Annotated in this window: 53 protein-coding genes and 1 pseudogene; 17 read left to right on the top strand and 37 right to left on the bottom strand. The window is 65.7% G+C overall.

Features of this window, described 5'->3' with window-relative positions; genetic code table 11:
* A partial coding sequence (locus tag AC58EF_RS24280) for a tyrosine-type recombinase/integrase (protein WP_497279013.1) occupies positions 1 to 516 on the top strand: 516 nt, incomplete at its 5' end.
* Entirely contained in the window at positions 513 to 1,517 is a 1,005-nt protein-coding gene (locus AC58EF_RS24275) for a site-specific integrase (RefSeq protein WP_497279011.1), read from the top strand. The genes AC58EF_RS24280 and AC58EF_RS24275, both read left to right, overlap by 4 nt.
* A gap of 60 nt (positions 1,518 to 1,577) precedes the next feature.
* Here the strand turns inward: AC58EF_RS24275 and AC58EF_RS24270 are convergent, their stop codons facing one another.
* Complete coding sequence (locus AC58EF_RS24270) at positions 1,578 to 2,444, bottom strand: ArdC family protein (RefSeq protein WP_497279009.1); 867 nt, start codon at positions 2,442 to 2,444, stop codon at positions 1,578 to 1,580.
* Between the two features lie 243 nt (positions 2,445 to 2,687).
* Between AC58EF_RS24270 and AC58EF_RS24265 the strand changes: the two genes are divergently transcribed.
* A complete protein-coding gene (locus tag AC58EF_RS24265; protein ID WP_317152347.1) occupies positions 2,688 to 3,353 on the top strand; it encodes an SOS response-associated peptidase in 666 nt (221 codons plus the stop codon).
* 59 nt (positions 3,354 to 3,412) lie between these two features.
* Positions 3,413 to 4,153 (top strand): hypothetical protein, encoded by a 741-nt coding sequence (locus AC58EF_RS24260; RefSeq protein WP_317152348.1) that lies wholly within the window; start codon positions 3,413 to 3,415, stop codon positions 4,151 to 4,153.
* 13 nt (positions 4,154 to 4,166) lie between these two features.
* Here the strand turns inward: AC58EF_RS24260 and AC58EF_RS24255 are convergent, their stop codons facing one another.
* The gene (locus tag AC58EF_RS24255; RefSeq protein ID WP_317152349.1) at positions 4,167 to 4,940 is read right to left on the bottom strand and encodes a hypothetical protein; all 774 of its coding nucleotides are present in this window, start codon (positions 4,938 to 4,940) and stop codon (positions 4,167 to 4,169) included.
* 517 nt (positions 4,941 to 5,457) lie between these two features.
* Here AC58EF_RS24255 and AC58EF_RS24250 point away from each other — a divergent pair.
* The 4 genes from AC58EF_RS24250 to AC58EF_RS24235 all read left to right on the top strand — a co-directional run bounded on the left by AC58EF_RS24250 (position 5,458) and on the right by AC58EF_RS24235 (position 8,878).
* Positions 5,458 to 6,822 carry a tyrosine-type recombinase/integrase gene (locus AC58EF_RS24250; protein ID WP_017502059.1) on the top strand — a complete coding sequence of 455 codons (1,365 nt, stop codon included), beginning with the start codon at positions 5,458 to 5,460 and terminating at the stop codon, positions 6,820 to 6,822.
* 180 nt (positions 6,823 to 7,002) lie between these two features.
* Positions 7,003 to 8,028 (top strand): cation diffusion facilitator family transporter, encoded by a 1,026-nt coding sequence (locus tag AC58EF_RS24245; protein ID WP_017502060.1) that lies wholly within the window; start codon positions 7,003 to 7,005, stop codon positions 8,026 to 8,028.
* A gap of 62 nt (positions 8,029 to 8,090) precedes the next feature.
* Complete coding sequence (locus tag AC58EF_RS24240) at positions 8,091 to 8,453, top strand: hypothetical protein (protein WP_228220262.1); 363 nt, start codon at positions 8,091 to 8,093, stop codon at positions 8,451 to 8,453.
* 74 nt (positions 8,454 to 8,527) lie between these two features.
* Entirely contained in the window at positions 8,528 to 8,878 is a 351-nt protein-coding gene (locus AC58EF_RS24235) for an ArsR/SmtB family transcription factor (RefSeq protein WP_017502062.1), read from the top strand.
* A gap of 83 nt (positions 8,879 to 8,961) precedes the next feature.
* Here AC58EF_RS24235 and AC58EF_RS24230 read toward each other — a convergent pair whose 3' ends face one another.
* The 3 genes from AC58EF_RS24230 to AC58EF_RS24220 form a co-directional block, all read right to left on the bottom strand.
* Positions 8,962 to 9,864, bottom strand: coding sequence for a copper resistance protein B (locus AC58EF_RS24230; RefSeq protein ID WP_017502063.1), 903 nt, complete (start codon positions 9,862 to 9,864; stop codon positions 8,962 to 8,964).
* A 119-nt stretch (positions 9,865 to 9,983) separates the two neighbouring features.
* Entirely contained in the window at positions 9,984 to 11,813 is a 1,830-nt protein-coding gene (locus AC58EF_RS24225) for a copper resistance system multicopper oxidase (RefSeq protein ID WP_026109362.1), read from the bottom strand.
* A gap of 114 nt (positions 11,814 to 11,927) precedes the next feature.
* On the bottom strand, positions 11,928 to 12,131 hold the full coding sequence (locus AC58EF_RS24220) for a heavy-metal-associated domain-containing protein (RefSeq protein WP_017502065.1): 204 nt from the start codon (positions 12,129 to 12,131) through the stop codon (positions 11,928 to 11,930).
* A 238-nt stretch (positions 12,132 to 12,369) separates the two neighbouring features.
* On the opposite strand from AC58EF_RS24220, the gene AC58EF_RS24215 reads away from it, so the two are divergent.
* Positions 12,370 to 14,889, top strand: a complete 2,520-nt coding sequence (locus AC58EF_RS24215) for a heavy metal translocating P-type ATPase (protein ID WP_017502066.1) — start codon at positions 12,370 to 12,372, stop codon at positions 14,887 to 14,889.
* Positions 14,886 to 15,329, top strand: a complete 444-nt coding sequence (gene cueR / locus AC58EF_RS24210; RefSeq protein WP_017502067.1) for a Cu(I)-responsive transcriptional regulator — start codon at positions 14,886 to 14,888, stop codon at positions 15,327 to 15,329. The genes AC58EF_RS24215 and cueR overlap by 4 nt, the downstream gene beginning before the upstream one ends.
* Before the next feature lie 194 nt (positions 15,330 to 15,523).
* Here cueR and AC58EF_RS24205 read toward each other — a convergent pair whose 3' ends face one another.
* From AC58EF_RS24205 to AC58EF_RS24195, 3 genes are read right to left on the bottom strand one after another with little or no spacing between them, the layout of a single operon-like run.
* Positions 15,524 to 16,927 carry an efflux transporter outer membrane subunit gene (locus tag AC58EF_RS24205; protein WP_017502068.1) on the bottom strand — a complete coding sequence of 468 codons (1,404 nt, stop codon included), beginning with the start codon at positions 16,925 to 16,927 and terminating at the stop codon, positions 15,524 to 15,526.
* A complete protein-coding gene (locus AC58EF_RS24200) occupies positions 16,914 to 18,077 on the bottom strand; it encodes an efflux RND transporter periplasmic adaptor subunit (protein ID WP_151884999.1) in 1,164 nt (387 codons plus the stop codon). Before AC58EF_RS24200 ends, AC58EF_RS24205 begins: the two co-directional genes overlap by 14 nt.
* Positions 18,070 to 21,252, bottom strand: a complete 3,183-nt coding sequence (locus tag AC58EF_RS24195; protein WP_151884998.1) for an efflux RND transporter permease subunit — start codon at positions 21,250 to 21,252, stop codon at positions 18,070 to 18,072. The genes AC58EF_RS24200 and AC58EF_RS24195 overlap by 8 nt, the downstream gene beginning before the upstream one ends.
* A 402-nt stretch (positions 21,253 to 21,654) precedes the next feature.
* Here AC58EF_RS24195 and AC58EF_RS24190 point away from each other — a divergent pair.
* The 4 genes and pseudogenes from AC58EF_RS24190 to AC58EF_RS24175 all read left to right on the top strand — a co-directional run.
* A pseudogene (locus AC58EF_RS24190) lies at positions 21,655 to 21,849 on the top strand (P-type conjugative transfer ATPase TrbB); the annotation flags it as partial.
* 302 nt (positions 21,850 to 22,151) lie between these two features.
* Positions 22,152 to 23,201: an efflux RND transporter periplasmic adaptor subunit gene (locus AC58EF_RS24185; protein ID WP_497279008.1), complete on the top strand. Its 1,050-nt coding sequence runs from the start codon at positions 22,152 to 22,154 to the stop codon at positions 23,199 to 23,201.
* A complete protein-coding gene (locus tag AC58EF_RS24180) occupies positions 23,198 to 24,139 on the top strand; it encodes a LysR family transcriptional regulator (protein WP_017502073.1) in 942 nt (313 codons plus the stop codon). Before AC58EF_RS24185 ends, AC58EF_RS24180 begins: the two co-directional genes overlap by 4 nt.
* Before the next feature lie 2 nt (positions 24,140 to 24,141).
* Positions 24,142 to 24,450 (top strand): hypothetical protein, encoded by a 309-nt coding sequence (locus tag AC58EF_RS24175; RefSeq protein ID WP_017502074.1) that lies wholly within the window; start codon positions 24,142 to 24,144, stop codon positions 24,448 to 24,450.
* Positions 24,451 to 24,467: 17 nt separating this feature from the next.
* Here AC58EF_RS24175 and AC58EF_RS24170 read toward each other — a convergent pair whose 3' ends face one another.
* From AC58EF_RS24170 to AC58EF_RS24110, 13 genes are all read right to left on the bottom strand, one after another.
* The gene (locus tag AC58EF_RS24170; RefSeq protein ID WP_017502075.1) at positions 24,468 to 24,689 is read right to left on the bottom strand and encodes a DUF2274 domain-containing protein; all 222 of its coding nucleotides are present in this window, start codon (positions 24,687 to 24,689) and stop codon (positions 24,468 to 24,470) included.
* Positions 24,686 to 25,906: a TraB/TrbI/VirB10 family type IV secretion system protein gene (locus AC58EF_RS24165; protein WP_017502076.1), complete on the bottom strand. Its 1,221-nt coding sequence runs from the start codon at positions 25,904 to 25,906 to the stop codon at positions 24,686 to 24,688. Before AC58EF_RS24165 ends, AC58EF_RS24170 begins: the two co-directional genes overlap by 4 nt.
* Positions 25,903 to 26,910: a P-type conjugative transfer protein TrbG gene (trbG, locus tag AC58EF_RS24160; protein ID WP_017502077.1), complete on the bottom strand. Its 1,008-nt coding sequence runs from the start codon at positions 26,908 to 26,910 to the stop codon at positions 25,903 to 25,905. Before trbG ends, AC58EF_RS24165 begins: the two co-directional genes overlap by 4 nt.
* Positions 26,907 to 27,590: a conjugal transfer protein TrbF gene (gene trbF, locus AC58EF_RS24155; RefSeq protein ID WP_012049883.1), complete on the bottom strand. Its 684-nt coding sequence runs from the start codon at positions 27,588 to 27,590 to the stop codon at positions 26,907 to 26,909. Before trbF ends, trbG begins: the two co-directional genes overlap by 4 nt.
* 6 nt (positions 27,591 to 27,596) lie before the next feature.
* Positions 27,597 to 28,982 carry a P-type conjugative transfer protein TrbL gene (gene trbL / locus AC58EF_RS24150; protein ID WP_048938181.1) on the bottom strand — a complete coding sequence of 462 codons (1,386 nt, stop codon included), beginning with the start codon at positions 28,980 to 28,982 and terminating at the stop codon, positions 27,597 to 27,599.
* Positions 28,979 to 29,281: a putative entry exclusion protein TrbK-alt gene (gene trbK-alt, locus AC58EF_RS24145; RefSeq protein WP_017503599.1), complete on the bottom strand. Its 303-nt coding sequence runs from the start codon at positions 29,279 to 29,281 to the stop codon at positions 28,979 to 28,981. The genes trbL and trbK-alt overlap by 4 nt, the downstream gene beginning before the upstream one ends.
* An 8-nt stretch (positions 29,282 to 29,289) precedes the next feature.
* Positions 29,290 to 30,006: a P-type conjugative transfer protein TrbJ gene (gene trbJ / locus AC58EF_RS24140; RefSeq protein WP_017503598.1), complete on the bottom strand. Its 717-nt coding sequence runs from the start codon at positions 30,004 to 30,006 to the stop codon at positions 29,290 to 29,292.
* Entirely contained in the window at positions 30,003 to 32,492 is a 2,490-nt protein-coding gene (trbE, locus tag AC58EF_RS24135) for a conjugal transfer protein TrbE (RefSeq protein ID WP_026109713.1), read from the bottom strand. The genes trbJ and trbE overlap by 4 nt, the downstream gene beginning before the upstream one ends.
* Positions 32,489 to 32,770: a VirB3 family type IV secretion system protein gene (locus AC58EF_RS24130; protein WP_017503596.1), complete on the bottom strand. Its 282-nt coding sequence runs from the start codon at positions 32,768 to 32,770 to the stop codon at positions 32,489 to 32,491. Before AC58EF_RS24130 ends, trbE begins: the two co-directional genes overlap by 4 nt.
* Positions 32,767 to 33,102: a TrbC/VirB2 family type IV secretion system protein gene (locus AC58EF_RS24125; RefSeq protein WP_007406001.1), complete on the bottom strand. Its 336-nt coding sequence runs from the start codon at positions 33,100 to 33,102 to the stop codon at positions 32,767 to 32,769. The genes AC58EF_RS24130 and AC58EF_RS24125 overlap by 4 nt, the downstream gene beginning before the upstream one ends.
* The gene (trbB, locus tag AC58EF_RS24120) at positions 33,099 to 34,085 is read right to left on the bottom strand and encodes a P-type conjugative transfer ATPase TrbB (protein ID WP_048938180.1); all 987 of its coding nucleotides are present in this window, start codon (positions 34,083 to 34,085) and stop codon (positions 33,099 to 33,101) included. Before trbB ends, AC58EF_RS24125 begins: the two co-directional genes overlap by 4 nt.
* 140 nt (positions 34,086 to 34,225) lie before the next feature.
* Complete coding sequence (locus AC58EF_RS24115) at positions 34,226 to 34,645, bottom strand: CopG family ribbon-helix-helix protein (RefSeq protein ID WP_017502704.1); 420 nt, start codon at positions 34,643 to 34,645, stop codon at positions 34,226 to 34,228.
* A complete protein-coding gene (locus AC58EF_RS24110; protein ID WP_017502705.1) occupies positions 34,642 to 36,672 on the bottom strand; it encodes a conjugal transfer protein TraG in 2,031 nt (676 codons plus the stop codon). Before AC58EF_RS24110 ends, AC58EF_RS24115 begins: the two co-directional genes overlap by 4 nt.
* Positions 36,673 to 36,913: 241 nt before the next feature.
* On the opposite strand from AC58EF_RS24110, the gene AC58EF_RS24105 reads away from it, so the two are divergent.
* Genes AC58EF_RS24105 through AC58EF_RS24095 form a run of 3 tightly spaced genes read left to right on the top strand, consistent with a single transcriptional unit; the run spans position 36,914 to position 40,443 of the window.
* Positions 36,914 to 37,438 carry a MerR family transcriptional regulator gene (locus tag AC58EF_RS24105; protein WP_017502706.1) on the top strand — a complete coding sequence of 175 codons (525 nt, stop codon included), beginning with the start codon at positions 36,914 to 36,916 and terminating at the stop codon, positions 37,436 to 37,438.
* A complete protein-coding gene (locus tag AC58EF_RS24100; RefSeq protein ID WP_017502707.1) occupies positions 37,435 to 39,942 on the top strand; it encodes an HsdM family class I SAM-dependent methyltransferase in 2,508 nt (835 codons plus the stop codon). The genes AC58EF_RS24105 and AC58EF_RS24100 overlap by 4 nt, the downstream gene beginning before the upstream one ends.
* Positions 39,943 to 39,945: 3 nt before the next feature.
* A complete protein-coding gene (locus AC58EF_RS24095) occupies positions 39,946 to 40,443 on the top strand; it encodes a PIN domain-containing protein (RefSeq protein WP_017502708.1) in 498 nt (165 codons plus the stop codon).
* A 48-nt stretch (positions 40,444 to 40,491) separates the two neighbouring features.
* Here the strand turns inward: AC58EF_RS24095 and AC58EF_RS24090 are convergent, their stop codons facing one another.
* The 16 genes from AC58EF_RS24090 to AC58EF_RS24015 form a co-directional block, all read right to left on the bottom strand.
* On the bottom strand, positions 40,492 to 42,222 hold the full coding sequence (locus AC58EF_RS24090) for a relaxase/mobilization nuclease domain-containing protein (protein WP_026109512.1): 1,731 nt from the start codon (positions 42,220 to 42,222) through the stop codon (positions 40,492 to 40,494).
* Between the two features lie 259 nt (positions 42,223 to 42,481).
* The gene (locus tag AC58EF_RS24085; RefSeq protein WP_026109513.1) at positions 42,482 to 43,384 is read right to left on the bottom strand and encodes a lytic transglycosylase domain-containing protein; all 903 of its coding nucleotides are present in this window, start codon (positions 43,382 to 43,384) and stop codon (positions 42,482 to 42,484) included.
* 3 nt (positions 43,385 to 43,387) lie between these two features.
* Positions 43,388 to 43,720 (bottom strand): DUF736 domain-containing protein, encoded by a 333-nt coding sequence (locus AC58EF_RS24080; RefSeq protein WP_017502711.1) that lies wholly within the window; start codon positions 43,718 to 43,720, stop codon positions 43,388 to 43,390.
* Positions 43,701 to 44,279 (bottom strand): S26 family signal peptidase, encoded by a 579-nt coding sequence (locus tag AC58EF_RS24075; RefSeq protein ID WP_017502712.1) that lies wholly within the window; start codon positions 44,277 to 44,279, stop codon positions 43,701 to 43,703. The genes AC58EF_RS24080 and AC58EF_RS24075 overlap by 20 nt, the downstream gene beginning before the upstream one ends.
* A complete protein-coding gene (locus AC58EF_RS24070) occupies positions 44,276 to 44,797 on the bottom strand; it encodes a DUF2840 domain-containing protein (RefSeq protein ID WP_017502713.1) in 522 nt (173 codons plus the stop codon). Before AC58EF_RS24070 ends, AC58EF_RS24075 begins: the two co-directional genes overlap by 4 nt.
* A 390-nt stretch (positions 44,798 to 45,187) precedes the next feature.
* On the bottom strand, positions 45,188 to 46,081 hold the full coding sequence (locus AC58EF_RS24065) for a replication initiator protein A (RefSeq protein WP_017502714.1): 894 nt from the start codon (positions 46,079 to 46,081) through the stop codon (positions 45,188 to 45,190).
* A 6-nt stretch (positions 46,082 to 46,087) separates the two neighbouring features.
* Entirely contained in the window at positions 46,088 to 46,354 is a 267-nt protein-coding gene (locus AC58EF_RS24060) for a helix-turn-helix transcriptional regulator (RefSeq protein WP_017502715.1), read from the bottom strand.
* A gap of 120 nt (positions 46,355 to 46,474) precedes the next feature.
* Complete coding sequence (locus AC58EF_RS24055) at positions 46,475 to 47,251, bottom strand: DUF2285 domain-containing protein (RefSeq protein ID WP_017502716.1); 777 nt, start codon at positions 47,249 to 47,251, stop codon at positions 46,475 to 46,477.
* A 158-nt stretch (positions 47,252 to 47,409) separates the two neighbouring features.
* Positions 47,410 to 47,673: a hypothetical protein gene (locus AC58EF_RS24050; protein ID WP_017502717.1), complete on the bottom strand. Its 264-nt coding sequence runs from the start codon at positions 47,671 to 47,673 to the stop codon at positions 47,410 to 47,412.
* Positions 47,674 to 47,812: 139 nt separating this feature from the next.
* The gene (locus AC58EF_RS24045) at positions 47,813 to 48,064 is read right to left on the bottom strand and encodes a helix-turn-helix domain-containing protein (RefSeq protein WP_017502718.1); all 252 of its coding nucleotides are present in this window, start codon (positions 48,062 to 48,064) and stop codon (positions 47,813 to 47,815) included.
* Between the two features lie 245 nt (positions 48,065 to 48,309).
* Entirely contained in the window at positions 48,310 to 49,155 is an 846-nt protein-coding gene (locus AC58EF_RS24040; RefSeq protein ID WP_017502719.1) for a DUF932 domain-containing protein, read from the bottom strand.
* 461 nt (positions 49,156 to 49,616) lie between these two features.
* On the bottom strand, positions 49,617 to 50,723 hold the full coding sequence (locus tag AC58EF_RS24035) for an IS110 family RNA-guided transposase (RefSeq protein WP_151884995.1): 1,107 nt from the start codon (positions 50,721 to 50,723) through the stop codon (positions 49,617 to 49,619).
* Positions 50,724 to 51,038: 315 nt separating this feature from the next.
* Positions 51,039 to 51,338, bottom strand: coding sequence for a DUF736 domain-containing protein (locus AC58EF_RS24030; RefSeq protein WP_017502721.1), 300 nt, complete (start codon positions 51,336 to 51,338; stop codon positions 51,039 to 51,041).
* 321 nt (positions 51,339 to 51,659) lie between these two features.
* A complete protein-coding gene (locus AC58EF_RS24025; RefSeq protein WP_017502722.1) occupies positions 51,660 to 51,791 on the bottom strand; it encodes a magnesium transporter in 132 nt (43 codons plus the stop codon).
* Positions 51,792 to 51,829: 38 nt separating this feature from the next.
* Entirely contained in the window at positions 51,830 to 52,309 is a 480-nt protein-coding gene (locus AC58EF_RS24020) for an SRPBCC family protein (RefSeq protein ID WP_017502723.1), read from the bottom strand.
* A gap of 179 nt (positions 52,310 to 52,488) precedes the next feature.
* Positions 52,489 to 54,156, bottom strand: a complete 1,668-nt coding sequence (locus tag AC58EF_RS24015) for a hypothetical protein (RefSeq protein ID WP_017502724.1) — start codon at positions 54,154 to 54,156, stop codon at positions 52,489 to 52,491.
* Between the last annotated feature and the right edge of the window lie 157 nt (positions 54,157 to 54,313).

Here is a 54,313-nt window from a genome sequence, read left to right as displayed (position 1 = left end):
GTGGACGACTTTTACGCCGCCCGCAGCAGGACTATCCCGCCGCTACCGTGGTCGAATATTGCTCCGCCGTTCTCAATCCTGCCGTTGTCCGACACCGTCATGACCGAGCTTCGAGCTTATCTTGATGCGCGGCAACGAGCAGGCGGATCGCAGGATCCCGGATCAGGCCTGTTCTGGCATGAGCAGCGCGGGGATCGCTACACCAAGCAAGCCGTCTCCTGGCTGCTCGTCAACGTCATACGTCGCGCCGGGCTGAAGCCAGCACGGGGGCGAACGGGTCCACGCCTCCACGATCTGCGCCACTCGATGGTCGTGAACCGTATCCTCGAATGGTACAAGGCGGGCATCAATCCGCAGGATCGTCTGCCGTTCCTCGCAACCTATCTTGGCCACCGGGATATCCACTCCACCTTGGTCTATATCACCGTGACGCAAGACCTCCTGCATCATGCCAACGAACGGTTCCGGGCGGTAGGCGCACCCTGCCTCAGTCTGGAGCGGGAGATGCGGTCATGAGCCAAGCCGATCGGTTCCCAACCCTGTTGCGCGCCTTCTTCTACGAATGGCTCGTTGAGCAGCGCAACGCGTCGATCCACACGGTCCGATCCTACCGCGACGCCTGGCGGCTGTTCCTGCGGTTCGTCGCGCAGCGCTCGAGGAAGAAGGTGGCGTTGATCATGCTGGCCGATCTGACCGCCGATGAGGTCATCGCGTTCCTCGGTCACGCCGAGCACGAGCGAGGCGGCACTATCGGCACGCGCAACTGCCGGCTCGCCGCCATCCGCAGCTTCTTCAACTTCGTTGCCACCAAGGATCCGACGTCGATCGTGCAATGCGTCGAAATCCTCAACATCCCAGTCAAGCGGGCGCCGGTATCGGAACCCTGCTATCTGGACCCGTCAGAGGTGACGGCGATCCTTGCGCAGCCGAACCGCTCGACAATCGAGGGCATGCGGGACCACGCGCTGCTCTCGTTCCTCTACAACAGCGGCGCGCGAATACAGGAGGCGCTCGGTCTATGTCCCGAGGCCATCCGCTTCGACGCGCCGAGCTGCGTGCGCCTCCTCGGCAAAGGGCGCAAAGAGCGCATCTGCCCGCTCTGGCCGGAGACTGTCCTGTTGTTGAGGAAGCTCCTCGAACGCCAGCCACGTGCACCGGAAGAGAGGCTGTTCGTCAACCGCTATGGCGAGCCGCTCAGCGCGTCTGGCGTCCGGTTCAAGCTTGCGACCTATGTGAAGGCCGCCGCTGAAACCTTGCCTTCGCTGCGTACCAAGCATGTGACGCCGCACAGCTTCCGCCACGCGACCGCCGTTCACCTCGTCTCCGCAGGCGTCGACGTCACGGTCATCCGCAGTTGGCTGGGCCATGTGAGCCTCGACACCACCAACCACTATGCGAGGGCCAATCTGGAGACGAAGAGGAAGGCGTTGGAACAGGTCGATGCACCGATCACCGGGAAAGCGCCGCCATCGTGGAAACGGGATGCGAGCCTGATAGCCTGGCTCGACGCACTCTGAAATAATGCGAAGGAACGTGAGGTGCTAGCGGCGCAAACTCGCCCTTCCGGCCGCGTTCCTTCACATTATCGCCACCTGAAGATTAATCAAGTTATGCTCACCTCGCCATAACTCGAGCCACGCCCCGATATAATCGGAATGGCGGACAGTGGGCTCGATGCCGAGCGCAGCGCAGACGAAGGCGCCGGCCATCTCGGCGACCAGTTCCTCACGTCCATATGTCTCCGAACCGAAGCGGCCGCTCTGATCCCGGTCGAGGCGCTCTTTGCTGCCCGTCCAGTGACCGAGTTCATGAAAAGCCGTCCGATTCCAGTTTATCGGATCGAAATAGCGCGACGGCGGCGGGACGCAGACCCGGTCGTTCGCAACGTCATAATATGCCTGATCTCCGCCAACACGGAAATCCGCGCCCGTCGCTTTGATCAGGGCTTCCGCCTCGGGAAGGATCTGATCGGGATCGGGTCGCGGGATCTCGGCGGTATAGGCGTCAGGCAGGCCCTCGCACTGGTCCAGATTGAACACCGTGAAGCGCTTCAGGAACGGTATCGTGCCTGGAGTGCGGCCTTCCTCGGCGGCCTGGCGCCGTTCAGCGCTGGGGGTGAAGCGGTGGGCATAGACGACAGTGGTTCCGGTCGCGCCTTTGCAGACATTGCCGCCGAGTTCGAGCGCCTGGCGAAAGGTCAGGAAGGCGTTGCTCGAAAATCCCCGCGAGACCACCGCGTGCCAAAGGATGAGAATATTTATGCCCGAGTAGCAGCGGCTACTCGACGCGTTGTGCGGTATCTGGAGCGGGGCCTTGGCCGAGGCCCAGGGCTGCACCCAGGGAACGCGGCCAGCTTCCAACTCGGCGATGATCTGGTCGGTGATGTCCTGATAGAGGGTCGGCCGGTCAGGACCTGACTGCCGGGATTTGAACTTGCGCGCCATCGCGTATCTCCGCGACGGGTCGGTCCCGAGCCTCTCTCGCGACGCTCAACCCGTCACGAAAATCCGGCTTTCCTCTCACTCTCGCGGGGGCGTTGCGGGGGCGGCATGCCCCCGCTCGCAGGGGTAGCGAAAGACCGCGTCGCGGGCTTGCGGTCAGGGGAAGCCTTTCCCTTCAATCCCTTCCGGCCAGAGTAGGCTGAGGGTATCGATTGCCCTGCACAGAAACGGCGGCATGATGCGGAGATGTGCGACCTCTACTCTCTGGTCAATGGTCAGGCGGCGATTCGCGAACTCGCCGAGGTCATGGCCGACCACACGGGCAACCTGCCGGAGATGGCCGGGATCTGTCCTGATTACCCGGCGCCCATTGTCCGCAACCAGGAAGGTGCCCGGAAAATGGTGATGGCGCGATGGGGCATGCCCGCGCCGGCCTTCGCGCTCGAAGGCAAATCGGTCGACAAGGGCGTGACTAACGTCCGCAATACGAAAAGTCCGCACTGGCGCCGCTGGCTCGGACCTCAATCACGCTGTCTGGTGCCGTTCACTTCGTTCAGGGAGCCGGACCAGTCACTCGGCGGCGACCGCAAGCCGGTCTGGTTCGCACTGAACGAGGATCGGCCGCTCGCATTCTTTGCGGGGATATGGACCCATTGGACCTCGGTTCGGAAAAAGGCCGAAGGCGAGATAAGCTGCGATCTGTTCGGCTTCTTGACCACGGAGGCCAATGCCGAGGTGGGGCGCTATCACCCCAAGGCAATGCCGGTGATCCTGACCGAAAAGGAGGAATGGGATAGCTGGCTCAACGCGCCTTGGGATGAAGTCGCGGCGTTGCAGCGCCCATTGCCCGATCATGCGCTGACTATCGTCGCCAAGGGCGACACGTCGGACGGAAGCGCAGTATTTCTATGAGCAGGCGATCCAGGCGCGACACCCGAGGCGCAAGACCGAAATTCCCCCCGCGCGACAAGGTGGCGACGCTTCACATCGACACCGATAACGAGCGTTTCGTGTTCACCACCAAGGACATGATCCAGAATCAATTGAGGCGTGATGGCCCGAAGATCCGGCGATCGTTCGATCTGGTGGCCAAGGACGATATCGCGGCGTGCAGCGCGGTATTCGGATTGGCAGCCGGCCTGTGCGTTCGGCATCTGCCGCGCTTGGACGACAATGGATACAAGGCGACGGTGTCCCGGCTGCTGTCGAGTGCGATGAGCACCTATCTGGCGAGCATTGAGGTCGCTCGGCATGGCTACCGGCGTCAATATGGGATGCTTGCCCGGTCATTGATCGAGACGATCGCCACGGTGATCGCGATCGCGATCCGGCCCACGGCTCTGGAACAGTTTCACGCCGGCACGCTGCAATCCACAAAATGCGTCGGATGGGCAAAGGAGGTGCTGGAGCCGCTTGGCATGTATTATGGCATGTTGAGCAATCAGTTCGTTCATATCGGGCCGGTTCATGCCGCGTTCGAACCGATCCGGCGCTATACGCCGGATGATGAAGCCCTCAGCTTCATTGTGAGTTCGATGCGCGGCAATGTGTGGATGCTGTTCCTGACGGCCGAGCTGGTGTTCCATGATGAAATCGGGAACTGCCGCTACTGGAAGCCGATGGGCGAAGGCGTTGCATTTGATCCGTCACCGGAAGAACGGCAATGGATGGCCAGTTTTCTGATTACGTCGGATGAGCGAGCATCGGCGTGAACGATAGGTAAGGTCACGTCGCCAGAAGCACTCTTGCATTGGCGAGAGCCGTCTCAACAAAGCGCGACGTATACCCGAAGGCAGAAATCGGCTCCGGCTGGTGCGCCTTTCCCGGCGCGATGAGCTTCGTTCCCGAGACGATCTGAAACTGACTCACCTCGATGGGGTCACCTTCATGAAAGACGAAAACATCTTCGGTCTCGAAGTGATCCGCCGGGATGTCCGCGAAGCTCTGGGCGGCGTTTCCCTGTAGATGCCAACCGATTGCGACCGCGTTCGCCTTCGTTGGCACCAGTTCCCAATGCTTGCCGCTGAGGGAGACTTCCTTGACCACATCAATGTGGACAAGGCCTGCCGCGTGCTCGGCGAAGGTTGCAGCGACCAGATACAGCCAGGCTTCGGGCATCCCGCGTTTGCGCATGTCCTGCAGGCGGGTGTCGATCGCGGGTTTCACGGCGCCTGCCAAATTGGAGTCGGTATCGGGCTGAAGTGCCCATGGCCAGGCGATCTGAGGGGAACGTGGCACCCCAGCCTGCCGGGCGGCCGTGGCGATGATGTTGTCGAGCGACTGGAACATGGCGTTCGCAGCCTCGCAAGCAATCGGCTTCAGCTGGGGAAACAGTCCGCGATTGAAGTGCAGCGAGTAGATGTGACGATCATCATCGCCCCTATGGTGGCGAAGCTGCCATGTCCGGTCATTCTCTCCATAGGCGAGCGAACGATACTCAGCGGTGTGGTGCTGCGCGCGATCGTACCAGGCTTGGGCATCAGCGAGTTCGTCGGACATTCTTCTCCCTCTCGTTTCCAGCGATAGAGAGAAGACGTTTCTTTCCCGTTGCGCCGAAACGGAACGATCATGATCTGCTCGCGGGTCCGGTCTGCGATCCTGATACGCTCGATTCGACAACGACGCGGACGGGCGCCGTCCAATGAGAGAGGCGCTTCCGCAAGAAGCTACAGAAACCACGCAAAACCAAGGAGAATCGGGGGGAGTTGAGCGCAAGGTGCTTCCGTGGCCAGCCAACGCTTCGCATGACCACGATTGCCGATGGCCGATAAGGCGCTGATATTTGAGGGAAAATTGGCGCACTCGACAGGATTCGAACCTGTGGCCTCCGCCTTCGGAGCTAGAACCACAACGCTACGACAGGCTTACCAATCCAACGCTAGAGTACGATAACACGCTGTTTATACAGCATTTTATTGATCGTAAGGGTTCTCTGTGCTACGCCAACGACACCCACAGTTTTCGATACGGTGGTGAGATTTTGGTGAGTTTTTGAGCCCGCACTAGCGAGGTACTTATGTCGAAACTTACGAAAACCGTCGTGGACAAGTCCGAACCACGCGACCGTCAATACACCGTTTGGTGCGGCGAGCTGAAGGGCTTTGGCGTCTTCGTCCTGCCCTCCGGCACCCGGACCTACTTCGTCGATTATCGAAACGCCAACAATGTGCGGCGGCGGATGAAGCTGGGCCGGCACGGACAGATCACCGCCGAGCAAGCGCGCACGCTGGCCATTCAAGCCCTGGCCGAAGTCTCCAAGGGGAACGATCCCCTCGAAAACCGGAACAGCGCGCGCAAGGCGATCTCGGTAAAGGAGCTTTGCGAGCTGTATATCGCGGAACTCGAAGCCGGCCGCATCCTCGGCAAGGGCGGGCGGCCGAAGAAGGCCAGCACCAAGATCACCGACCTCGGCCGGATCAACCGCCACATCATCCCACTCCTGGGCAAGAAGCGCGTCACCCACGTCACCAAGGCCGACGTGACGACCATGATGAAGGACATCATGGCGGGCAAGACGCGCGGGATCGAGAAGACGGAGAAACTGCGCGGTAAGTCGATCGTACGGGGCGGCATCGGCGTCGCTAGCCGCACCGTCGGTCTCCTGGGTGGCATCTTCACCTATGCACGGGATGACCTGGGCATCATCGAGGTCAATCCGGCGCATGGCATCCGCAAGCCCAAGGACGCCGTGCGCCAGCGCCGTCTGAACGAGGACGAGTATCGCGCCCTCGGGCGCATCCTTGCCAATGCCGCCGAGGATGAACGCTACACGCGCACCGTGGAGATGATCCGTCAGATCGCCATGTCGGGTTGCCGGCGCAGTGAGGTCATCAAGCTGCGCAAAACGGAACTCGACACCGTGGGGAGTTGCTTCCGGTTCGAGGATACGAAGGAAGGTCAGTCCGTGCGGCCGATGGGCTTGCCGGTGCTGGAGTATTTCGACGAGCGGGACATGAGCGGCGACAGCCCCTATGTGTTTCCCGGCGAGCGGAACCTGGCCAAGCCGTTCGGCAGCTTCCCTCGGCATTGGGAAAAGATCTTCGCCGGGACGGAGCTGGCGGACATCACCGCTCATGTACTGCGCCACAGCTTCGCCAGCCTGGCGAACGACCTTGGTTTCACCGAGATCACCATCGCGGCGCTTCTCGGCCATGCCACCGGCTCTATCACCAGCCGTTATGTGCATACGCTCGATGCAGCCCTCGTCATGGCGGCCGATACGGTGTCCGGCTACATCCATGCGCTGCTCAATGGTGCTGAGCTGACACATACACATTATGCGCTTGATCGGGGCTCGCGTAAGGCTGCGTTGGTTCGGTTTCTGACGCCCCATCAAGACTCAACAGCACAAGCTGAAACGTCACAACGGCTGGCCGCCTGACAATTGCACACGATGGTATGGGATGCAGGCCGCTCCTAGACCGATGCGGCTTTCATCCCCAAAACTGTCTAAAGAACAAGAGGTCGGCCGGGTCATTATCCATCGGCACATAGGCATATTGACATACATTATATGAACACATATTGATGTGTTTAATGTATATGTCATGAAAGCTCGATAATGGCCCACTCGCACGCCGACCATGGTCATGGCCACGATCACGACCACGATCATTCGCACACGCCGACCATCACCAGCGACAATGAGCGCAAGGTGCTGCTGTCGTTCGGCCTGATCTTCACCTTCATGGCGGTCGAGGTCGTGGGCGGTCTGCTTTCAGGGTCGCTGGCGCTGCTGGCGGACGCCGGCCATATGATGACCGACGCGGCGGCGCTGGCGCTCGCCTATGCCGCCTTCCGTTTCGGCCAGCGCGCGGCTGATTCCAAACGCACCTTCGGCTATCTGCGTTTCGAGGTGATCGCCGGCTTCGTCAACGCCGTCACCCTGTTCGCGATCGTCGGCTGGATCGTCTATGAAGCCTGGCAGCGCTTTCAGGAGCCGCAGCCGATCCTTGCCGGCCCGATGTTCGGGGTCGCGATCGCGGGGCTGCTGGTCAATATCCTCGTCTTCTGGATTCTGACGCGCGGCGACAGCGAGCATGTCAACATCAAGGGCGCGGCGCTCCACGTCATGGGCGACCTGCTCGGCTCGGTCGGCGCCGTGGGCGCGGCGATCGTGATCTACCTGACGGGCTGGACGCCGATCGACCCCATCCTGTCGGTGGTCGTCTCCCTGCTGGTACTGCGTAGCGCATGGAAACTGGCGGGCAAGTCGCTGCACATCCTGCTCGAAGGCGCGCCCGACGGCGCGGCGCCGGAGAAGATCGAGCGCCATATTCTGGAGCATGTGCCGGGCGTGGCTGCGGTCGGCCATATCCATGTCTGGTCGATCACGTCGGGCCGCACGCTGGCGACGATGCACGTCCGACCGGCGAACGACACCGAGGCCCGCGTAGTGGTGCGTGCAGTGGAACGCGAGTTGGAGAGCCATTTCGAGATCGAGCACGCCACTGTAGCGGTGGATTGGAACGAGGAAGGCGAGACGTGCAGCCTCGCTCCCGGCAGCAAGCGGGATGAGGGACGCGGACCTGGGCACGACCATCCCAGCCACAGCCACGGCGGCGTGAAACACGCTTGCTCCCACTGATAGGCGGACGTTGGTGCAGCCTATCTGAAATGCTCTGTCAGACTGCCTCCCGGTGCCTGAAGGTGGCTCTTGGCAATGAACGGGAACCAAACGCCCGCAGGAACATCGCTGTTCTCACTGCCGCGCAAGCCTTGGGCGGCGCCAGCCCGCCGATCGTGATGTCGCTCGGCGGGCTGGTCGGTCAGCAACTCTCGCCCGATCCCGCCTGGGTTACCTTCCCCGTCAGCCTGTTCGGACTCGGCCTTCGCGACCACAGCGGCTGTTTCCTTTCTTGCCGGCACGATCTTGCACAGCTCGGGTTGGATGGCGATCAATTGGCTGATTTTCCCGGTAATCGCGACGAGCCTCATTCCGCTGCTGCTCCGGCAAGCCGGTTCCACAAGTGCAAGGGGATGATCGAGGAAAACCGGCAATTGGTTGGCTAGCGGGTGGTCAAGGCTGGCCCTAGAAGGATCATAAATCTACACATCGTCATATATTCACGTATAAGAGGCTCCTGATGTCCGACACCACCAACTCTGACGATCATGGCAATCCTAAGCATTCTCAGGGACTGTCGAGCCACGACGTAACGATCCTGGCCGAAACTTTCCGCTTGCTGGGCGATCCCTCCCGCCTGCGTATTCTGCTCTATTGCCTGCAAACGCCGCGATCGGTGGGCGACATCGCCGAAAGCCTCGATCTGTCGCAAACGCTGGTCAGCCACCATCTGCGCCTCCTGCGCGGCGCGCGCCTCGTCCGTAGCGAGCGACACGGCAAGCAGATATTCTATGAAGTGGCGGATGCCCATGTGAGCACCATGCTCATCGACATGGCCAGCCATATGGATGAGGATCACGACGACGAATGATCGCGCCCAGTAATATTTGTTCACAGAAAGACAGGAGGACCGGCGCACCTCGATCAGGCCCGCCGGTCCGATAACCATATCCCTCAGAACCAGGACCGGATTCCGATCAGGAAATTCCACCCACCTCTGCTTTCAGCGCGGGCGCGGCGAAAATCCGCCGTGTCGCCAAAGGCGCGTTCATATTTCACGCCGATATAGGGCGCGAACTCCGGCACGAACTGGTAGCGCAGACGCAACCCCAACTCGGCGGTGGACAGCCCGGAACCGATGCCCAGCTCGGGAACGTCCTGCGCGGAGAAGTTCAGTTCGGCGGTTGGCTGGAGGATCAGCTTCTGGGTCAGGCGCTGGTCATATTCCGCTTCGATTCGCGCGGTGACGTCACCCTTGTCGGACAGGAACAGCGCACTGTCGATCTCGAACCAGTAAGGGGCAAGGCCCTGAACGCCGATGACAGCGTAGGTGCGGTCCGGTCCGGACCGAAAATCGTGGCGTATGCCGGCCTGGAGGTTCCACCACGGATCGAGCGCGTGGCTCCAGAGCGCCTGCGCCTCGACACTTTCCGGGCTGTCGTCGAAGTGGCTTTCGCCTTCGGTCTTGAGCCAGAGCTTGTCGATATCGCCGCCATACCAGCCCTGCACGTCCCAGGCATAGCCGTCCTTGCCCTTGCCGATCACGGCTTCGAGCTGATCGATCAGGATATTGTGGCTTTTGATATCGCCATGTTCGCGGCGCACGATTTCGCGCGCCGGAGCCATGGCCGCCGCGCCGAATATGGCATCGGCGGCGTGATCGGGGCCGCCCATGGCCGCCGCCGATGGCCCGCGCACCGGCGGGTCGGGAATGCCCGGTTCATGGCCTGCATGGGCCTGGTGCGCTTCCATCGGCGCGGCTGAAGGCATGGCGTGGCCGGCATGAGGATCGGGCGCTGCGGAGGGTTCCGGCGGCATGTCGTGCCCCGCATGGGGATTGCCTTCGGCACCGTCCATACGATGCCCCGCATGGGAATCGGCCGGGTCCTGCTGTGAGGCGCCAGCATGACTCCGGTGATCGTGTTGCGCTCAAGCGGGAGTCGCGACGGCGAGGAGAGCGATGCCCACGAGCCGCATCATGCCGCGTCTCCGTCGAGCGGACGGACGGTGACGACGCGAAACATCCCGGCGTGCATGTGGAGCAGCAGATGGCAGTGAAACGCCCAGTCGCCGGGCGCATCGGCGGTCAGGTCGAAGCTGACCTTGCCGCCCGGCAGCACATTGACGGTGTGCTTGCGCGGATAGCTGCCGGTATGACCGTTCACCAGTTCGAAGAAATGGCCGTGCAGGTGGATGGGATGGGTCATCATCGTGTCGTTGATGAGGGTAACGCGGGCGCGTTCATTGCGCTCGAAGCGGATCGGTTCCACGCCCTCGCTGAACTTCTCGCCATCGAACGACCACATGAACCGTTCCATGTTGCCGGTGAGGTGGACCTCGACCGTGCGCTGCGGCGGGCGCGTGTCGGGATTGGGCGTCAAGGACATCAGATCGCGATAGGTCAGCACCTTATGGCCGACATCTTCGAGGCCCAGCCCCGGATCGCCGGTGCGATCGACCGGCGCCATGGCGATGGCGTCCACGCCCACACCGACCTTGACGCTGTCGGGAACCAAAGACTTGTCACGCATGTTCATGCCGCCCATCGAATGGGAACCGCCATGATCCATGCCGCTGTGATCCATCCCGCCATGGTCTGCTGTCACCGCGTCTGCCCCGGCCGCCATCGCGCCATGGCCCATGGCACTATGGTCCATTCCCGCCATTGATCCGTGGTCCATGCCGCCCATGCCCATGTCCTTCATGGTGAGCGTGGGACGCGGGCGCAGCGGCGGAATCGGCGCCGTCATCCCCATACGGGATGCGAGCGTGGCGCTCGCCATGCCGGAACGATCGATCGATTCCGCCACCAGCGTGAACGCCTTGTCCTCGGCGGGTTCGATGATGGCGTCATAAGTTTCGGCATTGCCGATCTGGAACTCGTCGACCGTTACGGGTCGGACATTCTGGCCATCGGCGCTGACCACCGTCATCGGCAGGCCGGGGATACGGATATTGAAGATCGTCATGGTGGCGGCATTGATGAAGCGCAGCCGCACCCGCTCGCCGGGACGGAACAGGCCGGTCCAGTTCTCCTGCGGGCCATGACCGTTGATGAGATAGGTGTAGGTGACGGCCGTCACGTCGGAAATGTCGGTGGGGTCCATCCGCATCTGCGCCCACATGGCGCGGTCCGATGCCGACATTTCCTCCTCGGGGCCGCCCTTCATCATGCCGAACAATGTCTGTTTCTGGCGATTGAAGTAGCCGCCTTCCGCCTTGAGCTTGGTGATGAGAGCGTGCGGATGCAGGAACGTCCAGTCGCTCAGCACGATCACATGCTCGCGATCATAAGCGATCGGATCGGGCTCGGCGGGATCGATCACGATCGGACCATAATGGCCCTGTTGTTCCTGAAGGCCGCTATGGCTGTGATACCAATAGGTGCCGCTTTGCAGCAACGGAAAGTCATAGACGAAGGTCGAACGCGGCTTGATCCCCGGAAAGCTGAGGCCGGGCACGCCGTCCATCTGGAATGGCACGAGCAGCCCGTGCCAGTGGATCGAGCTGTCCTCGTCGAGCGTGTTCTCGACGTGCAACCGCACATTCTGCCCCTCGCGCAGCCGGATCAGCGGCGCGGGCAATACACCATTCATAGTCACGGCGTGACCGGTCCGCCCGCCTACGGTGAAAGGCGTATTGGCAATCCTGAGGTGAATATCCTCGCCCGAGAGTGTGGGCAGGGTCGGTACAAGCCCGGTCGAGCCGGTTCTGGCCCAGGCGGGAACAAGCCCCGTGATGCCGAGTCCGGCTATGCCGATGGCTCCCGCTCGTAAAAACGACCTGCGCTCAATGAATGGTGTCATGTCTCTATGTCCTGCAGGTGCCCGATTTTCGGAAACGGGAACAAGGGCCGGAAATGCCGGACGGACGACAGCCGTCATCCGCCCGGTCGGACCTGGTGGTATGGCTACGCCTCCCTATGCCACTTCAATAGCGCGCGCGGGATAGCCGTCCTCGGCGAGCGCGACTTCGATAGCTTGCGCGCTAGCCACGGTATCGACCGTGACCTTCTTGTCCGCGATACTCACCTCGACCTTCGCATTGGCGTCGATCGCGGTGATCGCTTGCGCGATGTGCTTGATGCATGAACCGCAGCTCATGTTTTCGACGTGGAATTGCATGGGAAATCTCCATTGTTCCTGACAACGGATCACAAGCTAATCTTTCCCATCGTTGGAGGGTCAAGGCCGTTTTTCGCGGTCGCTATCGGAAAGGAGATCACGGCCCTACCGTTGAGCCATGTGCTTGCGAGGGCGGCTTGCTCTCATCAGGTCAGGATATATTTTGCCCTTGACCTTCCCATCATTGGAACCTGCATCTTGCGACAAATTCCAATCGTGAAGTGTGGAGTATCGAGCCATGATAGCCGCAGAAACCCTGAGAGATTCGGACGAATCCATCGATTCGGCGATCAGCTTGCCGATTGAGGGCATGACCTGCGCGTCCTGTGTGGCCCGCATCGAACGGTCGCTGAGCAAGGTCGAGGGCGTACAGTCCGTCAGCGTCAATCTGGCGACCGAACGCGCCGACATTCGAGCAAACGCCGACATTCGAGCAAACGCCGCCGTCGACCGAAAGGCGCTGGTGCGGGCCGTCGAGGCCGCCGGCTACAGCGTGCCATCTGTCGCCGGCATCGAACTGGCGGTGGAGGGAATGACCTGCGCATCCTGCGTCGGTCGCGTGGAGCGGGCGCTCAAAGCTGTCCCCGGCGTCACCGAGGCGATAGTCAACCTAGCGACCGAACGCGCGAGCGTGCGCGGCGCGGCCGATGTTGAGGCGCTCATCGCAGCGATCGCGGGCGCGGGCTATACAGCGCGCCCAATTGAGGCCAGCGTTTCTGGCGACGAGGAAGCGGCCGAGCGGAAGGACGCCGAGCGCCGGGCGCTGAAGCGCGATCTCACCCTTGCGACCGTACTGGCGCTGCCGGTGTTCCTGCTCGAAATGGGCAGCCACGTCATTCCCGGCGTCCATGGCTTGATCGACCGCACGATCGGCATGCAGGCAAGCTGGTATCTCCAGTTCGTCCTGACGACGCTGGTGCTCGCCTTCCCCGGCATCCGTTTCTACAAGGCGGGCCTGCCCGCGCTGGCGCGGCTGGCGCCGGACATGAACTCGCTGGTTGCCGTCGGCACGCTGGCCGCCTACGGCTATTCGCTGGTCGCGACTTTCGCGCCCGGTCTGCTGCCCGCCGGGACGGTCAACGTCTATTATGAAGCGGCGGCGGTCATCGTTGCGCTGATCCTGTTGGGCCGTTACCTCGAAGCCCGTGCAAAGGGCCGCACCTCCGAAGCGATCAAGCGGCTGGTGGGATTGCAGGCCAAGACCGCCCGCGTGCGCCGCGACAGCGCGGTGTTCGAGGTTTCCATTAGCGAGGTCATCACCGGCGACATTATCGAAGTGCGTCCCGGCGAGCGCATCCCCGTCGATGGCGAAGTGACCGAGGGCGAGAGCTATGTCGACGAGTCGATGATCACCGGCGAACCCATCCCGGTCGCCAAGGCTGAGGGCGCCACGCTGGTCGGCGGCACCGTCAATCAGCAGGGCGCGCTGGCGTTCCGCGCCACCGCCGTTGGCGGCGCGACGATGCTGGCGCAGATCATCCGCATGGTCGAGCAGGCGCAGGGATCGAAGCTGCCGATTCAGGCGCTGGTCGACAAGGTGACGATGTGGTTCGTCCCCGCCGTGTTCGGTGTGGCGGCGCTGACTTTCGCAGCCTGGCTGTGGTTCGGCCCGTCGCCCGCACTGACCTTTGCACTGGTGAATGCGGTCGCCGTGCTCATCATCGCCTGCCCCTGCGCTATGGGGCTGGCGACGCCGACCGCCATCATGGTCGGCACCGGGCGCGGAGCGGAACTGGGTATCTTGTTCCGCAAGGGCGAGGCGCTGCAACTGCTGAAGGACGCCAGGGTTGTCGCGGTCGACAAGACCGGCACGCTGACCGAAGGTCGTCCCGCGCTCACCGACCTGCAAGTGACGGACGGCTTCGACCGGGCGGCGGTGCTGGGTCTGGTCGCCGCTGTCGAGGACAAGTCGGAGCATCCGATCGCCCGCGCAATCGTCGACGCGGCCAAGGCGGAAGGTATTGCGCTGCCCGCGATTACCGACTTCGACTCTATCACCGGCTTCGGTGTCAAGGCGGTGGCGGGTGGCGAGCTGGTCCAGATCGGTGCCGATCGCTACATGCGCGAGCTTGGGCTGGACGTGGCCGCCTTTGCGGAGACAGCACAGCGGTTGGGGCAGGAAGGCAAGTCGCCGCTCTATGCCGCCATTGGCGGGCGGCTTGCCGCGATCATCGCGGTGGCCGATCCGATCAAGGCGACCACGCCGGCAGCCATCGCGGCGCTGCACGCGCTCGGCCTCAAGGTTGCGATGCTGACCGGCGACAACCGCATGACGGCCGAGGCTATCGCCCGCCAGCTCGGTATCGACGAAGTGGTCGCCGAAGTCCTGCCCGAAGGGAAGGTGGAGGCGATAGCCCGGCTCAAGGCCGAGCATGGCCGCGTCGCCTTCGTCGGGGATGGCATCAACGATGCGCCCGCGCTGGCGGCTGCCGATATCGGCCTAGCGGTCGGCACCGGCACGGATATCGCGATCGAGGCGGCCGATGTCGTGCTGATGTCGGGCCATCTGAACGGTGTGGCGACGGCCATCGCCCTGTCGCGCGCGACGATTGGCAATATCCGCCAGAACCTGTTCTGGGCGTTCGCCTACAACACGGCGCTGATCCCGGTCGCGGCAGGCGTGCTCTATCCGAGCCTGGGCATCCTGTTCTCGCCGGTGTTCGCGGCGGGTGCTATGGCGATGTCGAGCATCTTCGTCTTGGGTAATTCGTTGCGCCTGCGCGGTTTTCAGCCACGCGAGACAGGAGGAACGGCATGAACATCGGACAAGCCTCCAAGGCGTCGGGCGTCTCCGCCAAGATGATCCGCTATTACGAGCAGACCGGCCTCATTCCGAAAGCCGATCGCAAGGACTCCGGCTATCGCGATTACTCGCCATCGGATGTTCATATGCTGCGGTTCATCCGGCGGGCGCGTGATCTCGGTTTCTCGGTCGCGGAGATCAACGATCTTCTGAGCCTCTGGCGGGACAAGGCCCGCCAGAGCGCCGATGTGAAGCGGATCGCGCAGGCCCATATCGCCCAGCTTCAGGAGCGGATCGAAAATCTGAACCAGATGGCCGCGACGCTCGGAACGCTGGTGGATTGCTGCGCGGGCGATGATCGGCCTGACTGCCCGATCCTTGCCGATCTGGAGGAACCCGGCGCCGCGCCAGCATCCGTGCCGGCGGCAACGGGCCGCCTTCGGCACCGACCGTAAACGAATCAGATATTCGACACCGCTCCACGATGCGGCGCCGCTCCCGCTAAGCCGTGGTCAACAAGTCCGACAACAAGCGGACGCGTTGATCCCGAGTGGTGCGGTCGCCTTCAGAAAAACGCTGACGCCATAACCTATGGCGACCACCCCGCCGATTTGCAGTAGGTCTCGTCGTGAAGGGCGGCGCTTCTCCGTCATGTGTCGTCCGGGGTCGCGCCTCCCAGCGCCCGGATCAAGGCGATTGCCGTTCGGGCGCGATCATATTCGACCGTGATGCTGGCGCGTTGCGCGGCGAGCGCGGCGGTTTGGGCCGTCGTCACCTCCAGATAGTCGGCCGCGCCGTCGCGATAGCGATCAAGCGCCAGGCTCTCAGCCCGCGCCGCCGCTTGGGCGGCTATGCGCTGCTCGCGATCCTGACCCGTCAAGGCATCCATGCGAGACAGGGCATCCTCCACCTCCCGGAACGCATCCAGCACGGTCTGGCGGTAGCCCGCGGCGAGTTCTTCATAGTCCGTCCGGCTGATGGCCAGCCGCGCTCGCCGTCCGCCACCGTCGAACAGATTGAAGATCGTGGTGATCGGCCCGAGCGCCCAGAAACCAGTATCCGCGCTGACGATCGGCGCCTCGACCGCCTGATACCCCGCGCCGAGCCCGAGGCTGATGCGCGGATAGAAGGCGGCCCGCGCGACGCCGATCCGCGCATTGGCGGCGACCAGGCGGCGCTGCGCCTCGGCGATGTCGGGACGGCGCTGAAGAAGTTCGGAGGGCAGGGACGGCGGCAGGTCAGGCAGCGCAAGGCTTCGTTGCGCGGGATCGATGGCGAAAACAGAGGCGCTCTCGCCAACCAGCGCCGCGATCCGGTTCTCGATCCCCGCGCGCTGCGCCCGTAGCGCCTCCAGACGGGCGCGGGCATCGGCGAGCTGGGCCGTCGATCGGCTACGGTCCACGCCAGAGGCAATGCCGCCTTCGTGGCGGGTGCGGATCAAATCATCGGCGCGCGCATAGGCGGCCACGGTCCTGGTCAGCAGGACCTGCTCGGCATCGACGGCGCGAAGTTGGACATAGAGATCGGCGACCGAAGCCTGAAGGCTGAGCCGCGCCGAGCGCAAGGCGGCCTCCTGCGCTTCGGCATCCGCCGTAGCGGCGCGCACGCTGTTGCGGACCCGGCCCCAAAGGTCCAACTCATAATCGAGACCAACACCGAAGAGGATCTGGTTCGCGATTACGGGCTCGCCAGCTCCGATCGATCGTCCGGCTGAAAGCCGCTCGCGCGAAGCCCCGCCGGTCAGATCGACATTCGGCAACTGGTTGGAGCGGTCGAGCCGTGCCGCCGCCAACGCCCGGTCGTAACGGGCAAGCGCGGCCGCGAGCGTCGGGGTCCGCTCGTCCAGCCGCGCCATCAGCTCGTCGAGCACCGGGTCCGCGAATCCGCGCCACCACTCGCCACGGTCTAGATGATCGCCGGGCGCGGCCGTCGTCCATCCTTCCACATGGCGGAAGCTTGCCGGGGTCTCGATTGCCGGCGTTTGCATCGGCGGCAGGGTGGCGCAGCCGCCGAGGCCGATCGCGGCGACGAATGCTATCCTAGCGCTGCGCATTCGGAGCCGCCGGTTGCCGTGCGGGAACTACCCGGACCTTGTCGCCGGTGGCCAGCGCGTCGGGAGGGGTCTGAACGATGCGGTCGGTTGGACGTAGCCCCGAGATAATCTCGATGGTCGCGCCCTGGTCGCGACCCACCGCAACCTCCCGAAGCGCGACCTGACCCTGGCCATCGACCACGGCGACCCGCGCGCCGTCGGAACCGAGGATCAGGGCGCTCGCCGGCACCTGGACCGTTTCGGCGCCGCCAGGCACGGACACCCGCACCTCCGCGTAGCTGCCGGGTCTCAGGCGTCGAGCGCCGTTATCGACCAGAAATTCCACCAGCATTGCGCCGGATTGGCGGTCCACCGCCTCGGAGAGACGGGACAGTGTGGCCTCGAACACCTCGCCCGGTCTGTCAGGCACGGTGAACATCGCTTGCGTGCCGCGCACCAGCCTTCCCGAAAAAGCTTGCGGTACGCGCACATAGAGGCGCAGGCGGCTGACGTCGGCAACGGTGAACAAGGGTTCCACCCCCGGCGCGCCCGTCTGGACCAAGGCGCCGAGCTGGGCCGAGCGGCTGGTGACGACGCCATCGAACGGCGCCGTCAGCCGCGTAAATCCGGTCAGCGCCCTCAGCCGGCCGACGTCCGCCTGAGCGGCCCGTGCGCGCGCATCGGCAGCGGCAAACTGCCCCTGCCGCTCATCGGCTTCCTGCCGGGACACGGCGTCCTTTTCGAGCAGATTGTTCCAGCGCGCCGCCGTGGTTTCGGCCAGCCCGCGATCAGCGGCCGCGGTCTGATAGGCCGCCTGGGCCTGCGCGAGCTGCTGGTCGATCTCGGGCGCATCGAGGATGGCGAGCGTTTGCCCGCGCCGCACCCGGTCCCCGATGTCCGCGCGCCATTCGCGCACATAGCCGCTCACCCGCGCGTTGATCGCGGCGCGATTATAGGGATCGAGACTGCCCGGCAGCACGATCTCGCCTCCCTCGGACACGCGGGGCTGAACCAGGCTGACGGTGGGCAGCGCGTTCTCGGCCGCGATGGCTGCCTGTTCGCGTTCGGCCATGCCGCGCGAAACGAGGCCGCCTCCGACCAGTGCGGCAATCACGAGACCGGCCGCGCCGAGATAAAGGCCGGTGCGCTTCTTTGGGGTTGGATCAGACATGCTGGAGTTCAAGCTCCCTTGCGGGTGAGGAAGGCGCGCCCTTGCGATGGGCGATGCTGAACAGCGCCGGCACGAGCAGCAGTGTCGCCACGGTTGCGAAGATCAGGCCGCCGATCACCGCGCGGCCGAGCGGAGCGTTCTGCTCGGCGCCCTCGCCGATACCGAGCGCGATGGGGGTCATGCCGATGATGATCGCGAGCGCGGTCATCAGCACGGGGCGGAAGCGGACCACCGCCGCCTCGATCGCGGCGCGGGTGGCGTCGCCGGTCTCGGCTAGACGCTCGCGCGCGAAGCTGACCACCAGGATGGAGTTGGCGGTGGCGACGCCCATGCACATGATCGCGCCGGTGAGCGCGGGCACGGAGATGGTCGTGCCGGTCACGAAGAGCATCCAGACGATGCCGGCGAAGGCGGCCGGCAGCGCGCCGATGATGACTAGAGGGTCGATCCAGCTCTGGAAGGTCACGACGATGACGAGGTAGATGAGGATGATCGCGCCGATCAGCCCGAAAGCGAGACCGGAGAAGGCGTGATTCATCGTCTCATATTGTCCCGCCAGCGTGACGGTCACGCCGGCCGGGCGCTCGGCATCCATCTCGGCAATGATGCGCTGGATGTCACCGGCCACGGCGCCCAGGTCACGAGCTTGCGGCGTGGCGTAGATGTTTATGACCGGCTGGATGTCTGCTCGGCTCGCCACGTTGATGGTCGTATCGCGAGTCACGGCTCCCAGACCGCCCAGCGTCTGGGCATTCCCGGCGCCCGTCGCCGAAACCGGCAGCGCTTCCAGCGCAGCGATCGTGTCGACCTCCAGTTCGGGGACTTGCGCCACGACAGGATAGGACACCCCGTTTTCGGGATTGAGCCAGTAAACCGGCGCAGACTGCTGCGTGCCGGCTAGGGCGGTCGCGACGCTGGTGGTTACGTCACGCTGGTTGAGCCCGTATTGCGCGATCCGCGAGCGATCGATGTCGATGTTGAGCTGCGGCGCGCGCGAGGATTGCTGGAGTCGGGCGTCGGCGAGGCCGGGCACGGTCCGAACGCGTTTGAGGATCGCTTGCGCATAAGCTTCGTTCGCCGCGAGATTCCGGCCGCGCACCTGGATATCGATCGGCGCTGGCGAGCCGAAGTTCAGGATTTGGCTGGTGATGTCGGCAGGCAGGAAGGAGAAATCAACGCCCGGAAAGCTCACGGGCAGCTCGCGCCGCAAAGTGGCGACATGCGTGTCCGTCGCGGTTCGGTTCCGCCCGAGCGAGATGAGGATATCGCCCTCGTTCAGTCCCACCGTCCCCGTATTGTTGTAGATGACGTTGAGCAGCGCGGAGGACATTCCGACATTGGCGACGACCGATTCAACCTGCTCGGCGGGGATCAATTCGCGCACCCGCGTCTGCACCCGCGAGATCAGCGCCGTGCTGTCCTCGATGCGCGTGCCTGCCGGCGCGCGCACATGCAGGGTGATTTGCCCAGCATCCACAGTGGGAAAGAAGTCGCGGCCAAGTGTGGGAATGAGCAGCAGCGACGCCACCATCGCGCCGAGGAACGCCGGGATGAAGATGCGCCGTGCGGACATCACGCGGGAAAGCACCCGCCCGAAGCGGTCCTTCTGCCTGTCGAACCCGGTCGAAAAGCGATGCTGGAACCGGACGAGTGGATTGCGCGAGCGGGCGCGCTCGGCCTCTTCGCCCTCCCGATGCGGGCGTAGCAGATACATCGCCATCGTCGGGATGAGCGTGCGCGACAGGATGAACGAGGCGATCATCGAGAAGATCACCGCCAGTGCCAGCGGCACGAACAGATAGCCTGCGACGCCCGGCAGGAAGAACATCGGCACGAAGACGATGCAGATGCACGTCACGATCACGAAGGCGGGCGTCACGATCTGCGCCGCGCCGTCCATGATCGAGCGTAGAACCGGCTTCCCTTTCTCAAGGTGCCAGTTGATGTTCTCGATCGTGACCATCGCGTCGTCGACCAATATGCCGATGGCCAGAGCCAAGCCGCTCAGCGTCATGATGTTGATCGTCTGGCCGGTCGCGCTCAGCGCCAACAACGCGGCGAGGATCGCCAAGGGTATCGTGGTCACGATGATGATCGTCGATCGCCACGATCCCAGAAACAGCAGGATCATCAGCGAGGTCAGCACGGCGGCCAACACACCCTCATAGGCCACGGTGGAGACGGCCGCCTTCACCAGCACCGACTGGTCGCCGATAAGCTGGACGCGCAGCGTTTCCGGGAGGCCCTCGGTGATCTGTGGGATACGCTCGCGAACCGTATTGACGATATCGATGGTTGAGGCCGCACCGCTCTTGAGCACGGTCATCAGGACTGACCGCTGGCCTTCGACTTGGACGATGTTCATTTGCGGCGGCGCGCCGTCGCGGACTTGGGCGATGTCGCGCATGGTGATCGTCGCGCCGTCGACCACGCGAACTGGCAGATTGTTCAACTGCTCGACCGAGCCCGGCGCATTGTTGAGCCTGACGGTGTATTGCAGGCCGCCGACCTTGGCGAAGCCCGCCGGGATGATTTGGGTTTGCGCGGCAATCGCCGCCGCGACGTCGCCGGCGGACAGGCCGCGAGCGCGCAGCGCCTCAGGGTCGATGTCGATCTGTATCTGACGCTGCTTGCCGCCGGATGGGAAGGGCATGGCGACGCCCGGCACGGTGATGAGCTGCGGGCGGATTTGATTGACGCCGAGATCGTAGAGCTGCTGTTCGCTCAGCCCTTCGCCGGAGAGGGCGAGCTGGACGATCGGCACGGTCGAGGCGTCATAGTTGACGATGAACGGCGGAGAGATGCCCGGCGGAAGCTGACGCAAAATGAACTGCGAGATCGACGTGACCTGCGCGGTCGCGGTGCGAATGTCCGCGCCTGGCTGGAAGTAAATCCGCACGACGCCAACGCCGTTCATCGACTGGCTCTCGATCCGGTCGATGTCGTTGACGGTCGTGGTCAGCACGCGTTCGAACGGATTGATGATCCGTCCGGCCATGTCCTCGGGCGACAGCCCATTATAGGTCCAGGCGGTCGCGATCACCGGCACGCCGATGCGCGGGAAGATGTCGACCGGCATCCTCAGAACGGACAGGATGCCGAGGCCAAAGATCAGCACGGCCATCACGATGAAGGTCAGCGGTCGCGTTAGCGCGACCCGCACGAGCGCCATCATCGTGGCTGGTTCCGAAACATAGGTGACTTGCTAGGCATCGCACGTCCTCCCGCGAGATCGCGAAAATGGGCATGCTCCCGTCTTGCGTGATCGTGATCGTGGTGGCTGTGGGAATGGGGCATGTCGATCTCAAACGGAGCCATAAGATGTGCACATGAATATGTGTTCATTTGTTTGATGTCAACTCGATGCAGTCAAGCACCACCATGAGCTGGCCGTGGCGATGACGAGCAAATGGCAGCGTCATTTTTGCGCTCGGAGAAGCCGATGACGGCGTCGGCGGTTGAGGGACGGCTTCAGGAATCCGGGAATTCCTGACTTTCCGCATTGATTCGTTTGTTGCCGCAGACCGATGCTTCTTCCAACGTTTGGAAGGTCAAGGGATGAATCACTTCGGGCTCACGTCGGACCTACGCCGCCGGTACGTTGCTCGATGACTATGTGCAGTCGGGCACCATGGCCGCCGACCAAGCGGCGCTTCTAGCCGAAGTCGCCAAGGGTCCCGACCGCGTCGTCATCATTGAGGACACGCGCGAGCTTCAATGCGCCGCGCCTAATCTCGTCGCGATGCGCACCAAGGATGGCATTGCGACGCTCGACGCGCCATGCCGGCGTGCCCCTTCGACCTATCGCCTATCCTTTCATATTTATCTATATTCATATGAATGATTGTTGAAAATAATCCTTGACCTTGCCAACGCTGGAAGCCGCAAAGCGAACAGGAATCGATCAGACGCCGCGGAACGGATGAACAAGGCGCGGCACAGTTGAAAGGCAATATCATGCCGACAAAAAGCGCACTTCTCCTGGCTTCCATAGCCTTGGCTATTGGCGGCCTTACGTCAGCTTGTAGCAAATCGGGCGGCGATCAGGGCGCACAAGCGGCGGCAGCGCCGCAAGTGCCAGTAGCGCAAGTTGTCGTGCGCGAGCTTGCCCCCTCGGCCGAGTTCAACGGTTCGCTATCGGCGCCCCAGAGCGTCGAGTTGCGGCCCCGCGTCAGCGGCGCAATCGTCTCCGTCCATGTCCCCGAAGGCGTGCTCGTCAGGAAGGGGCAGCTTCTGTTCCGCATTGATCCGCGACCATTCCAGGTCGCGCTCGATCAGGCGCAGGCGCAGCTTCGTCAGGCGCAAGCCTCCGCAACGCTCGCCGAAAGCAATTTCACCCGCTCGGAACAACTCGTCGCGACCGGCGCAATCTCGCGCAAGACTTATGACGACGCGCTGGCGCAGCGGAACGCCGCACGCGCACAGGTGCAGGCCGGTAGCGCGGCCGTAGCCGCCGCACGGCTCGACCTTTCCTTTACGCAGGTCACGGCGCCGGTCGGCGGCCGGGTCGATCGCGTGCCCTCGGACCTTCTGGCGCGCCGACCCGACATCCGCGCGGTCGAACATACGCTGCGCGCCGCCAACGCGAATATCGGCGCTGCCCGCTCAGCGTTCTTCCCGACGATCAGTCTGACCGGCTCGGCGGGAACGGCGAGCGCGAGCCTCGACGATCTGTTCTCATCGGGGTCGGGCGCATGGAGCTTCATGCCGCGCATCACCCTGCCGCTTCCAATCTTCGGCGGCAGCGCGCTGAGAGCCAACCTCGATCGCGCGGACGTGCAGAAACGGATCGAAATCGCCAACTATGAGAAGGCGATCCAATCCGCCTTCCGCGACGTGGCTGACGGGCTCGCCGGCAAAGGAACCTTGGACGCCCAAATCCGATCGGAAACGCAGCGGGTCGATGCCAGCCGCAATGCCTACAGGCTCGCGGAACAGCGGCTCAACTCAGGCGAGGATGACAACCTCGCCCTGCTCGACGCGCAGCGCACGCTTTACGGGTCACAGCAAGCCTTGGTCCGCTCCAAGCTGGTGCGGCTCAGTAATCTCATCAATCTCTACAAGGCGCTGGGTGGCGGCTGGACGGAGTTCACGACACCGCCTGATGATCCGTTAGCCCGGTGATTGAGCTGCGCCAGCTCCGCTACCTGATTGCGGCGGCCGAGGCCGGTAGCTTCAGTCGCGCGGCGCGCAGCATAAATATCAAGCAAGCAACGCTCAGCCGACACGTCCTCGAAATCGAGAAGCGGCTAGGCATGGCGCTGTTCGACCGCAAGACCCGCGGTGCCACTCTGACTCCGAATGGCAGAACCTATCTGCGAACGGCACAGCGCATCGTGAAGGAGTTCGAGGAACTGAACAACTGGGTCCGCGCCACGAACAACGGCCACGTCGGCAAGCTGGCCGTAGGCTTCTATACGTCCTTCTCCGCCGGCAACTTGCGGGCAACGCTCAGCGAGTTCGGCGAACGCCACCCCGAGGTCAAAGTATCCGGCTTTGAACGCGATCGGGATATGCTGTTGGCCGGGATCGAGAATGGCCTGCTCGATATCGCGATCATGATTGGGGAGGCCTCCTATCGGGGTCTGATGAGCCGTTCTTTCTGGAGTGAGCGCATATTTGTAGCAATGCCGGCAGGCCATCCACTCACCCAATGCGAACGCATCCATTGGCCCGACCTGACCGGCGAACACTTTTTGCTGACCGAACGAGATCCCGGCCCAGAGACCCGAAACATCCTCATGGGCAAACTTGGGGTCCCCGGTTGCATGCCAGAGATCGACATGCAGGATATCGGACGCGAGACAATGTTGAGCGCCATTGCGCTCGGTGGGCGTCTCTCGATTGTCGCCGAATCCGCCTTGGGTATCCAAGTGCCAGGCGTAACGTTCAGCGAAATCCACGACAGTCATGGACATATGCGGATCGGCTTCTCGGGCTATTGGCGTGAAGACAATGACAACCCCGTCTTGCTGCGCTTCCTTGATCTCGTGGCCGGTCGCTATTCGCTGCCGCCCATTCTGATGCCGCAGCCATCACATCACCAACCGGAAAAGAAATAGCCATGACACGAAGCAAGACACTCTTCATCGTGCTGGTCGCGCTGGTCATCGGATTCGGCGTGGGCTTCGTGCTGCGCCCGGTGATCATGCCCGTCGAGCGTGCGCCGGCCCTCGCGAGTCCGGCCCCCGCCGCACCGGAGCCGGCCGAACCGCGCGGGACGCAGTATTTCGCGGCGCATCTCGATGAAGCACGGGAGATCGTGGGGCAATGCGCGGAAGGCTCGGTGCGGGGCAGCGAGTGCGCCAATGCCGAGCAGGCCGTGATCGAGGCGGAAGGCCGCGACCGCTTCAAGAAGTTCATGGGCAACTGACGGCAGGCGGCGCGCTCTCACTTCCCCTGCGCGCGGTGCCGGCGAAAGGCGCGGTCGGTTTCCATGAACCGGGCGAGCATCGGCGCGACCAGCTTGTCGGGCGGGACCGGCGCTCCCCCGGTCTCGGCTGCGAGCGCGGCGGCATAGGCGACGAGATCGCGATGCACGGCGGCGGGCAGCTCCACGGAGAGCTTGACCGGCCGATCGTCGGCCAGCGGCCCCAACTTCAATTTCGTCATCGTGTCGCTCCGATCGGTTCAAGCACCAGGTCGCGCGTGATGACCACGCGCAACGGATGCCCCGGCCGGATGGTGAGCGTCGGCTGCACATTGAGCTGCCGACGCACGATCTGCTGGCCGGTCTGGTTGATGGTGTCCTGCGAGCCGCGACGCAGTGCGCGAGTAAGTTCGTCCTCGCTATCCGCGCCCAATTCGGCGCCGACGCCGAGCAGTGTCGAAACGGCGGCGGCTTTCAGCAGATTGCCCCAATGCTGGTTTACGCGATCCTGTAGGCCAGCATATCCGGCCGCATCAGCGCCGGGCTGGCGCTCGAGAACGATCGAGCGGCCGTCCGGCAATATCAGCCGATCCCATGCCAGCAGCACGCGCGCCTGCCCGGCGGCGATCTCGCTGTCATATTCGCCGATCAGCCGCGTGCCCTGCGGGATGAGCAGGATGCGGCCCGTAGGGCTGTCATAGACGTTTGCCGTTACCTGGGCGGTGATCTGGCCGGGAAGGTCCGAACGGATGCCGGTGATGAGCGCGGCAGGGATGATGCTGCCGGCCTGCACGATGTTGGGCGAGGCCGGCGCCACGAGGCGTTCGACGCTGACCGTCCGCTGATTAGACGCCTGCGCCAAGAAGGCTCGCTTGGCGGCCTGGTCGCCCTGCGCCGTCTCGGCAGGTTGCGGTGAGGCAGGAGCACCAGGCGCTGCCGTCGCGAGGTTCGGCAAAGACGGCATCGCAGCGGCCCCGGCGCTGCTGCCACCCAAGAACACGCCGCTCATGCGGGCGGCGTCGCGCTCCTGCTGCGCGCGCTGGCGGGCGGCTTCCTCAGCCTGCGCGCGCGGATCGGGCTGGGCGCCGACCGGCGGGACCTGGACATTCTCCCCGCGCTGCTGGGCCGAGACGATCGGGCCGCCGAGGTCGCCGGGAAGCGGCGGGCCGAGTTTCGGCGCTTGGCTATAGTCGCGCGGTCCCGACGTGATGGTCTCGGACGTGGCGCGGCTGTCGGTGTTGTAAAGCTCCTTGGCCTCCTTCTCGCCGGCCGGCTTGAGCGCATAGATCAGTGAGCCGCCGATCCCGAGGCCGGCGACGACGCCGAGGGCGGCCAGCGCCTTGCGCGACAGGCGCATGACGCGCGGCGGGTTGCCGCGAAGCTGGAAGGCTTGCGGATCGGGGCGCGGCGCTTGCGGTGCGGCCGCCTCGGGCGGGGAATTGTCGGCGGGATCGGTCACGGCCGCCCCCTGCGCCCATTGTCGCGCACGATGCGGACGCGCTGCTCGCCGCGCCGGTCGCCCAGGCGCAGCTCGGCGGCGGCGAACAGCCGGTCCACCACCATGTAGCGGCCCTGCACGCGGTAATTAACTAACTCGGCATCGCCGGCCGCGCCGGTCACGAACAGCGGCGGCATCTCGCCCTGCGAGATCCCGGCCGGAAACTCGATGAACACTTGGGCTGCATCATCGAAGGCGCGAACCGGCTTCCACGGCACGCGGTCGCCCTCGATCCGGTAGCGGAAGTTGAGCGCCGCGAGGTCGAGGCCGGTCGCGACGGGGGCAGCGGCGGCATTGGCGCCGCGCAGCGCGATGAGCTGGTCCTGCGGATAGGTCCATGAGACCGAGGCCATGTATGTCGATGCGGTCGCGCGCAATTCGATGTGATAGGTGCGCCGGTCGGTATTGATGACGAGGTTCGTGGAAATGTCGGGGCGTGTTGGCTTCGCCAGGATATGCACGCGCGCCGTCGCGCCGCTGCCGCTCACCGTGTCGCCGATGATCCAGCGCACGGTGTCGCCGGCCGCGACCGGCCCGGGCCCCACGAGCTGCTCGCCTTCCTGAAGCGCGATGTCCGTCACCTGGCCGGGCGCGGCATAGACCTGATAGAGCGCGCCGTCCGTCCAGGGATATTGCTGGATGGCGTTGAGGAAACCGTCGCGCACCGGCTGCACGCGGGCGGCCGCGTTGGCGGCCCCGACACGGCGGCGCGGATCGGCGGGCTCGGAAGTCGCTGCCCCGGCCGCGACCGGCTTCAATTGGCCGGGGAGCGGCAGGGGTTCGGGGATCGTCACCACCTCGACGGCGCGGAGCGGTTCCGCGGCCGGCGTCGCCGCGATCTCGCGCGGCGGATCATCATAGCGAATCGCGGGCGGCTTCGCCGATGTGGTGGCGCAGCCGGCGAGCGCGGTGGCGGAGACAAGCAGGACCGCCGAGGCGGAACGGCGAAATGGCGTGTGCGTCATTGCGACAGCTCCCTTGACCAATTCAAAGCGTTGACGAAGACGCCGAGCGGATTCTTGCGCAGGGCGTCGGGGGTGCGCGGCGGCTGCACGACGATGGTGAGGATCGCCGACCAGCGTTCGGTGGCGGCAAGGCTGCCGTCCTGATAGCGGCGCTCGGTCCAGGCGACGCGGAAGCTGTCGGGCGATGCCCGGATCACGCTCGACACGTCCACCGCGACCTGCACCCGGCCGACATTGGCGAAGGGGTCGTTGGCGCGGGCGTAGTCGTTGAGCGCCACCGCGCCCCGATCGGTCGTGAAGTCGTAGGCGCGCAGCCAGTTCTGGCGGACGATCACCGGATCGGCCGGGATCGCCCTGACCTGCTCGATGAAGCGGGCGAGATGGAACGCAATTTGCGGATCGGTCGGGCGATAGCCCGCCTCGGCGGGGGCGACGGCCTGGGCCTCGCCGAGCCGATCGACCTGCACCACCCAGGGCACGATATGCCCACGCGCCGATTGCCAGACGAGACCGGCGGAAAGGCCGCCCGAGAGCGCCAGCGCGCCGAAGAAGGCGAGGCGCCAGTTCTTCGCCTGCACGCGCGCGGAGCCGATGCGGTCGTCCCATTGCTGGGCTGCGCGCTGATAGGGTGTCGTGGGTTCGGGCGTCTGGCCGTAGCGGATGGTGGGGCGTCGGAACATGGGAGGTCAGTCCTTCTCTTTGATGTCGGGACCGGCGCCGCCGCCGTGGCTGTCGCCAGCCTTCATGGTGTGGGCGAGGACGGTCGCGCCGTGGCTGACGGCCTGGCGGCGTTTCATCGCGGCGGCCCATTCAGGCTGGGCGGATGCGCCGGCCGACGCGGAACCGCCAGCGGTTGCAGCCGCCGGGGCGGCGGATGCCGGCCCGCCGGTGATCGTGCCGCCGGTTGCGGTGAATCCGGCACGGGCGCCGGAGCGGAAATTGGACTTGATCGCCTCGCCGCCCTTGGCGGCCGCCTTGCGCAAGGGCGAAAGGACGGCGTTCGCCGCGCTTCCCGCCGCCGCTTGGCCGACAGCGGCCATGCCGCCCGCAACAGCGCCTGCACCGCTCTTGCCGAACGAGCCGAGGCTGTAGGCGCTGGTGGCACCGCCTGCCATCTGAGCGCCACCACGCGCGGCGGCGCCGGTCATCCGGCCGGCCGCACCGACTGCGGACCCGGCCGCGCCCACGCCAAGGCGTGCGGCGGCGGCGCCTCCGATCAGCGCGCCGCCTGCCGCCAGCGCGGTCCCGGCCGCCGTACCCGCGCCGAGCTGCGGGCCGCCCGAGACGATGCCGTTCGCAATGCTGGGGCCGAAGATCGACAGGCCCAGCAGCGACAGCGCGGCAAGCGCGATGGCCATGACCTGATTGATGTCGGGCGCGGGGCCGAGGGCAGCGCCGGTGAACTGGCTGAACAAGGTGGTGCCGATGCCGGTGATGACGGCGAGCACCAGCACCTTGATGCCGGTCGAGACGACATGGCCCAGCACCTTCTCGGCCATGAAGGCGGTCTTGTTGAAGAAGGCGAAGGGCAGCAGGACGAAGCCGGCCAGCGTCACCAGCTTGAACTCGATCAGCGTGATGAAGACCTGCACGGCGATGATGAAGAAGGCGAGCACCACGATCACCCAGGCGAGCAGCAGCACGAGGATCAGCGCGAGGTTGGAGAACACGGCCCAAAGGCTGGAGAACTGGCCCGCCGCATCGAGCAGCGGCTTGGCGGCTTCGAGCCCCTTCGCCGCGATCGTGCCGGGCTTCATGAACTCGTCGATCGTCATCGCCCCGCCGCTGGCCTGGAGGCCGAGCCCGGCGAAGCTCTCGAACACGATGGTCGCGAGCAGCGAGAAATTGCCGATGATGAAAGCGAAGGTGCCGATGTAGAGCGTCTTCTTGACGAGGCGCTGAAGCACGTCCTCGTCCGCGCCCCAGGCCCAGAACAGGCCGGCGAGCGTTACGTCGATGGCGATCAGCGTGGTCGAGAGGAACGCGACCTCGCCGCCGAGCAGGCCGAAGCCTGAGTCGATGTAGCCGGTGAAGATGTTGAGGAAATTGTCGATAACGCCGGTGTCGTTCATGGCCGGGTGCCTTCATCCGGCGCCGTGTCGCTGCCGCGCTCGATCTCGGGCGGGGGCTCGTCCTGGCGGAAGAAGCGGCGGCGGTTGACGGCCCAGGCCGCCTCGCAGCCACTATCCGGCTTGGTGAGCGAGGCGCAGCGATCCAGCTCGCGGGCGAGCCTGGCCTGGCCTTCGTCCGCCGGCAGGAAGAGCGGGGGCGCGGGCGCAGGCTCATCGGGCTGGACGGCGGCGACGATCGCCACCGTCATCATCAGCCCGGCCAGCGCCGCCACCCCTGCGATCTTCGCCGTGCGCGACATCGGGCGTCTCAGTTGCCCATGAAGCGGCGGAACCGCTCGCGCCCTTCGGCCTCCTCGGCCGCCTGGCGGGCGGATTGCAGCGCCTGCGCCCGGCCCTGCGCCGCGACCGCGGCGGTGAGGTCGGCGAGCTGCTGCGATTGCAGCGCGAGGAGCTCGTTGCCCGCCTGCGTCGCCTGGAGCGCGCCGGTCGCCGACTGGCTGGCCGAGACCAGGCTGTACATCGTCGTGCGGGCGCCTTCGATGTTGCCGACGACGCCGGCCTGCACCTGCAAGGCATCCTGAAAGGCGCCGACGCTATCCTCCCAGCGGGCATTGGCGTTGGCGACCATCTGCGCGTGGGTGCCGGTGAGCGCCGCGCCCTTGTAGCGGCCGTTGAACACCTGCTGGACGTTCTGCACGTCATAAGCGATGCGCTGCGCCTCGCCGAGAAGCTGCTGGGTGCGCTGCACCTGCTGCTGCAACTGCTGGAGCGAGCTGAACGGCAGCGAAGCCAGGTTGCGCGCCTCGTTGACGAGACTGGTCGCCTGCTGCTGGATTTGCTGAATCTGGTTGTTGACCTGCTGGAGCGACCGCGCGGCCGTCAGCACGTTCTGCGCATAATTGGTCGGGTCATAGACGATCCCGCCGAACTGAGCGTGCGCCGGCGTGGCGGCGGTGATGCCGATCATGCTCGATGTGGCGATGGCGCCGGCCAGCATGGCGCGGCGCAGGATATTGGGTTTCATGGGGTCGTGTCCTTCAAGGCAAGGGGGAGCTGGCCGGCATCTTCCCGGCGACCGGCCAGCGGATCGAGTTGGGGTTCGGGAAGAAGATCGACCGCCCAGGCCAGGCCGCGATGGCGCAGCCATTCGGCGGCGAAGCGCTCGCGGCCGTGGGTCTCGACCAGTTCGGCGATGCGGAGCTGATCGGTCTTGGAAGACGCGGCGGCGAAGGCCAACGCGACCTCGCCTAGCCCCAGCTCGAACAGCCGGTTGCCGCGCCGCGACTGGCAGTAATAGTCGCGCTTGGGCGTGGCCCGGCTGAGGATTTCGATCTGGCGAGCGTTGAGGCCGAACCGTTCGTAGATGGCGGCGATCTGCGGCTCGGCGGCGCGCTCGTTCGGCAGGAAGATGCGCGTCGGGCAGCTCTCGATGATGGCCGGCGCGATGTTAGAGGTTTCGATGTCGGCCAGGCTCTGCGTGGCGAAAACGACGCTGGCGTTCTTCTTCCGCAAGGTCTTAAGCCATTCGCGGAGCTGGGCTGCGAAGTCGGGGGTGTCGAGAACCAGCCAGCCCTCGTCGATGATGATGAGCGTCGGCGAGCCGTCCAGCCGGCCTTCGATCCGGTGGAACAGGTAGGACAGGACGGAGGCGGCTGATCCGCCGCCAACCAGGCCCTCCGTCTCGAACGCCTGCACCGACGCTTCGCCGAGCCGTTCGACCTCGGCATCGAGCAGCCGGCCCCACGGTCCACCAAGGCAATAGGGGGCGAGCGCCTGCTTGAGCTGCTGGCTCTGGAGCAGAACCGCGAGCCCGGTCAGCGTGCGTTCCGGCACGGGCGCACTGGCAAGGGAGCCGAGCGCCGACCACAGATGCTCCTTGGCCTGCGGATCGACGGGGACGCCTTCGCTGGCGAGGATCGCCGCCAGCCATTCGGCCGCCCATGCGCGCTCGGCCGGATCGTCGATACGGGCGAGCGGCTGTAGCTGGACGCTGCCGTCGCCGTCGTCGGACAGCCCGAGATCCTGCCAGTCTCCGCCCGCCGCCAGCGTGGCGGCGCGGATCGAGCCACCGAAGTCGAACGCGAAGACCTGGGCGTTCTCGTAGCGGCGGAACTGCATCGCCATTAGCGCGAGCAGCACCGACTTGCCCGCGCCGGTCGGGCCGACGATCAGCGTGTGGCCGACATCGCTGCCATCGGGGTGAAGGGAAAACCGGAACGGGGTCGAGCCTTCGGTCCTGCCATAGAGCAAGGGGGGTTGTCCGAAGTGCTCGTCCCGTTCCGGCCCCGCCCATACTGCTGACAGGGGGATCAGATGGGCGAGATTGATGGTGGAGATCGGCGGTTGCCGGACGTTGGCGTAGGTGTGGCCGGGCAGGCTCCCCAGCCATGCCTCGATCGCGTTCATCCCCTCGGGGATCACGGTGAAGTCGCGGCCCTGGATGACCTTCTCGACCAGCCGCAGCTTCTCGGCCGCAATGGCGGGATCGCCGTCCCACACCGTCACCGTCGCGGTGACATAGGCCATGCCGGCATAGTCGGAGCCCAGCTCTTGCAAGGCGGTGTCGGCGTCGGCGGCCTTGTTCGAGGCGTCGCTGTCGAGCAGCGTGGACGCCTCGTTGGTCATGACTTCCTTGAGGATGGCCGCGACCGATTTGCGCTTGGCGAACCATTGCCGCCTGATCCTGGTCAGCAGCTTGGTCGCGTCGGTCTTGTCGAGCATCAGCGCGCGGGTGGACCAGCGATACTCGAAGGCGAGCCGGTTCAGCTCGTCGAGCAGGCCGGGGAAGGTCACGCTCGGGAAGCCGACGATGGTGAGCGTGCGCAGATGGTGCTCGCCGAGCTTCGGTTCGAGCCCGCCGGTCAGCGGCTCGTCGGCGAGTAGCGCGTCGAGGTGCATCGGAGTTTCCGGCACGCGCACGCGCTGGCGGCGGGTTGAGGTGGTGCTGTGCAGGTAGGTCAGCGTCTCGCCGTCATCGAGCCAGCGGACCTCGGGCACGAAGCCCTCGACCAGATTGAGAACGCGGTCGCTGCGGTCGGCGAAGCCCTTGAGCAGTTCCCACGGATCGACGCCGCTGGTGGACCGGCCCTCGTAGAGCCACCCTTCCGCGCGCGCCGCTTCCTCGGCCGGCGGCATCCACAGCAGGGTGAGATAATAGGCGCTCTCGAAATGCGCGCCTTCCTCGCGGAACTGTTCGCGGCGCTCCATGTCCACGAGCGCCGAGACCGAATCGGGAAAATCGGAATCGGGGTAGTCGAGCGCGGGACTGCGCTGCGCCTCGACAAAGATCGCCCAGCCCGAGCCGAGACGCCGGAGCGCGTTGTTGAGCCGCGCGGTGGTGGCGACCAGCTCGGCGGGTGTGGCGCTGTCGAGATCGGGGCCACGGAAACGCGCCGTGCGCTGAAAGCTGCCGTCCTTGTTGAGAACGACGCCCTCGCCGACCAGCGCGGCCCAGGGCAGGAAGTCGGCCAGGTGGGCGGCGCGATTCCTGTATTCGCGCAGGCCCATCATGGCCGCATCCACGCCGGATAGCGGAGGTGCCGCCGGGCCACGTCCACGAACTGCGGATCACGGCGCGCGGCCCAAACCGACAACGCATGACCGATTGCCCAAATCGCCAGCCCGGCGATCCAGAGGCGAAGGCCGAGGCCGATCGCGCCGGCGAGCGTGCCGTTGACGATGGCGAGCGAGCGCGGGGCGCCGCCGAGCAGGATCGGCTCGGTCAGCGCCCGATGGACCGGCGCATAGAAGCCGGCGATCGGCTCGACGGGATCGGCCGCGCCCGTCATGCGATCAGCGCCCCGCCGCCGAACGAGAAGAACGACAAAAAGAAGCTCGACGCGGCGAAGGCGATCGACAGGCCGAAGACGATCTGGATCAGCCGGCGAAAGCCGCCCGAGGTGTCGCCGAAGGCCAAGGTGAGGCCGGTCACGATGATGATGATGACCGCGATGATCTTCGCGACCGGCCCCTCGATGCTTTCGAGGATGGATTGCAGCGGGGCTTCCCACGGCATCGACGACCCGCCCGCGTGGGCGGGCGCCGAGATGGTGAGCGCGATGACGCTGGCGGTGGCGGCGAGCATGGCGCGGCGTGCGCCATGCCGAAGGGCATGGATCATGGTGCGTCTCCGAGGTTGGGGGGTGCGAGGGGGGTCAGGCGGTAATCGCCGGTCTCGGCGTCGATCCCCTCGACGCGAGCCAGCTCGGCGAGGCGGCGACCGTGCCCGTCGCGAACCAGCACGGCGATCAGGTCGATGGTCTCGGCGAGCAGCGCGCGGGGAACCGTGACGACGGCCTCCTGAATGAGCTGCTCCATGCGGCGCAGCGCCCCGAGCGCGGTCCCGGCGTGGATGGTGCCGATGCCGCCGGGGTGGCCAGTGCCCCAGGCTTTGAGGAGGTCGAGCGCCTCGGCGCCGCGCACCTCGCCGATGGGGATGCGGTCGGGGCGCAGCCGCAGGCTGGACCGCACGAGATCGGACAGCGTGACGACGCCATCCTTGGTCCGCATGGCGACGAGGTTCGGCGCGGCGCACTGAAGCTCGCGCGTGTCTTCGATCAGGACGATGCGGTCGGTGGTCTTGGCGACTTCGGCCAGGAGCGCATTGACCAGCGTGGTCTTGCCGCTGCCGGTCCCGCCTGCCACGAGGATGTTGGCGCGGGCGGCGACGCCATCACGCAGCGCCGCGGCCTCGGCCGGCGACATGATCCCGGCCGCCGCGTATTCATCGAGCGTGAAGACGGCGACGGCGGGCTTGCGGATCGCGAAGGCGGGCGCGACGACGACGGGGGGCAGCAACCCCTCGAACCGCTCCCCTCCTTCGGGCAGCTCGGCCGAGACGCGCGGGGACCGGGCATGAACCTCGACGCCGACATGGTGCGCGACCAAGCGAACGATGCGCTCGCCGTCCGCGGCGGCCAGCTTCATGCCGGTGTCGCTGATGCCTTCGCCGAGCCGATCGACCCACAGCCGGCCGTCCGGGTTCAGCATCACCTCGATGACGGCGGCATCGTCGAGCCAGGCCGCGATCGACGGGCCGAGCGCCGTGCGCAGCATCCGCGCGCCGCGTGTCTTCGCCTCGGAACGGATCGGATGGACGGTCAAAAAAAAGCCCCTGATGAGGGCCGGGCGAGCCGCCGCCCGGCGTCAGGGGCACATCAAGAGAGGCAGAAAAGACCGTGCTTCAATAAGTAAATGTGGTCGTCGTAGTCTGGCGTAGAGATACAAGAACTGGCGTAGTCAGCTCATTCTTCTTGGAGCGGAAAGTCCTCGCCAATTTCTTGCCTGACCTTCGAACCCTTCGCGAGTCGGCGGCCGAGCGCATCCATGAAGGCGTCGTAGCGGTCGCCGCCCTGGCGACGCATCGCGGCCCGCTCGCTCTCGGGCGGCGGCGGAGTGTTCGACAGCCAGAAGCGCACGAACAGCGCGATCATCTCGACACCGATCCCCGTGTCGCGCTCCAGCCGGGTGATGCGGCGGTCCAGCTTGTCGAGACGCTTGGCGATGGCGGCCTCGCGCTGCTCGTCGGCGTCGGGCGACAGGAAGGATGCGATGGCCGCCTCGGCGATCAGCGACCGGGACTTGTCCCTGCGGTCGGCATAGGCGGCGAGCGCGCGCATCAGCTCGGGGTCAAGATAGACCGACAGCGGCGTCTTGGTGCTCATAGCTCGATGCCGTCCTCGGGATCGAGCGACGCCTGCCGGGCCACGCGCTGCATCTGGCGGCGCACCGTCGCCTGCCGCGCCGCATCGCTATCGGGGTCCGGCTCGTCCAGCTCGAACTCGTTGGCGGGCGCGGGCCGGGGCGTCGGCGCGATGTCGATGTGGGGCTCCAGCGCCGGCTCGCGGCGCAGGTCCCCGTTCGCGGCATCGTCCTCAGCACCCGCCTTCTTGGCGGCCTTTTTCTTCATCGGCTTCTTGGGCGATTCATGCTCGATCGGCTCGGGCATCGGCGGCGCCTCGATCGGCGCCAGGCCGCTCCAGTCGTCGGGGCGCGGCGGGCCGCCTCCGACATTCATGTCAGGCGGCGACATCACCCGCTGCGTGAACCGCCGGTCCTTGAAGTAGCGGGCCTTCTTTGCCCGGATCGGCGGGATGCCCGCGACCATGACGATCTCGTCGTCGGGCGGTAGCTGCATGATCTCGCCGGGGGTGAGGAGTTGGCGGGCGGTCTCAGAGCGCGACACCATCAAATGCCCGAGCCAGGGCGAAAGCCGGTGGCCGGCGTAGTTCTTCATCGCCCGCATCTCGGTCGCGGTGCCGAGCGCGTCCGAGATGCGCTTGGCGGTGCGCTCGTCGTTGGTGGCGAAGCTCACGCGCACATGGCAATTGTCGAGGATCGCGTTGTTCGGCCCGTAAGCCTTCTCGATCTGGTTGAGGCTCTGGGCGATGAGGAAGCTCTGGATGCCGTAGCCGGCCATGAACGCCAGCGCGCTCTCGAAGAAGTCGAGTCGGCCGAGCGCCGGAAACTCGTCGAGCATCAACAGCAGCCGGTGGCGCGATTGCCGCGCCTTCAGGTCCTCAGTGAGCCGGCGCCCGATCTGGTTGAGGATGAGGCGAATGAGCGGCTTGGTGCGTGAGATGTCGCTGGGCGGCACGACGAGGTAGAGCGTGACCGGCAGCTCGCCCTCGACCAGATCCTTGATGCGCCATTCGCAGGTGCGCGTGACCTGCGCGACGACGGGATCGCGATAGAGGCCGAGGAACGACATGGCGGTCGAGAGCACGCCCGATCGCTCGTTGGCCGATTTGTTGAGCAGCTCGCGCGCGGCCGAGGCGACGACGGGATGGACGCCGGCCTCCCCCAAATGCGGCGTCGTCATCATCGCCCATAGCGTGCTCTCGATCGGGCGGCGGGGATCGGACAGGAAGGCGGCGACGCCCGCCAGCGTCTTGTCGGCCTCGGCGTAGAGGACATGGAGGATCGTGCCGACCAGTAGGGCATGGGAGGTCTTCTCCCAGTGGTTGCGCTTCTCCAGCGAACCTTCCGGGTCCACCAGCACGTCGGCGACGTTCTGCACGTCGCGCACTTCCCAGGCGCCCTTGCGGATTTCGAGCAGGGGGTTGTAGGCGGCCGACGCGCCGTTGGTCGGATCGAACAGCAGCACCCGCGCGTGCCGGGCGCGAAAGCCGGCGGTGAGCTGCCAATTCTCGCCCTTGATGTCATGCACGATCGCCGAGCCCGGCCAGGTGAGCAGCGTCGGCACGACCAGGCCGACGCCCTTGCCGCTCCGGGTCGGCGCGAAGCACAGCACATGCTCGGGGCCGTCGTGGCGCAGGTAGTCGCGCCCGAGCCGACCGAGCATGACGCCGCTGTCGCCCAGCAGCCCAGCGGCGGCGATCTCCCCGCGCGTCGCCCAGCGCGCCGAGCCATAGGTCTCGGCGTTCTTCAGCTCGCGCGCACGCCAGACCGACATGCCGATGGCGACGACGATCGCGGCGAACCCGCCCGACACAGCGATGAACGCGCCGGTCTGGAATATCTCCGGCGCGTAGGCGTCAAACGAAAACCACCACCAGAAGAAGGCCGGCGGCGGATAGATCGGCCAGTCGCCGAGCATGAACCAGGGCGCCCCAAGCTGGGGCTGATAGGCGAGCGCTGCGGCCGTCCATTGCGTCGCGGCCCAAATGGCTGCGAGCACGATCAGGAAGACCGTGAAGACCTGACCCCAAAGGATTTTGGTTGCCGACATGGCACCGAGGTCGATGCGTACCGGACATCAAATCAAGTCACTGTTATTGTTGAGGGAAGTCTAGCGTAGAAATACAGGGAGTAGCGTAGTTTAGTCTGCTATGTTTTCGACGGTGATCGATTGAACGGTCCCGTATGTCGCGCGCTATCAGAGCGGACAGATCGAGAACAAGGTGCTTTACCAACCAGAATGGGTATGATACCCGATCCAAGTTCGGGCATCATACCCGAACCGGAGAAAAATGGTGCGTCTAATCGGATCGCGGGATGTCCTGAAGCTGACCGGGCTTTCGGCTGATCAGCTGCGCGAATGGACCGTGCGGCGCAGGCTCATTCATCCGGACGTCCCGGCATCACGCCAGGGTCAGCAGGCTCAATTCGGCTGGCAGACAGTGCTGTTGCTCCGGCTCGCCGTCGTTATGCGCAGCCGGTTCCATGTCGAACTCCAAGTCCATCGCGACCTGCTGCTTCGCGCACGCGAGCTATTGAACGGCCGGTCCTTTCCGGGCCTGTGGAACCACCGGCTCGTTATCTTTGGACTCGATAGCTGTGCGCTGCTCGGTGGTAGCGATCCGTTGCCGGCCGACCAGGATGCAATCCTGCTTCGGCTCAACGCCCATCTTGAGGCGCTGTCGCAGGGCTTCGGCGTCTCCGAGCCGATCGCGCAACTCCCTCTCTTTCCGGCGGTGGGATTGCGCCGAAGCGAAGCGCCGGCTGACGCAGAGGGCGGCATCATGCTGCGCACTGCCGAAGGTGACGCGGCGTGACCGCGCTCGCCAGAATCGAAGCGGGACTGCGTGCGATCGGCTATCGACCGGAATCGCTCATCCACGACTATAGCTTCGCCGATGTGCTGTCGGAGGCGGGCGAGGAACAGTGCGTCGCACTTGCCGCGTTCACACAAGTTCCCGAATCCTATCGCTCGGCCGCCTTTGGCGTGATTACCGGCACGCACGATGCGGACGCCGTGCTACGCCGCCGGGCGCTCGGTGCGCCGATCTTGTTCTCGATCAGCCCTGAAGATGTCGGGGTCTGGCGGGTCGGCGCGGAAGGCAAGCCACGTCTGAGCGAACGGGTTCCGCTCGACCAGCTGGACGCGCTGTTCGAGCGCAATGCCGACAATTGGAACCCACACGCGGTTCACCGCGCCAAGTCGCTGGCCCAGACCCAGACGGCCTATCAGCTCGACTTCGTCGATCTGGGACTGATGCCGGCGATCGAACATGAGATCGAAGTGAAGCTCGATCGGCTGCTCGGCGAAGTCATTGCCCAACTGCTGTCCGGGATCGACGATCCGCAACGCGAAGAAGCGGTTTTCCGCACCACCTTCAGGCTCCTTGCCGCCAAAATCCTGATCGATCGCCAGCATCCTGACGCGACATCATGGACCCATGCGCCGGTGCGCGATGTGCTCGCCGGCATCGAGACCTATTATCATCTCGATCATATGCTGCGGCCCGCGGTCGATGCCCTTCCGTCGTCGGCCGTGGAGACTGCATGGACGACGCTTCGCGGCGCCATCACCTTCCGGAACATTTCGTCGGACAGTTTGGCATTCGTTTACGAAAACACGCTGGTGACGGCTGACACGCGCAAACGCTTCGGCACGCACTCTACCCCCAGACAAGTGGCTGAATATGTCGTTGGCCAACTCGATCTCGGCCGCTTCGATCTTGAGGACATAACGATCTACGAGCCGTTCGCTGGCGCGGGTATGTTCCTCGTCGCGGCACTGCGGCACCTGCGCGATCAGCTTCCCGATACGCTCACCGGCGAGGAGCGGCACGCTTTTCTCGTCAAGCGGATCAGCGGTGCGGAACTCGACAGCTTCGCCTGTGAAGTCGCGACGCTATCGCTGATCCTTGCTGATTACCCCAACGCAAATGGCTGGAAAATCGCATCCAAGGACTTGTTCGAGAAAGACGCGCTTCGAGCAGATGCCGCTGGCAAGCGCATCGTCCTGTGCAACCCACCCTGGGAGGACTTCGACAGCGAAGAGCGCCAGCGCTATCCCGAGATGGCGGCAAAGTCGTTCTCGAAGCCGATGGCGGTGCTGCGGACGCTCATCGAAGCCAAGCCCCAAGCGCTGGGTTTCGTTTTGCCGCAAGGCTTTCTCCGCCAGAAGCAATATGGCGAACTGCGCCAGCTGCTCGCTGACACATATGACCGGATCGAGCTGACATCGCTTCCTGACCGCATCTTTCAGCGTGCCGGGCTGGAGGCGGCCGTGATCATCGCCACCGGCCAGCGCGACGCTGATGCGAAGAATCTTCCGAGCCAGTTGCGCTCCGTCGAAGTCACCGACCGAGGCCGTCCGGATTTTCTCATGACGGGTAAGGTCACCACCGAGCGCCGCCGCACCAAGCTGGTATGTTCGGGGGACCTTTGGATTGGTGCGCTCGACGAGGTCTGGGAATATCTGGCGGACTATCCCGTGCTTGGTGGTCAAGCCGAAGTTCATCGCGGCCTTCAGTGGATCAGCCAGTCTGCCGGCTGGAGCGCAGTTCCTCGGGAGGGCTTTGCCAGAGGAATTTTCAAGCCCGCGGACTCGCTTCTTCAATTTAGTATCACCACGACCGGCTTCGTCGATATGCGCGAGGAATCCGCATATCGGTTCGGTCCACTCACGCGCGCCTGGGACAAACCCAAAATACTGGTCAACGTGGCGCGCCGGTCGCGTGGCCCCTGGCGGCTGGATGGCGCGCTAGACGCGAGCGGGCTCGTGCCGTCGCAGGCGTTCTTTGGCATCTGGCCGACCACATCAGACCTGCCAGTGGAAGCGATCGAAGCGCTGATCAACAGCCCGCTGGCGAGCGCCTTCGTCCTCGAGCGGGCCTCGAACCAGCATCTCACCAATGTTGTTATGAAGCAGCTGCCGTTGCCAAAGCGGGGCGCGCTTGGTGACGTGGTCGCCGCAGTGTGGCGCTACCGCGACGCGCTTGGCGCCGCCGCAGCCCATGCGCTACGCACGCCCGAGATCGACGAGCGGTTGGAAGGGTTGCTGATCGATATCGACGCGCAGCTCTTGAAGGCCTTCGATCTGCCTCCTCGTCTGGAGCGACGATTGCTCGAAGCGTTTCGTGGACATGAAGCTGAACGGCGTGTCGCACATACCTTCAAGGGCTGGTTCCCAGAGGACTTTACCGCCTACCTCCCGCTGCACGAATATGTCGGCCCGCTGCTACGCGAAAACACTGGCGCCTGGGCGCTCGAAGTCTTCACGCCGGCACCGGAGCACGAGGTTGAGCGGCTCAGGCGCTACGTCCAGTAGCGGATGGACACCTATCTGCTCGATACGAACCTTGTGTCCGTGCTCTATGACGCGCGGAGGCCCAATCATATCGCCGTCCGCCAGGCAGTCGCCGACTTACCGGCGCAAGCCGCGCAGCTCGTATCGGTAGTAACGGTCGGCGAGCTCAGGTTCGGGTTAGCGCTCGCGCGCGCCGCAAGCCAGCCGCTCACGCACATTGAAGCGTGCCTCGTCAGCACCGAGGCACACCCGTTGGCCGAAGTCACACGGCACACGGCAGATGCCTTCGCGACCGTTAAATCGAGCGTCGCGCTGGCGCGGATCGACATCAGGCGCCGTATTCCACGCTGGGTCGAGGCCTGGACCGATCGTGTGAGCGGCCAGCTTCTGCAGATCGATGAGAATGATCTCTGGATTGCGGCACAAGCGCTTGAACGAAACTATGTCGTCGTCACCTCCGACCGGGATTTCACTCAAGTGATTGCGCCGGTGGTTCCGGACCTTCGCGTTCTTCTCGTCTGAGCGACTCCTTCTTTTGCTTCAGCTCGCTCTCGGCCCCAAACCCTTCCGCTAAAGGCCCAGCCCTCGGCCGCGCCCGAACGACCAATCTACCCCGCCGCCCGTACGCATGACGCCGGAGATGTGCTTGCCGATCTGGCGGTCGAGCGAGGGCGACCAGGGCACGAGCTGGAAGCTCAGGCCATTGTCGATCATGGCGAAGCGCCCCGAGGCGAGCGTGATCCGCTGGCGCACCGTGCCCGCGACATACTCCCCGGCCTTGGACGGCGCGTGCGGCTGGCCGATCTCGGCCGACAAGTCCTTGGCGGCCGCGTCCAGCTCGCGGCGGCGGAGCGTGTCGAGCAGGTTGCGCGCGAAGATGATCCGCTGTCCCTGCCGCCGCGCGAGCCCCTCGTCGGCGAGATGCTCGGCGCGGGCCTCCATCGCGGCGCGCACTTCGGTCCCGAACCCGCCGCCGAGATCATGGCCGTCGCCTGACAGGTTGCGCCGGTCGAGCCAGGTCGCACCCGGCGCGCGGACCTGCGCCTCAAGGTCCATGTCGGAGCGCACGGCCAGCGCCACCCGCTGCCGGCCTTTCCGGTCCTCGAAGCGGCGCAGCTCGACGATCGCGCCGGGCCGGCAATCGCCGGTCGCCTCGATGTCGGGAAGCTGGACATGGTGGGTGCGGCCGTCGATCCCGTCCACGATCGCATAGGCTTTGCCGGTCAGCTCGTCATGCAGGCCGCGATCGACCAGCCGGCCGATAACGGGCTGAGCGGGATCGGCGTCGAGGACATAGCTGCCGGCGCCCCGGTCGATGCCGCGGTCGCTCATCGCCTTGTGCATTCGCTTGATGATGTCGTCGCGCTCGCCGAGTTCGCGCAGCGCCGCCTGGGCATCGCCGGCCAACGTCCACTGGCCGGGCGCGATCTCGCTGGCGAGGCCGAGCCGCTCCAGCTTGCGCAGCCGTCCCATCCTCAGCACATGGTCGCCGTCCGGCCGGACGCTGGGCTCGGGCGCCATGTCGATCAGGCCGTTGCGCTGCATGGTCCGCGACAGGTCGCGGTCGATCTCGGTCCAGCGCTCGGCTTCGATCTGCCGCTCCAGCGATTGCCGGATTTCAAGGTCGGTGCGCGGGCCGAGTTCTTGGGTGACGATCTCGCGCGCCTGCGCCCGCATCCCTTCGCGGATATAGTCGCGCGAGATGATGAGGTTCTGCCCGTCCTCGCCGACGCCCCGCACTATGATGTGGATGTGGGGATTGTCGGTGTTCCAGTGCTCGACGGCCCGCCAGTCCAGGCGGGTGCCGAGATCCTTTTCCATGCGGGTCATCAGCTCGCGGGTGAAACCCTTGAGGTCGCGCATCTGCTCGGCATCCTCGGGCGAGACGATGAACCGGAAATGATGCCGGTCGTCCTCGCAGCGGGCGGCGAACTCGTTGCGGTCGAGGCCGTCTGCGTCGGCGCCGAACAGCACGCCCCGCTCGCCGTCGCGGGTGACGCCATCGCGTTGCAGGTAGTTGAGATGAGCCGCGAGCGAGGCGCGGCCGCCATGCCGGACCACGCGCGCCTTGACGATGACCTGGCGCGATCGGTGGCCGAGCCGATGGGTCGCGCGGACGCTCGCCACGCGGCCCCGACCGAAGGTCGAGCGGCCCGGCGCGACGATCTGGCCGCGGCGCGAGACATGGCCGCCGGCCCGCTGCGCGGCGGCGAGCGCTTGGACGATGATCGGCAGCGCCCGCTGGCTACCGCGCGAGCGGATACGGCCTGGCCGGAGGCGGAAATCGTCGTCGCGGCTCATGCCGGGACAGGCCGCAATGTGCGGCAAACCCTGCGCGCTGCTGGTTTCCAGCCAGCGCCGCACAGTGCGGGATTTCCGCACACATTGCGCAGCAATGCCCGAAAGCCTTGAGAATCAAGGCCACAACCGAGGCGCAGGGGCTCCGCACATTGCCGCCCTTTATCTTGCCCTCGACCTTCCCCCTTCAGAAAGACAGCCCTGCTCCCTTCCGGCGCTGCGAAAGCCTGCGCCGAAACCCGCCAGAGCGCGCGAAAGCCGCTCACGGCGGAGGCCGCCCGGAAAGCGGGACGAACAGGCCGTTGGAGGGAGACGCGGCATCGGCCATGACAAGCCCGGCGCGGTCGTCGGCCGGCCCTTCCGGCGGCACCTGGGATACCGTGCGATCGGCGGATCGCGGCGCAGGCGAAACCGCGCCCGGCCGCACCGCGAACAGCGCAGCGCGGCGCCAAGCGAAGGGATCGGGCAGCGGCGCGGCGGCAAGCCGAGTGTCGTCCGAACCACCGGTGATCGACGCCAGCTTTGCGAGATAGGCGCGGGTCTCGACGGGCAGCGGACGACCGCGCGACAGATATTCGTCGTAGCGGCCCGGCCCCGCGTTATAGGCTGCCAGCATCGCCGTCGCGTTGCCGTAGCGGTCGTGCATCGCGCGCAGATAGGCCGCGCCCGCCATGATGTTGTCGCGCACGTCGTAGGGGTCAGCCCCAAGCCCATAGCGTGCGCGCAGGCTGGCCCATGTCGCGGGCATGATCTGCATCAGGCCCATCGCTCCGGCCGACGAAACGGCGCGGACATCGCCGTTGCTCTCGACGCGCATGACCGCCCATATCCAGCGTTCGGGGATTCCGAAGCGCCCTGCTGCGTCGGCGACATGGGCGGCATAGGGATGGCGCGCGGCCGCTCTCTCGGCGGGCGCGTCCTGCGCCCGCGCGGCGACGGGCGCAGCGCTCGGTGCGAGCAGCAGCAGGACCGCGAGCAAGGCGGCCGACACGCCCCGGCTCCGCCGCCAGCCTGCCAGCGTGCTCGCTCCGGTAAAGGGTGCGCGCGAAGCGCCGGCCGAGGGCCGCCCTTGACCTTCGCTGCGCGCGCCGGCCGGCCTGCGACCGAGCGGGACGGAGGGATGAGGCGGTCTTTCCGCGAACAGAGGGATGATCGGGGAAGGCACTGATCAGCTCCGATCGTCGCGGGGCCGGGGGCGTTTCCACGACAGCCTGAACGTCCGTCCATCATCATCGGCACGGAACAGCACCGGCCGGAACGCCGCCGGGAACAGCGGGCTGTCGATCTCCAACGCGATATAGTCGCCGGCACGTTCGCCGACCCGTTTCCACGCGCCGCCGACCTCGGGGCCATCCTCGTCGTCGAGGTGGACGCGGTAGTCGGGCGCATTTTCGGCGTCGCTCGGATCGAGCGCGACAAGCACGATCGCCTCGTTGATACCGAATAGTCGGACGCGGCCGGCATAGCCGTCGGCGGTGGATTCAAAGATATTGGTTTGCATGGCCGATCTCCTTGGCTTCGGGGGTGGAAGGCGATGGGGACGGCGCGCGCAGATAGAGCGGCGTCGCGCGTCCGATGACGGCGGAAGCCGGCAGCGGGCCGAAGTAGCGGCCGTCCAGACTGTCGGGATGGGCGGGATTGAGCAGCAGCAGCTCGCCCGATCGCAGCGTGCGGCACCCCTGCCAGACCGGAAGCGGACGGCCCTGGCCATCACGCGCGCGGGCGATGGCGACGCGCCGGCCATCGACGCTCACCGCATCGCCGATCCGGCATGTCCGCTGCCCGGCTTTAGCCGCGACATGCTTCAAGAGCGGCACACCCTCGGGCAGATAGCCGCGCGTCGAAAGCCAATGCGCCAGCCGTTCGGGCGGCGCGACGGCGACCAGCGCGCCGATGGCGGGATCGCGGTCGGGATGGATGCGGTAGAGGCCGATGGGCGCGCTGGCGCTGGCGTTCCAGATGGCGCGCGGGAGCGGATTGGCGACGGCGATAGCGACGAACGCCGCGGCGAAGGCGGATGCGGCGATGGCCGTCGCCATGACGTAGCGGCGGCGTGTCATCCCTCGATCTCCCGGCGCTTGAGCCAGGCGTGATGGCGCTCGATCGTGTAGAGGCGCGACGGCTGGCCGACGGCGATGCGGTTGTGGACGTGGCGCCAATGGTCGGCCGCCGCGTCGCAGGGATCGACGCCGGCCGCCTCCACCGCGTCGATCGCCGCGAGCACTTGTTGGACCTTGGGCCAGCCTTCGATCTTGAGCAGGATGTCCCCGCCCGGCCGCACGAACGGCAACGTCGTGTAGGCTTCGTTGGCCGCGACCGCGCGCACCACGTCGATGCGCGAGACGATCGTGCCGAAGTCGTTCGACGCCCAGCGGACGAAGGCGAAGACGGCGCCCGGTCGGAAGCCGACCACGCGGGTTCGGCGGGTCAGGATGCGGTCCTGGGCGACGCGGCCGAAGCGTATCCAGTGCTCCAGCTTCTTCTCGATCCAGGTCAGCTCGACATGGGTGAGGCCGTCGCGGGCGAGCGCGCTGAACGCGCCGCCGCCGCGCACGGCGGGGGGCTGATCGTCGATCATGGGAGGTCTCCGGGGATGAGGCTCGCGACGGGGGCGGTGCGAGGGCGGCGACCTGGCCGCTGCGCGAGCGTCGAGCCGGCGAGNCCGCCGCGCACGGCGGGGGGCTGATCGTCGATCATGGGAGGTCTCCGGGGATGAGGCTCGCGACGGGGGCGGTGCGAGGGCGGCGACCTGGCCGCTGCGCGAGCGTCGAGCCGGCGAGCAAGGCCGCGCTGTCCACAGCCGCGCGCGCCGTTAGCAAGAATCCGAAGGATTCTTTTCTATTAGCACCGTTAGAAGTGGTGCGATTCCGCGAGGATTTCTGCGGGTTTGCGAGGCCCGCGCGTTCTCGAAAGTCCGTGTCCGGCGTTCTTGATCGTCCGAATCCGGCTGTTCCCGATAGTCCGAACCTCATGGCCAGTTCTCCACAGGCTTGAGGCCGACGCGGCGCATGGCGGCGTCGAACGGATCGACGGGGACGGGAGCGAAGTTCAGCCGGTCGCGGCCGAGCGCATGTTCGAGCGTGAGGACGTAGCCGGGGAGCGGCTGGCGCGCGACGATGGCGCGCAGCTCGAACGCGAACCGGCGCAGCGGCGAGAGCACGCCGGATTTGAGGTAAAGGTGCGGAACGTCGAAGCTCCAGCCGCCGCTCTGCCGTCCGCCATGCTTGCGCACGATGCGGTAGAGCCAGCGTTCGAGGCCGCCCGTCAGGTCGAAATAGGCGCGGTCGATGGTCAGCACGAGCGCGCGGTCGAGCACGCCGGCATAGAACCAATCGGGCAGGATCAGCTCGATCCCGAGCGCACGGCCGTTGCCGTCCGCCAGCTCGCGCCATTCGTTGATCCACGAGAAACGATGGCGGCGGCGCTGGTGCTGCTGCCGGATCGAGGTGGCGACGGTGGTGGATTGCAGGCGGTCGAGCGCGGCCTTCAGCCGCTCGTAGCTCGCCTTGCCGGTGCCGCGCCGGGTGAACGCCAGTATCTCGTGCGGCGTCGTCACCATAAGGCGCGAGGTCGGCCGTCCGGCGTCGCGCGCCTCGATGAGCTGGCTCGCCGCCCATATCAGCACGTCGGCGTCCCAAATAGTCGCCATGCCATGCTCGGGCACGGCCTCGACCGAGATCCACGTCGCGCCCATGCGGAAGTCGATGGGCGCGGTGCGGCGGGATTTGGCGAGGCTGAAGAACGGCCAGGCCATCAAGTCCTGCGCGTCGCGGGCCGCAAGGTCGCCGGGGACCGAGCGGAACAGCTCAAGCTGCGTGCGCTCGGCGCTGGACCGGCCGGAGAGGGAGCGTGCAGTGGGCATCGGCGCTCAGCGGCGCACGCAATCGGTGGGGAGGCGCTTGGCGGGATAGACGACGCCGTTGCCCGGATCGGAGGTCGAGCGGCGGGTGCCGAGCGCGGCCCAGGAGTCGAGGTCGTCGATCGCATAGACGATCCGGCCGCCGAGCCTGCGGAACACCGGGCCGGTGCCGTAGCAGCGGTGCTTCTCCAGCGTGCGGGCCGAGAGACCGAGATGGATCGCCGCGTCGGGCGTCTTGAGATAGCGTGGCGTTGTGGCGGCGACAGGCTCGGCCATGATGATCCTCCTGATGATGGCCGGCCCCGAAAAAGGGGTCCGGCGGACAGGAGGTGATCCTGGCGAAATGACCCCGGCGCGGAGAAGGGACAGCGCCGAGGGGAGCGGCAATGTCCCCTGTCAGCCGCCGCGCAGCAGGCGGAGATAGCCGCCGTCCCGCAGCTCGACGGCTTCGGCCAGCCAGCGGCGGACGCGCTTGCGCTCCTTGCTTTCAACCCATTCGGCGGCGCTGTAGCGGCGGACCCTGCGATGGATCAGCGAGGCGGCCAGCTCGCGTTGAGTGGCGCCTGCCTGGTGGCCGTCGAGCACTTGCAGCAAGGTGACGAGGTGCAGGCGCCGGAAGGGCGGCGGGCGCCACGCTGGCGGGCCGGCCGCCATGCCGTTGAGGCGGCGGCACAGGCGCTCGACCGACGCGAGGCGTGCGAAGGGGTTAGGTCCGATCGGCAGCATCACGGCCATCGGTCCGTGACACGGACCGCACATGCAAAGATGCTCGTCGCCATCGGGATCGGCGAGGATGATATGAAGGAAGTCGCCCATCCTGATCCGCGCGCGAACGTCGCCGAGCGCTCGCATGTCGAGAGGTTGCGCGCCGATTCCGGCAAGCGCGGGCGCGAGGACGATGCTGGCCGGCGACAGGTCTGGGCGCGCGACCGCCAGCTTGCGGTCGAAGGCCGAGCCGGGGGCGGCGTGGTAGCTGATGCCCCAGCGCTGCACGAGGTTGGCGGTCGCATTGTCGGCGGAGATCGTGCCGCGTTTCACGCGGCCGAGCGCACGGCGGTAGTCGGAGCGATAGCGCACGTTGCGGCTGAGATAGCCGATGGCGATATCCGAATATTGCAGCGCGTCGTCCCCGGCCTCGTCCGGGGGCGCGCGCCAGTCCTTCTCAGGCGGCATCGAGACCCTCCCAAGCATGGCCCTCTGCGGAGCGCGTTGGAAGATTTTCTCAGTCGCGGGGGCATGGAGAAGCCCTGCCGAATGGGTGGGCGCATAGCCGATTCAAGTCAGCGATTTGGCCTGATTTCTGCGCTTTTGCGATGCTGACAGAATGGTCGTTATGAGCCAGATGGACGTAGATAATGGCGATATCCGGTCTCAGACATCCATCTCGCGCGCGCAAGATGGGAGTCGTAGACCAACTGGGCGCGTTCGGGTTCCCTCTCCGGGTCAATCCCGAAAATGATCCGCACGGCCTCGCGCCAATCGGCTTTTTCCGCTGCCGCGTCTAACAGTCGCCAGTAGGTGCGGTGATGGCGTTCGTCATACTCGGTGACGTGCGGCGCATCAGGCGCGCTGTCCTCGAAAGCAGTTATGGCCATTGCCTCGCTTCGCTTTCAGCAATTGCTCCCTGCGCCCGCAGATTGGCAGGCTATACACCATAATGGACCGAAGCAATTACACTGTCTTCGCTATGGCGGCACGATGCTGAGAGCATAATAAAGCGAACATCGACGCCCATTACTTCCTCGATTTCTCTGCCGCGCCGCGCACCAGCATGACGCCTTCGCCGCGTTCCGAATCAAGGAAGACGATGCCTGCGTCCTCCAGCGCCTTGACCACCTGATGGCGGGTATCTTCGCGCACGGGCAGGTTATTCTCGGATTCGAGACGTTTGAGCGCAGTCAACGCAACAAGGGCCTCGTCGGCAAGCATCTCCTGGGTCCAATTGAGAAGCGCGCGAGCGGCCCGCACCTGGCGGGAAGTGATCATACGCGATCACGTTCACGAGGCCGGGCCTATGCGCCATGAAAACGACTATTATAGTCGCCTTGGTATAAGGGGAACCGACAAACGCGAGCCGAGCGAACGTCCGGCGAGCGCGCCTTTTCCAGCGGCCGCGCGGACCATCGGGCCGCGCGGCCGCTGCCGATACGGGCATCCGAGTCGGCGGCGTTATGCCGGCGACAGGAAGCGAAGCCGCAGGGCCGGACGGTCCAGCCCTGCGGCAATGGGCGTCAACCTGTCTTGAGGCGTTGCATCCCTTCGGCCAGCGTCCAGAGCGCGCGGTTGAGCGTCACATTCTGGTCGATGCCGTTGATCGGTCGCGAACGGCTGCGACGGATATGGCCTTCGGCATTGCGCTTGCTGCCATGCAGCCCGCCCCGAATGATGTTCTCCTGTATCACGTTGAAGGTGGTCCACAGGCTGCTGTCCCGATCCTCGTGACGGCGCGGCTCGATGATCTGCTCGGGGGTAAGCGGGCTTTCATCATCGCCATAGCGGGCGACAAGGCTGACCTCGCCAAGCAAGCGCTGCTCATCTTCGGAAAGCCGAACCTCCTTCATCGTCTCGCTGGCGTCGATCAGCCGGGGGAAGTCCTCCGCCACGGTGTAAACGCCTTCGATGATGTCGTGCTGGATATTGCCCTTATGCGGCACGCGGACTTCCTCGAACCGCTCGCCCGCGATCATGCTGTTGGTGCAGACAAACCGCAGCATCCCGGCGAACATCTGATAGGCGCTAGTCCCGTCATGGCTGTTGACGATGATGACCTCGGCGGCCTCGGGCTTGCCGATGCCTCCGTCCCGGCGCAGCCGCAGCATATGCTTGGCGTGGCCGTGGCGGCTGCCGTCACGCGGGACCGACTGGACGGCGAAGAACGGGAACCATCCCTCTCGGCGCAGCCCCTCCACGATGTCGATGGTCGGGACATAGACATAGCGCTCCGAACGGCTGTCGTGCGCCTCGTTGGCGAAGATGGATGGGACGTGGCGATAGAGCGCCTCGTTGTCGAGCGGCTCGCGCCCGCTGATCTGATGGGCGTTGCGGCCGAACCGGGTGGCGAGGTGGTGGATGCTCATGGTCTTTCCTTCCGTGGGCTTGGGTTTCCGCGCAGCGGAGCGCCGCGCTGAAACCCTGCCCGTCGGCGAGACCGGGGGTGCAACCGGAGTGGGCGGCTTCGCGGGGAACCGGCTGCACGGAACGCGAAGCGTGGAGGAAGCTGGGCGGAAGCCGCTCCGAAGGGCGCTGGGGGCAGAGCCCCTCCATGTCCTTTTGCAAGTGCTTAGACGTGAGAAAACATCTCCGCGCCGCAGGCGCGGAGATGGGCTGTCTGGTCTTGCTGTTGGGTCGAAGGCGGGATGGCGAAGGCGACGGTCGATCAGACTTCCATACGCGGGTTGGGTACCGCATGAACGTGTGTCGTCGCGGGCTGCCTCTCACTAAGCACGGGCGTCAGCCAAAGGCTGGCCCAAGGGGCTCTCGAGGATCACCCTGACCTCCATCCCGCCCCCGGCCGAACAGCCCGGTGGGCGTGGGCGCCTCAGGGCGCGGCCGGCTTGACCTGCTGTCCGATCGCCCAGGCAAAGCCTGCCAGTTCACGGGCAATGGCAGTGACCACCACCGTGGGCTTCTTCCCCGCATGGGTGAGCTTCCGATAGCGGTCGCAGAGCCGGACCTGGGCCTTCCAGGCGATGTCACGCACGGGCTTGGGCAGGCGCACCAGCACCTCCACCTTCTCCTGCGCCACGCGCGGCGGGTAGCGATAGCTCCAGGCCGCTTCCACCAACATCCGCCGCGCCTCGCCGTTGCCGGTCTTGGTGATGCCGCCGCGACGGACGTGATCGCCGCTGGAGCGCTCCGAGGGGACCAAGCCGAGATAGGCCATGAGCTGGCTGGGACTATCGAACCGGCTGAGGTCGCCAATGCCGGCGACGAAGGTGACGGCCGAGATCGTATCCAGGCCGCGAAGCCCACGCAGCGCCTCGACCACGGCGCCCATCGACCAAGTCGGGATGAGCGAGGTGATCCGCGCCACCAGCTGGTCGCGCCGATCCTGAGCGGTGAAGATCGCCTCGACATAGTCCTGGAAGACGATCTGGTGGACGGGCTGGTCGAACACCTGGCCCGCCAGCCACACGCGATGGCGCTGAGTCCAATTCTTGCCCTTCTCGTAGGTGCGCCCATGGCGCAGGAGGAACGCCAAGAGCTGCTGGCGGGCCCGCATCAACGCCATCACGGCGTCAAGCCGGGCTCGCACGAGATCCCGCATGGCTTCATGCACAGGATCGGGCACCCACACCCGCGTGAGATCTCCCGACCGATGGAGCACCGCTAGCTTCTGGGCGTCGCGACGGTCGGTCTTCACCCTATCCCCCGGCTTCCGCGGGATCAGCGTCGGCGCGACGACCGTGCAGCCATGACCAAGCTCGGTCAGCTGCCGATAGATTCCGTAGCCGCAGCAGCCGGCCTCGTAACAGAACTCCAACCGGCTCCCGTCCTTCGCCAGCCGCTTGGCCAGCTTGGCGACGTCTGTTGGCGTGTTGGGAATCTCACCCAAGAACCGGACGGCGCCGTCCCGGCCATCCTCTGCAATACTGACCGAGATGCTGACCTTGTGAACGTCCAGGCCGATATAGAGCGTGCCCATGCCTTCCTCCGATGGTGCTGCATCGACTGAAGATGCAGCATCCTGCGGCCGACGGCGCAGCGCCGGCGGAAAAGGACATACGGACTAAGCAACCGCGCCGCCCCGGCGACGCATGACGGGCCTGCGGCTCGCGGCGTTCGGGGGCGCGAGCGCGCAACGTCGCGCCGAGGAATGAACGGCGGCAGCCGTCGACTGCGAGGTTCTCAGCGCCATCCGCCGGAAGCCGGCCGGGCTATACGATCACGCATGGCCCCCGGTCGCTTTTTCGGAGGCTGGAGAAGGTGCGCCCCGCCGTGTGGCGGGGCGCCGGTGGGATCAGTCGGACACCAGCTCGTAGTCGCCAGTGGTCTCGTTCTCGAACAGCCGGAGATAGACCGGCGTGCCGCCGGGAAGGGTCAGCTTGAACGAGACGTAATCGCGCTGCTCCTTGCTGGTCTTCTTCCAGGCGGCGCCGAACTCGATGCGCTCGTCGTCGGCCGCCACGATGCGGAAGTCGGGAGCCTTGTCATTGTCCTTGCCGTCGATCGGGCGAAGCTCGACCTGCTCGCGCGTGCCGAAGAAGCGGATTTCGCCGGTGTAGCCGCGATTGGTGGTGGTGAAGATGCCGCGGATCATATCGTCAGTCCTTTCTTGCCTCGGGACCACGCCATTGCGGCCTCGATGGCTGTCGACCGGACGGGGGACGACTGACCTGCACCCGAAGGGCGGAACGAAGTGGCTGGCGGTGGCGGACGGCTTTTTTGCTTCGCGATGCAAAGCCGGCAGGGCCGGCGGCGGAAAAAAGCCGTGCGACGCCGTTGCGGGGAGGCAGGCGGACCTCGGCCAGACAAGCCTTTTCAGAGGCCGTGTGGCGGCGTGCCGAGAGCAGATGCGGGGAAGACGACGTTGCGGCATCCCTGACGCCACCTCATGTCGCGCCAAGGCGAACCGATCACATCAGAGAAGCGTGCTTTGGAGAATGAGCAGGACGACGCAGTAATAAATGACGATCCCGGTGACATCGACCAGCGTGGCGACGAACGGCGCGGTCGCGCTCGCCGGATCGAAGCCCAAGCGCGTCTGGAGCATCCGATCAGCCACCGTCGGACTGGCCCATTCGGCCAGCGCTATTCGATGAAGGCGGCGAGGTTGCGCAGCGTCGATGCCATTCCGGCCTGGTGGTCGTCGGCGCTGATACCCGGCGGCACGTTCGCGCAGAGGATGGTGACGCGGGTGCCATCGGCAACGGGCGTCAGCGTCGTCGTCACCCGCATCGTTCCGGCGAAGGCAGGATCGTCGGAAGCGAACACCACATCTTCCACGATGCGCTCGTAGGGGAGCAGCTCGACGAACTGGCCGGCGAAGCGGTCCTCCCGTTCGGAGGACTTTCCGACCACGCCGGGCGCGGGATCGTCATAGATGAAGGCCATGCGATAGCCGCCGCCAGCGCGTGCGTCGAACGACTCGATGCGCGCGTGCATCCCCTTTGGCGGCCGCCAGGACGCCACCGATTCGGCGTCGGTCATGGCCCGGAAGATGTCGCGCGGCGGAGCCAGGATCGTGCGTGAGGCCGTGTCGATTCGCGCGCTGTCCGATGCTATCGCCATGCCGGATGATTAGCGGGAAGCGGGGCCAGCCGCCAACGCATCGCGAGCCGGGCCACGCCCGGCGAGCGCATTTTTCCTGAACGCCAGAGCGGCCGCGCCCGGACAAGAGCGCGGCCGCGAATTATCCGGCCTTCACGAAGGGAAAGGCCGGAACCGCTCGCGCGGTCCCGGCCCGTCACCTATTCGGCCGCAACCGCATAATGCGGCTGACCCTCGTCCTCCGGTTCCGGCGCGATGGCGTCCGCCTCGATCCCGGTCGGCTGCGCCACGGCGTCCGCGCCGTCCTGCGCTTCGGTGTCGGGGGCCTCCGCTTCGGACGGCTGCGCGTCCGCTGCGAAATCCTCCGCCTCCACCGCCTCGGGTTCACCCTCCGGCGCGCGCAACAGGACGGGAAGCCAGCCCGTCCCGGCGACAAGCTGCTCCGCCGCGTCGGCCATGTCCGCCTTCTTCATCGGCAGGATGCGCTCGGCTGCCTCGACCGAAACGGCCTCGCTGACGGCCTGCCCGATATGGGCCTTGGTGACGCGCCCGAAATAGCTGCGGGCGGTCGCGGTCCACGTCGCGGTCATGTCGAGGTCAACGGCCTTGGCCAGTCCGTCCGCCGCCTCGATGCGGGCGGTGGAACGCTCCCAAGGCACCTTCACCGCATTGACGGTGAGCGACACGCAATGCGCCAGAAGCTCGGTGCGGCTGTCGCCGTCCAGCGCCGCGAGAAACGGCCACAGGTCCGCCGTATCGTCGGGAAGCTGCGCGCCCCATTGATCGTGCCGCGCCGCGAGCGCTTCGCCCGCGCCGCTGTCCGCGATGCCCTCGGCATGGCTGGCGATGTCTTCGCTCTTGGCGGTGATGGCGAGGCAGGACTTGCCGAACCCATGATAGAACAGGTCCAGCACCAGCGCGTGGGTGAGGGCCACCATCGCCATGTCGGGCTGCGCGCCCAACGCGAGACGGAGGCCGAGCGTCCGGTGGGCCGTGAGGTCACGAACGAGGCTGTCCGAAATGGGCTTGCCCGCGTCGGCCTCGTCCACCTCTTCTTCCTCGTCGGCGTCCTCGTCGTCCTCCACGGCTTCGCCGTCCTCCGCGATGTCATCGCCCTCGTCCTCGGTGGCAACCTCGGGCTGCGGCTCGTCCTCGGCGCGGACATAGCCGCGCTCGATCTTCACCTCGCCATTGGAGCCGAGGGAGACGAACACGCCGCCACGCTCGATGATGGCGGGATCGTAGGCCGAGCGCTTGGCGCTGATCGCGTCGATCTCGTTGCTCAACGCCTGCGCCTTCACCGCCACGTCCTCGGGCATGTCCTCGTAGGAGTCATAGCCTTCGATCAGGGCGTCGTGTGCCGCCGCCGCCTCGGACAGCCGCGCCTCGTCCTCGTCGGACAGGCCAACAGGTTGCGGATAGTAGCGCCGCATCCCATGACCGTGCGGATAGTCGATACTCGCCTCGGCCCATTTCCAGCCCTCGGCCAATATCTCCCCGGCGATCTCGCGCAACCGCTCCACGGCAAGCGTGTCGAGCAAGCCCGCATCCTCGAAGAAACCGCCGTCATCCTCGGTGAACAGGTCGCGAATGACATTGCCCCCGGCCTCGGCGTAGGCATCGGCGCCGATGAACACGGCCCGCCGGTCGCTCGCGGGCACGTTGCTCGCGGTGAGGTCGCGCCGGATGATCCACGGCTCCTTGTTCCACGACAGGTTATCGAAAACCTGCTCCTGACGGGCATGGTCGTCGGTGATGACGAACGCCGCCAACTGGTCGAGCGTCAACCCGTCCTGCCGATAGACGTCCATCAGCTTCGGGCTGACCGCGCCGAGCCGCAGCCGCCGCTTGACGATCTCGGGCGACACGCCGAACCGCGCGCCGATTTCCTCCGCGCCCCATCCCTTGTCGCGGGAAAGCTCGTGGAAGCGCTCGAACTGATCGGCCGGATGGAGTGGTTAGGTCATGTGTCAACTGTCCTGTGAAGCATTTTCTGTCGGATATCCGTCAGTTTTTAGCCTTGAC

Source organism: Sphingobium sp. WR1 (assembly GCF_059693745.1).
The sequence above is the reverse complement of the archived record's forward strand: the minus strand, read 5'-3'. Positions and strand labels throughout refer to the sequence as shown.

Excerpts from the sequence above, each read along its gene's own strand:
- AC58EF_RS24095 (WP_017502708.1), top strand. The coding sequence starts at position 39,946 with ATGGACACCTATCTGCTCGATACGAACCTTGTGTCCGTGCTCTATGAC.
- AC58EF_RS24200 (WP_151884999.1), bottom strand. The coding sequence starts at position 18,077 with ATGTCTGATCCAACCCCAAAGAAGCGCACCGGCCTTTATCTCGGCGCG.
- trbJ (WP_017503598.1), bottom strand. The coding sequence starts at position 30,006 with ATGAAACCCAATATCCTGCGCCGCGCCATGCTGGCCGGCGCCATCGCC.
- AC58EF_RS24130 (WP_017503596.1), bottom strand. The coding sequence starts at position 32,770 with ATGACGGGCGCGGCCGATCCCGTCGAGCCGATCGCCGGCTTCTATGCG.
- AC58EF_RS24075 (WP_017502712.1), bottom strand. The coding sequence starts at position 44,279 with ATGACACGCCGCCGCTACGTCATGGCGACGGCCATCGCCGCATCCGCC.
- AC58EF_RS24035 (WP_151884995.1), bottom strand. The coding sequence starts at position 50,723 with ATGGGCACGCTCTATATCGGCCTGGACGTTCACAAGGTCAGCATCTCG.
- trbL (WP_048938181.1), bottom strand. The coding sequence starts at position 28,982 with ATGAACGACACCGGCGTTATCGACAATTTCCTCAACATCTTCACCGGC.
- AC58EF_RS24070 (WP_017502713.1), bottom strand. The coding sequence starts at position 44,797 with ATGATCGACGATCAGCCCCCCGCCGTGCGCGGCGGCGGCGCGTTCAGC.
- AC58EF_RS24055 (WP_017502716.1), bottom strand. The coding sequence starts at position 47,251 with ATGCCGCCTGAGAAGGACTGGCGCGCGCCCCCGGACGAGGCCGGGGAC.
- AC58EF_RS24235 (WP_017502062.1), top strand. The coding sequence starts at position 8,528 with ATGTCCGACACCACCAACTCTGACGATCATGGCAATCCTAAGCATTCT.
- cueR (WP_017502067.1), top strand. The coding sequence starts at position 14,886 with ATGAACATCGGACAAGCCTCCAAGGCGTCGGGCGTCTCCGCCAAGATG.
- AC58EF_RS24090 (WP_026109512.1), bottom strand. The coding sequence starts at position 42,222 with ATGAGCCGCGACGACGATTTCCGCCTCCGGCCAGGCCGTATCCGCTCG.
- AC58EF_RS24110 (WP_017502705.1), bottom strand. The coding sequence starts at position 36,672 with ATGTCGGCAACCAAAATCCTTTGGGGTCAGGTCTTCACGGTCTTCCTG.
- AC58EF_RS24245 (WP_017502060.1), top strand. The coding sequence starts at position 7,003 with ATGGCCCACTCGCACGCCGACCATGGTCATGGCCACGATCACGACCAC.
- AC58EF_RS24270 (WP_497279009.1), bottom strand. The coding sequence starts at position 2,444 with ATGGCGCGCAAGTTCAAATCCCGGCAGTCAGGTCCTGACCGGCCGACC.
- AC58EF_RS24060 (WP_017502715.1), bottom strand. The coding sequence starts at position 46,354 with ATGGCCGAGCCTGTCGCCGCCACAACGCCACGCTATCTCAAGACGCCC.
- AC58EF_RS24195 (WP_151884998.1), bottom strand. The coding sequence starts at position 21,252 with ATGATGGCGCTCGTGCGGGTCGCGCTAACGCGACCGCTGACCTTCATC.
- AC58EF_RS24170 (WP_017502075.1), bottom strand. The coding sequence starts at position 24,689 with ATGACGAAATTGAAGTTGGGGCCGCTGGCCGACGATCGGCCGGTCAAG.
- AC58EF_RS24230 (WP_017502063.1), bottom strand. The coding sequence starts at position 9,864 with ATGGACGGTGCCGAAGGCAATCCCCATGCGGGGCACGACATGCCGCCG.
- AC58EF_RS24040 (WP_017502719.1), bottom strand. The coding sequence starts at position 49,155 with ATGAGCATCCACCACCTCGCCACCCGGTTCGGCCGCAACGCCCATCAG.
- AC58EF_RS24250 (WP_017502059.1), top strand. The coding sequence starts at position 5,458 with ATGTCGAAACTTACGAAAACCGTCGTGGACAAGTCCGAACCACGCGAC.
- trbG (WP_017502077.1), bottom strand. The coding sequence starts at position 26,910 with ATGACGCACACGCCATTTCGCCGTTCCGCCTCGGCGGTCCTGCTTGTC.
- AC58EF_RS24115 (WP_017502704.1), bottom strand. The coding sequence starts at position 34,645 with ATGAGCACCAAGACGCCGCTGTCGGTCTATCTTGACCCCGAGCTGATG.
- AC58EF_RS24265 (WP_317152347.1), top strand. The coding sequence starts at position 2,688 with ATGTGCGACCTCTACTCTCTGGTCAATGGTCAGGCGGCGATTCGCGAA.
- AC58EF_RS24215 (WP_017502066.1), top strand. The coding sequence starts at position 12,370 with ATGATAGCCGCAGAAACCCTGAGAGATTCGGACGAATCCATCGATTCG.
- AC58EF_RS24050 (WP_017502717.1), bottom strand. The coding sequence starts at position 47,673 with ATGGCCATAACTGCTTTCGAGGACAGCGCGCCTGATGCGCCGCACGTC.
- AC58EF_RS24220 (WP_017502065.1), bottom strand. The coding sequence starts at position 12,131 with ATGCAATTCCACGTCGAAAACATGAGCTGCGGTTCATGCATCAAGCAC.
- AC58EF_RS24105 (WP_017502706.1), top strand. The coding sequence starts at position 36,914 with ATGGTGCGTCTAATCGGATCGCGGGATGTCCTGAAGCTGACCGGGCTT.
- AC58EF_RS24255 (WP_317152349.1), bottom strand. The coding sequence starts at position 4,940 with ATGTCCGACGAACTCGCTGATGCCCAAGCCTGGTACGATCGCGCGCAG.
- AC58EF_RS24080 (WP_017502711.1), bottom strand. The coding sequence starts at position 43,720 with ATGCAAACCAATATCTTTGAATCCACCGCCGACGGCTATGCCGGCCGC.
- AC58EF_RS24025 (WP_017502722.1), bottom strand. The coding sequence starts at position 51,791 with ATGCTCCAGACGCGCTTGGGCTTCGATCCGGCGAGCGCGACCGCGCCG.
- trbK-alt (WP_017503599.1), bottom strand. The coding sequence starts at position 29,281 with ATGTCGCGCACGGCGAAGATCGCAGGGGTGGCGGCGCTGGCCGGGCTG.
- AC58EF_RS24065 (WP_017502714.1), bottom strand. The coding sequence starts at position 46,081 with ATGCCCACTGCACGCTCCCTCTCCGGCCGGTCCAGCGCCGAGCGCACG.
- AC58EF_RS24275 (WP_497279011.1), top strand. The coding sequence starts at position 513 with ATGAGCCAAGCCGATCGGTTCCCAACCCTGTTGCGCGCCTTCTTCTAC.
- trbF (WP_012049883.1), bottom strand. The coding sequence starts at position 27,590 with ATGTTCCGACGCCCCACCATCCGCTACGGCCAGACGCCCGAACCCACG.
- AC58EF_RS24225 (WP_026109362.1), bottom strand. The coding sequence starts at position 11,813 with ATGACACCATTCATTGAGCGCAGGTCGTTTTTACGAGCGGGAGCCATC.
- AC58EF_RS24045 (WP_017502718.1), bottom strand. The coding sequence starts at position 48,064 with ATGATCACTTCCCGCCAGGTGCGGGCCGCTCGCGCGCTTCTCAATTGG.
- AC58EF_RS24020 (WP_017502723.1), bottom strand. The coding sequence starts at position 52,309 with ATGGCGATAGCATCGGACAGCGCGCGAATCGACACGGCCTCACGCACG.
- AC58EF_RS24030 (WP_017502721.1), bottom strand. The coding sequence starts at position 51,338 with ATGATCCGCGGCATCTTCACCACCACCAATCGCGGCTACACCGGCGAA.
- AC58EF_RS24125 (WP_007406001.1), bottom strand. The coding sequence starts at position 33,102 with ATGATCCATGCCCTTCGGCATGGCGCACGCCGCGCCATGCTCGCCGCC.
- AC58EF_RS24205 (WP_017502068.1), bottom strand. The coding sequence starts at position 16,927 with ATGCGCAGCGCTAGGATAGCATTCGTCGCCGCGATCGGCCTCGGCGGC.
- trbE (WP_026109713.1), bottom strand. The coding sequence starts at position 32,492 with ATGATGGGCCTGCGCGAATACAGGAATCGCGCCGCCCACCTGGCCGAC.
- AC58EF_RS24175 (WP_017502074.1), top strand. The coding sequence starts at position 24,142 with ATGACACGAAGCAAGACACTCTTCATCGTGCTGGTCGCGCTGGTCATC.